We start from the raw sequence: 57,671 nt of genomic DNA on the forward strand, positions 1-57,671 counted from the left end.
GCAGTAGCGTATTGTGGCATAAAAATAGACAATCCGGGAGTTTCTCATGACCTTTGAATGGTGGTTCGCCTACCTGTTGACCTCTATTATTTTGAGCTTGTCTCCAGGCTCTGGCGCAATCAACACCATGACCACCGCCATCAGTCACGGTTATCGCGGCGCCAGCGCGTCGATTGCTGGTTTGCAGACAGGACTTGGCATTCATATCGTTCTGGTTGGCGTAGGACTGGGAACGCTATTTTCACGTTCGGTGATCGCATTTGAGGTTCTGAAGTGGGCAGGGGCGGCCTATCTGATTTGGCTGGGTATTCAGCAATGGCGGGCGGCGGGTGCTATCGATCTGAACACCATGGCGAATACGCAATCGCGCAGCCGCCTGTTCAAACGCGCAGTCTTTGTTAATCTGACCAACCCCAAGAGCATTGTTTTCCTTGCCGCCCTGTTCCCGCAGTTTATCCTGCCGCAGGAACCGCAGTTAATGCAGTATGTGGTGCTTGGCGTCACGACCATCGTGGTCGATATCATTGTGATGATCGGTTACGCGACGCTGGCCACGCGCATTGCTGGCTGGATTAAAGGGCCAAAGCAAATGAAAGCGTTAAACAAAGTGTTTGGCTCGCTGTTTATGCTGATAGGCGCCTTGTTAGCCTCGGCACGGCATGCCTGATGAAGGTGCCGGAGGCGCTGCGCTTATCCGGCCCGGAAGAAACTTAACGCGAGATAATCAGGTGGATACCGAAGCCCGCAAACAGCGCACCGGCAAAACCATCAATCCACTTCGCCAGACGCTGATAGCCACGACGCATTTTCGGCAGTGCAAACAGGCTGGCGACTACGGTAAACCACGCCAACGTTTCCACGATGATCAGGGCAAAGATCCCCCAGCGTGCGCCCGTTCCCACGTTATCGCCAACGAACAATGAGAACACGGAGCCAAAATAGATAATGGCTTTAGGGTTCGCCAGGTTGGTCAGCAGCCCCTTCAAAAAGCTGCGTCCGCTCTGCGCCAGCTCAACTTGCGGAGTGGGAGTCGCAACATCCTGTTTTTTAAACGCGCCGCGTAGCATCTGATAACCCATCCAGCACAGATACAGCCCCCCGCCCACCATAATAATGGTGTGCAGCCAGGCCATTTTTTCGATAATCAGATGTAGGCCGAGCAGCGCTACGCCAGCCCAGACCATGACGCCACAGGTAATACCCAGCACGCCCATCATAGCTTCTTTGCGCGAACGGCTAACCGCTGTTTGAGAAACAAAGAAAAAGTCGGGACCAGGGCTCATCAGCGCAACGATATGCACCAACGCAACGGTGAAAAATAGCGTTAACATAAAAATGACTCGCGGGGGAAATAGTTCAGTGAGTCACCATCCTGGCACTTTTTTGCCTGGCTGACTACTCTTCGTCGTCACCATCAACGTGCGCGCGAATAAGCGCCATAAACTCTTTGCCAAAACGCTCAAGTTTACGCATCCCCACGCCATTAACGCTCAGCATTTCGCTCGGTGAAACCGGCATCTGCTCAGCCATTTCAATCAGCGTGGCGTCGTTGAACACCACATACGGCGGGATATTCTCTTCATCAGCAATGGCTTTACGCAGCTTCCGCAATTTGGCGAACAGTTTGCGATCGTAATTGCCACCGAAGGATTTCTGCATCGCTCGCGGTTTCAGCGCCACAATTCGCGGTACCGCAAGCTGTAGCGCAACATCACCACGCAGTACCGGACGCGCGGCTTCGGTTAGCTGTAACGCGGAGTGATGAGCAATATTCTGCGTCACCAGCCCAAGATGAATAAGCTGGCGGATAACGCTTACCCAATGTTCGTGGCTTTGCTCACGACCAATGCCATAGACAGGCAGCTTGTCATGGGCCAGCTCGCGAATTCGCTGGTTATTCGCTCCGCGCAGAACCTCCACGACATAACCCATACCAAAGCGTTGATTAACACGGTAGATAGTCGACAGCGCTTTGCGCGCATCCATGAGTCCGTCGTACTGTTTTGGCGGGTCGAGACAGATGTCGCAGTTACCACACGGCTCCTGACGCCCCTCGCCAAAATAGTTCAACAGCACCAGACGACGACAGGTTTGCGCCTCGGCAAACGCCCCCATCGCATTGAGCTTATGCCGTTCGATATCCAGCAGTTGTCCGGCGGGTTTCTCTTCGAGGCAACGGCGCAGCCATGCCATATCAGCCGGATCGTAAAACAGCATTGCTTCCGCAGGCAGGCCGTCACGCCCGGCGCGGCCGGTTTCCTGGTAATAGGACTCGATGTTGCGCGGAATATCGAAATGCACCACGAAGCGTACGTTGGGTTTGTTGATTCCCATGCCAAACGCCACGGTCGCCACGACGATTTGCAGGTCATCACGCTGGAATTTCTCCTGCACTTCTGCACGTACAGCGTTTTCCAGCCCGGCATGATAAGCCCCGGCGCTAATGCCTCGGCTTTGCAGACGCGCGGCGGTGTCTTCTACTTTAGCGCGACTGTTACAGTAAATAATACCGGACTTACCGCGCTGCTCTTGCACGTAGCGCATCAGTTGATCGAGCGGCTTAAACTTCTCCATCAACATGTAGCGAATATTCGGGCGATCAAAGCTGCTGATCTGAATTAACGGGTCGTTGAGCCCCAGCAGACGCACAATATCCAGCCGGGTTGTCTCGTCCGCGGTCGCGGTCAGCGCGACAAACGGCAGAGTTGGGAAACGCTGACGCAACTGCCCCAGCGCGGCGTATTCCGGGCGGAAATCATGCCCCCACTGCGAAATACAGTGCGCTTCATCAACCGCCAGCAGCACCGGGTTCCAGTGCGCCAGATTTTCAAGGAAGTTATCCAGCATCAGGCGTTCGGGCGCAATGTACAGTAAGCGAATCTGCCCGCTACGACAGCCTGCCATCACCTCAAGCTGCTGCTCACGACTTTGGGTGGAGTTCAGACACGCGGCCGCCACGCCGTTGGCAAGCAGTTGATCGACCTGATCTTTCATCAGAGAAATCAGCGGAGAAACAACAACGGTGAGGCCGTTAAGCAATAATGCGGGAATTTGATAGCACAGGGATTTTCCGCCACCGGTCGGCATAACGACCAGGCAGTCGCGACCAGCGATCACGGTATCAATGATTTCTTCCTGACCAGGGCGAAACTGTTGGTAGCCAAAGGTTTCCTGCAAAACCTGTTTAGCGCCCATTTCCAGATTCAACACTTCCGCCTGCGCCACATTAACCCCATTAGCCTGAAATAAAAACAGGCGCTATTTTCAGCGCCTGAGAGAGAAACTGCAATGATTAAAATACTCTCAATACCTGTCAGAAGATATCGTTAAGCATTACACCCACGCCAACACGGGTCTGATTGAAGTTGTAGTCAATCAGTGATTCGCCGTAGCCGCTGTAGACCTGGGTATAAAGACGCACATGCTTGGTAATGGGATAACTGGCCCCCAGCTCTGCGCCGCCGTAGCCGGTATTCCAGTTGTACTGGCCTTTCACACTGATCACCGCGTCACCCAGGTGATAACCCATTTTTAACTGATAGTAGCCCATATATTTGGTGATATCAGGGTTATCGTCAGTGCTGCCGATAACGTACCACGGCTTAACTTCCACCAGCCAGTTACCGTTTTCAGCCATCAGCCGGGTGTAAAGGCGGTTCCAGCTACGTGAGGTGGGGTCGGATCGACCATTGGAGTCATGGTTATAGCCCATTTCGACATCGCGGAGCGTCCAACCGGCAAAGCGATAGTCGGTGGCGAAACCGAGGAACAATTGCGGTTCATAGTTGGTTTCGCGAAATGGCGCAGACTCTTCACTGTTCGAAAGCTGCCACCAGGACTTCTGGGTATAGGAACCGCCGAGTACCGAGTTCGGGCCTAATATTCCGCGCCAGAGCGGAAACGCCAGGCTTAGCTGAAACTTAACCTCATCTTTGCGCGCATTTTCGGACCAGCTATAGCTGCTGATCGCCTCTTTATTCATGTCGCTGGTATTGGTGTAGATGAGATAGTTGGTCTCATAAGGATAAAGCGTGAAAGGGTTGTCATGCTCCTGCAGCATGTTGGCGATGATACTGCCGCGAACCGCCGGTGCATCATGAATCTCTTTCACTGTCGCTTCCTGCGCATACGCGGTCAACGGCAGCATGACTGCTGGTAGTAACCATCCCAGAATCGCCCGCATCGGTAATGTTCTCCTGAACCAAAATATTGATGAATTGTATAATTATCTGGCAAGTATTCTACATACTTAGCGAGTTCCTCGTTAGTTATCCCGTCCTAAAGTAGAAAACAACAAATAATAAGCATAATATCAACATTTCATTAACCATTGAGATGTAGGGATCGTATGTCTGCCGTACTTACTGCTGAGGAAGCGCTGAAGTTAGTGGGTGAAATGTTTGTCTATCATATGCCGTTTAACCGGGCGCTGGGTCTGGAGCTTGAACGCTATGAGAAAGAATTTGCTCAATTAGCCTTTAATAATCAACCGATGATGGTCGGCAACTGGGCGCAAAGCATTCTACATGGCGGCGTGATCGCGTCGGCGCTGGACGTTGCCGCCGGGCTGGTGTGCGTTGGCAGTACGCTGACCCGCCATGAGACGATCAGCGAGGACGAACTGCGTCAGCGAATGTCACGTATGGGGACAATCGATTTGCGCGTTGATTACCTGCGCCCGGGGAGAGGAAATCGCTTTACCGCCACCAGTAGCCTGCTGCGGGCGGGGAATAAAGTCGCCGTTGCGCGCGTGGAACTGCATAACGAAGAACAGCTTTATATTGCCAGCGCAACCGCCACTTATATGGTGGGGTAAGTGCCCAAAAAAAGGTAAACTGCTGTTACATTTCTGAAATGAGTTTTCCCGATGGATGCTAAACAAACGCGGCAGGGCGTGTTACTCGCTCTTGCTGCTTATTTTATTTGGGGTATCGCTCCTGCCTACTTCAAGCTGATTTACTATGTCCCGGCGGATGAGATCCTGACGCACCGCGTCATCTGGTCATTTTTCTTTATGGTGGTACTGATGAGCATCAGTCGCCAGTGGTCGGGCATCAAAACGCTGCTACAAACGCCAAAGAAGATCTTCCTGCTGGCGCTCTCTGCAGTGCTCATCGGTGGAAACTGGCTGCTGTTCATTTGGGCGGTCAATAATCATCATATGCTGGAAGCCAGCCTGGGCTATTTTATTAACCCTCTGGTGAATATTGTGCTGGGAATGCTTTTCCTCGGCGAGCGCTTTCGTCGCATGCAGTGGCTGGCGGTACTGTTAGCCGCCTGCGGCGTACTGGTACAGCTGTGGACCTTCGGATCGCTGCCAATCATCGCGTTGGGCCTGGCGTTCAGCTTTGCTTTCTATGGTCTGGTACGCAAGAAGATTGCCGTCGAAGCACAAACCGGCATGCTGATCGAAACCCTGTGGCTTTTACCTGTTGCGGCTATCTATCTGTTTGGCATCGCGGACAGCCCAACCAGCCATATGGGGCAAAACCCCATGTCGCTCAATCTGCTGCTAATTGCTGCAGGTGTCGTGACCACCATTCCGCTGCTGTGCTTTACCGGCGCGGCGACCCGCCTGCGTCTGTCCACGCTGGGTTTCTTCCAGTATATCGGACCCACGCTAATGTTCCTGCTGGCCGTCACTTTCTACGGTGAAGTTCCGGGAGCGGATAAAATGGTCACGTTTGCGTTTATCTGGGTGGCGCTGGCAGTTTTCGTGATGGATGCGATTTATACGCAACGACGGGTACGTCGGAGCTGAAGAAGTGCCGGATAAGGCGTAACCGCCATCCGGCACAGCCATTACAGCCAGTTCTTGCGCTTAAAGTACAGATACGGTGCCAGACCCGCGAGCATCATAAAGACAATCGCCCCTGGGTAACCGAAGCTCCAGTGCAATTCCGGCATGAACTCAAAGTTCATCCCGTAGCTGGAAGCCACCAGCGTCGGCGGCAGGAACACCACAGAGACCACCGAGAAGATCTTGATGATGCGGTTCTGCTCGATATTGATAAAGCCCATCGCCGCCTGCATCAGGAAGTTAACCTTCTGGAACAGTGACTCGTTGTGCGGCAGCAGGGATTCGATATCGCGCAGAATCTCACGCGCCTGTTCCAGCTGACTCCCCGGCAAACGCGCTTTACGCACCAGGAAGTTCAGTGCGCGCTGGGTCTCCATCAGACACAGGCGGACCTTCCAGCCGATATCTTCCAGTTCCGCCAGCGTCGAAAGCGCTTCGTCATATTCATCGCCCTGACGCCCTTCCATGATCACACGGCTGAGTTTTTCCAGGTCGCTGTAGATGTTTTCGATCTCATCCGCCAACTGTTCAATTTTAGTTTCGAACAGGTCGAGCAGCAGCTCGTAAGCGTTGCCATCCACCATCGCCTGATTACGCGCACGCATGCGGTACAGGCGGAATGCCGGCAGCTCGCGCTCGCGCAGAGTAAACAGGCGGCCTTCGCGAATGGTAAATGCGACGGTTGAGTTACCCGCGTGATCGTCGGCATCTTCATAGAAGAAGAAGGAGTGAATGTGCAGACCGTCTTCGTCTTCAAAAAAACGCGCAGATGCTTCGATGTCTTCCAGTTCAGGGCGCGTAGCCAGATTCTGGCCCAAGTCCTTTTGCACACGGTTTCGTTCTTCGTCATCCGGCTCGACTAAATCGACCCAAACCGAACTGGCCAGGTGCTCGATTTCGTCTGCCTCAAGGCGAGTTAAACGATTGTTTTCCAGTTGAAATGCGCTCAGCATGACCGGGACTCCCAATGCAAAAAATTATCGGACAGTTCGGAGGGCACACAGAAACAAATTGGGTTTCAGACCATTAAACAGCCTGACTCAGCGCGACGGGAAAAAACAGAAGGTCGCTGACAACCGCGAAGGCTATCAGCAAAAAGGGATAGCCTTAGGAGTTGATCCTGGATGACAGGATAATGAGCCAGTATCTACTGGGTGTGTCCAAGGCGAATGTCCTCTTAGCGTAATCGTGCGCGCATGTTACGCCAGCAAAATTTTGACGTCAACACGCAACAGATGGCGAAAAAGTAATAATTTCCCCTTATACAAAAAGGTTAGCAGAGGGGAATTATTTATCTATGATTTCAGAATATTAACCGACAGATAGCGGGATGGCGGCTTCGCCTTGTCCGGCCTGGAAATCAAAATGTTACCCGGTCTGTAGGCCGGATAAGACGCGCCAGCGTCGCCATCCGGCAAAGCCAAACCGATCAAACCGTTTCCAGTCTGGCGTAGGCTGCCACCAGCCATTTGATCCCTTGCCCCTGGAACGCGACCTGCAAACGGCTGTGCTCACCGCTTCCTTCCAGATTGACGATGGTGCCCTCACCAAACTTAGCGTGGCGCACGCGCTGGCCGAGCTTGTAGCCGGTATCATTTTCCGCCATTGGCGTGCCCATCCGCTGATGGCTCACCGGGCGGCTAACCGTGGCGCGCAGGCGAACCTCTTCAACGCACGCTTCCGGCAGTTCGCCGATAAAGCGCGACGGCCGGTGGTAAACCTCTTTGCCGTACAGACGACGCGTTTCGGCGTAGGTCAGCGTCAGCTTTTGCATCGCGCGGGTCACGCCTACGTAAGCCAGGCGGCGCTCTTCTTCGAGGCGCCCACCTTCGTCCAGCGACATCTGGCTGGGGAACATGCCTTCTTCCATACCCACGATAAATACCTGGGGGAACTCCAGACCTTTCGCCGAGTGCAGCGTCATCAGTTGTACCGCATCCTGCCAGGTATCCGCCTGCCCTTCGCCTGCTTCCAGCGCGGCGTGTGACAGGAACGCCTGTAGCGGCATTAAGTCTTCGTCTTCTTCGTTGTAGCTGAACTGGCGCGTTGCCGTCACCAGTTCGTCTAAGTTTTCGATACGCGTCTGACCCTTCTCGCCTTTTTCCTGCTCGTACATCATGCGCAGGCCGGAGTCTTTAATCACCCGGTCAGTCTGCACGTGCAGCGGCATATCGGCGGTCTCCTGCGCCAGCGCATCGATCAGCTCCATAAAACGCTGTAAGGCGCTGGCGGCGCGACCCGCGAGGGCTTTTTCCTGCAACAGCTCACGACAGGCCTGCCACAACGTAAGCTGGCGGTCACGGGAGGTCTGACGCACGACATCTAATGTACGATCGCCAATCCCGCGGGTTGGCGTATTCACCACGCGTTCGAATGCAGCGTCGTCATTGCGGTTAGCGATCAGGCGCAGGTAGGAGAGCGCATCTTTGATTTCCTGGCGTTCGAAGAAGCGCATCCCACCATAGATACGGTACGGCATGCTGGCTTGTAACAACGCCTCTTCCAGCACGCGCGACTGGGCGTTGCTGCGATACAGAATGGCGCACTGTTCCAGCGCACCGCCGTTGTCCTGCCAGGTTTTGATACGATTGACCACAAAACGCGCTTCATCGAGTTCGTTGAACGCGCAGTACAGTGAAATTGGTTCGCCGTCGACGCCATCGGTCCACAGCTTTTTACCCAAACGCCCGTTGTTGTTTTCAATCAGGGCGTTGGCCGCGCTGAGGATGTTGTTGGTCGAGCGGTAGTTCTGCTCCAGGCGAATAGTTTCTGCGCCCGGGAAATCCGTGAGGAAGCGCTGGATGTTTTCCACCTGCGCCCCGCGCCAGCCGTAGATCGACTGGTCATCATCGCCAACGATCATCACTTTGCCGGTATCGCCCGCCAGCAGGCGGATCCAGGCGTACTGAATGTTGTTGGTATCCTGGAATTCGTCCACCAGGATATTGGTAAAGCGTTCGCGGTAGTGCTGCAGGATATGCGGCTTGTTGAGCCACAGTTCATGGGCGCGCAGCAACAGCTCGGCGAAATCCACCAGCCCCGCGCGGTCACACGCTTCCTGATAGGCCTGATACACTTTCTGCCAGGTTTGCTCTACCGGGTTGCCATAGCTCTGCAGATGGTGCGGGCGCAGCCCTTCATCTTTCTGACTATTGATAAACCACATCGCCTGACGCGGCGGCCACTGCTTCTCATCAAGATTCATCGCCTTGATCAAACGCTTGAGCAAACGCAATTGGTCTTCGCTGTCGAGGATCTGGAAATCCTGCGGCAGGTTCGCATCCATATGGTGCGCGCGCAGCAGACGGTGCGCCAGACCGTGGAATGTACCCACCCACATACCGCCCTGGCTGGTTCCCATGATCTGGCCAATACGGTGGCGCATTTCCGCCGCCGCTTTGTTGGTAAAGGTCACCGCCATAATGGAGTATGGCGAGTTGTTCTCTACCGTCAGTAACCAGGCGATACGGTGCACCAGCACGCGAGTTTTACCACTCCCCGCGCCGGCCAAAACCAGCATGTTGCTGCGTGGCGCGGCCACCGCTTCACGCTGTTTATCATTAAGGCTGTCGAGCAGGTAAGAAACGTCCATTGGCACCGCCGCGTAAAAGTAGGTAAGGCGGATAAGCGTAGCGCCATCCGCCAAAAAGCTGGGTATATATACAGAGTTCTGCTGGTGATTATATCAGCGAGGTCAGAGATGCCAACTGTGAAATTTCGATATGCGGCAGCAAACGGCTGTCTGCGGTTTGCATCAGGTCGGCATTTTCCGGTTTGATCCAGCAGGCCTGCATACCGCAACGGATGGCCCCCGCCACGTCTGTCGTCAGGTCATCGCCCACATGCAGAATCTCAGCCACAGGCATTTTCAGTTTATCCGCCGCCAGCGCATACATGTCGCTGAACGGTTTTGATCGCCCGTCGGGACCGGCGCGCAGCACAAACTCAAAGTAATCGCCCAGGCCGAACAGTTCTGGCTGTGCGTTACCGTTGGTGATCGCCACCAGCGGCCATTTGCGGGCCAGCGCCTTCAGCGTGTCATGCGTCGCCTGCGGGACGTCAATGCGGCTACGCCATTTGGCGAAATTCATCATCGCCGCATTTGCCCCCATTCTGGCTTCTGCTTCTGACAATCCCGCCTCCAGCATAGCGCGCTCTACGGCGCGGTGACGCCATTGGGTAACGTCGTGGTAGATTTCCGGCTCAGCGTCGCGAACGGCCTGACGTAAGCGCTGTAGGTCGCTATTTTGCAGCGAATTCAACGCCGGATGGTAATTCTGTACAAACGCGAGCGCTTCCTGCTCGGTGCGTGTGATAACGGGACGGTTATCGTAAAGGGTGTCATCAAGGTCAAAGGTGAGCGCAGAAATACGCCCCAGAGGCCGGTAAAAACGCATTATTTCCCCCGTTTGGCGCGTGGATGCGCCGCATCGTACACTGAAGCCAGGTGTTGAAAATCAAGATGGGTATAGATTTGGGTAGTGGAGAGATTAGCATGCCCCAATAACTCCTGTACCCCGCGCAGATCGCCGCTCGACTCCAGCATATGCGTCGCAAAAGAGTGGCGCAATTTGTGGGGATGTACGTGGCTATTCAGCCCCTGTTTGATCCCCCACTCCGCAAAGCGTTTTTGTACATTACGCGCAGAAATGCGTTTGCCCAGTTTTGACAGGAATAACGCATCGTCATCGCAGCCAAATAGCCCCCGCAGGTCCAGCCAGTGCTCAATCCACGCCACTGCATTGCGGCCAATTGGCAGGCGACGTTCTTTACTGCCCTTCCCCATCACCCATGCTTCGCCGGTGTCGAGATCGAGATGTTTAATATCCAGCCCAACCAGTTCAGACAAACGCAGCCCTGCGCCGTACATCACTTCTAACATTGCCCGGTCGCGCACGGCGAGGGGATCGTTGAGGTCGATATCCAGCAGACGGTTAACATCGTCGACATCGATATTTTTAGGTAGATGACGCGGTGCTTTCGGTGCGGAAACACTTTTTGCCGGATTGGCTTTCAGCTCGCCCTGATTAACCAGCCAGTCAAAGAAACTGCGCAATGCGGAGAGACGCAGCGCCAGGCTCGCCGGCCCTAGCCCTTTACGACGGCTGCGCACGGCAAAACTGCGTACCATCGAAGCGTCACATTGTTGCCAGCTTTGCAGACCGGTCTCTCCGGCTAACGCAATGATGGCATCAAGCTGACGCTGATAATTCAGCAATGTGATCGGGCTAAGCTGGCGCTCAACGCCCAGATAGCGTAAAAAGCGCGCCACATCCTGAGAAAGGGGTGAATCGGTCATACGCGTTCAATCCAGCGCTCCAGCAGCTCCGGCAACATCAGCGAGATTTCCTGCAGTAATTGCGTACCTTGCCCCTGCTGGTAATGATTAACGTCGCGACTGCTGAACAGCATCACGCCCAGGGATCCATCTTGCCCCAACATCGACATCGCCACCGAGCCTATCGCTTTCGCTTCGGGCATCATGACCAGAAGTTCCGGGCCATTGAGCGGCCCAAGATAGTGCTGTGACTGGCCCAGACGCTGAATACGCAGCGGTTCAAAAGCCTGACGGCTTAATGCCAGATGAGTGAATTTTGATGGCGCACCAAGTCGCCAGCGATCCGGGAACAGACGAACCGTCGCCCCAGCCAGCCCTAACTCACGCGCCCAGCGATGAAATCGCATCAGCATGTCGTCAAGACTGCTGGCCGATACCAGCCGGGCTTGCAGATTTAACAGACGATAGAACAGGCTTTCATTGGCGTTGGCTTGTTCCATCAACAACGCCATATTCTCTTCCAGCACGTTAATATGATTACGTGCCCGCGCCATATGCCATTCCACTAAAGAGACCGTGCCCCGCACCGGGTGTGGAACACGCATCGCTTCAACTGCCTGGGCATTACGGATAAAAAACTCAGGATTACGTTGCAGGTAATCGACGACCGCCCGGTCGTCCAGCTCCATGAGCGTTTCCTGTAGTTCTTCCCCTGGTTGCTTCATAAGTGAATAAATCCGTCGTAGACATGTGCCGCCGGGCCAGTCATATACAGCGGATGACCCGGACCTTTCCAGGCGATATCAAGTCGACCGCCCGGTAATTCCACCCTCACTTCTTCTGCCAGCAGGCCCTGCTGGATACCAACCGCAACAGCGGCGCACGCACCGCTGCCGCAGGCCTGCGTTTCACCCGCGCCGCGCTCATAGACGCGCAGCCGGATATGCTCGCGCTTTACCACCTGCATAAATCCGATATTGGCGCGTTCAGGAAAGCGTTCGTGACTTTCCAGAACCGGCCCCAACGTTTCTACCGTGGCCGTATCAACATCATCAACCTGAATTACGCAGTGCGGGTTCCCCATTGAAACCACGCCGCACAATACTGTCTGTTCAGACACGCGCATAATATAGGTCTTCTCTGCTTTGTTGGCGCGAAACGGAACCTGCGCGGGTTCAAAATTGGGTTCACCCATATTCACCCGTACCAGCTCGTCGTCGGTTACGGTTAATACCATACGACCATTAGCGGTACTGACGCGAATATCACGCTTATTGGTCAGCCCTTTCAGGCGAACAAAGCGGGCAAAACAGCGGGCGCCATTGCCACACTGTGACACTTCACTACCGTCGGCATTAAAAATACGGTAGTGGAAATCCAGCTCCGGATCATACGGAGGTTCAACCACCAGCAGTTGATCAAATCCAACTCCGAGATGCCTGTCGGACAAGCGGCGGATCAGCTCTGGTGAGAAAAAGACATTCTGCGTTACCGCGTCGACGACCATAAAATCGTTGCCAAGGCCATGCATTTTAGAGAATTGCATCATTCACTCCGTTCACGCGGGTACAGAAATATACATCTATTCCTGCCGTCAGTAATTCACCTGGGAAGGCCCGTCACTAATCCCACGATCGTTTTTCTCTGGCGTGGTGGATTGCGATTGCGGCTGAACGCTCTTGGTCGGAGGCGGCGCGGTTTTATCTGCTGGCGGGAAATAGAGCGGGCCTTTTAGCCCACAGCCCGTCAGGCTGAACAGAGTAAAAATGACAGCGAGTGGCTTTAACACGTTTTTCATTATCGATTGCCTGTAAAGTTCATGCTTTCTGTTTTCTATCATCGCAGGAGAAGGCGTAAAAGCAAGAGTTAGCCTGTAATCTGCAACGCGTTTTGTTTCAGGTTATACTGCCGTCATCACGAAAAACAGGATAAGAAAATGAACGACAGTGAATTTCATCGCCTTGCTGACACCCTGTGGATGACCATTGAAGAGCGTCTGGACGACTGGGACGGCGACAGCGATATCGATTGTGAGATCAACGGCGGCGTGCTGACCATCAGCTTCGAAAACGGCAGCAAAATTATTATTAACCGTCAGGAGCCGCTGCATCAGGTGTGGCTGGCGACCAAACAGGGCGGCTACCACTTTGACCTGAAAGACGACGAGTGGATCTGCGATCGTAGCGGCGAAACGTTCTGGGATCTGCTAGAACAGGCGGCGACACAGCAGGCGGGTGAAGAGGTGAGCTTCCGTTAAGTTTTATTGCCGGATACGCTTCGCTTATCCGGCATCATGCTCACGAGAAATACTGCTGCAACAGCGGAGTGTCGTTTTCCTGACTGACGGGCGGCACGGCGCTAATCGGCTGGGTACGGAACGGGATCACCTGCGCGCGCCCGTCGGTTTTCACAATCTGATAGAACTGCGGCAGGTTAAAGTTGATGAAGCTGGAGCCGTAGGTAAAGCGATCGTGCGACGACGAGTAGAAACGGCTGACATCGCGTACCAGCTCCTCTTTGCTGCCTTCGCAGTGGTGATACACCTCAGCCCGATTACTCTCATCCAGAATGTAGATATTAAAGCCCTGCTCATCACCCGTTTCTTCGAAAAAGAACTGAATGATCCCTTCGCTGGCAAAACCGTCAACCACTGACGGGAGTTTCACATGATTGGTCTCAACCTGAACGGAAAGCCCGTGCAGTTTGTTATGTGAAATCGCGCCATAAAATTCAATCGCGTTTTCCAGCTTCTGTACCGAGACGTTCAGGCGCTCGAAGAACAGACCCCACGTCTGACCAGAAACGCGCAGCGCTTTGAAGCGTCCGGTTTCCTGACGGGTACTGGAGAGGCGCAACTCGATGCACTCAGACACTAGTTGCTGCACGCGGGTGCGAATTAAACCGCGCAGATGCTGGCTATAGCAGAAGACCTCGACGCTATCCGGCGGCGCGGCATCCTGGTGCATTTTGCCCAGAATCGTTTTTAACGCTTCAATCATCGCCTGCTCACCGTTGAAGTGCAGCGTACGCACTTCATTCCACGAGTTGCGGTACAGCAGGTCGACGCTACCCACCAGGCAATTTTGTTCTTCACCAAAGCTGAAGACGTCCAGCTTACGGAAATCAAAATGTACCACCTGATTGCGAAATGCTGCCGTCGGGTCATATTCAAGGTTAACGATAATCGCCAGGTGGCGAATCTCGCACGGGCTATAGAGCGCCTTCGGCGTTGGCGCTGGCAGTCGCAGCGGGAAGTGGTGCGACACGTCGGCGACCATTTCTTGCAGCTTCGGCAAATCAACAATGCCGTTGCCCTTAATAAATAAATGCGTACGCGAGGTCAGCAGGCCGTTGAACCAGGCCCACGCCACCAGTTTATTGAGGTAGCGGTTATATTCCAGCGGCTGATGGCTGATGATCGAGTCCATGTTAGGCGCGCGGTTATAGAGATACCAACCCGAACGGTTGGCACGGCCCGGCGGCACATGGATAAAGGTCAGATTCGGTTCCGAGAGATCCGGAGATATCTGCGGGTTCACCAGCGTTACTTTACCTGGTAATGCTTCAAACGCGGCATACAGCTTACGGGTCAGCACGCCGATATCCTGCGGGCTGGCGCTCACGCTGAGGTTATTTCGGCGGGCAAAACGGATCAGGTTACGATAGCTCTGCATCATCGCATCGAGCAGTTCGTTATGCGCTTCGCGTACCTGGTCAATCTTCCAGTTAGCGCGGTTATCCAGCATAGTCAGACGGGCGTCATCCCAGCCCCACTCTTTCACTAACTGACTTAATACTTCACGACGCCAGCCCACGCAGGCGCGCTCGCGGCTCAGTTTCTCACACACTTTTAAGTAGAAACATCGACGCACTAAATCCAGACGTGTCGGGTCTTCGATCGCCGTGAGGTACTCGGTAACGCGCTCCAGCATCATGCAGTAAGGGTCGAGACCAAAAGAGACGATCTCACCATCGTGCAGGCGCTGTTTAATATCTTTCGCCAACAGGCGTGGATTGGGGTATTCCCAGGAATAAGCTTCCAGCAGCAGCGTTTTCAATACCGCTTTGTACGGGGAGTCGATACTCTTGTACAGCTGCCAGAGGCTGGCGCCAAAGTACTCTTCGGCGGAGAGCGAACTGAGTCCGCCGAGATCCAGCCATTCGTTTGGCGTTAACACCCCCTGTGCGTAAAGCGTCATGACGTAATCGTCGTAATGCTCTTCTTCGTCGCCCGGCACCATATTCCACAGAATACGTTTACCCGCGAGACGCACAGCGGTGCGATAGAATTCATCAAGCAACAGGATATGCTGCGTCGAGCCACAGTCTTCACCACCCAAACTGCCGCTTTCATTGTGGCGGAAACGGTTTTCATCAATCAGGAAGAAGCTGACTTCCACGCCCAGCGAGGCGGCCCAGCTTTCCAGCAGGCTACATTTACGCTGCAGCAGCTGGCGCTCTTCGCTATCCAGCCAGGATTGATGGCAGACCCAAATATCAAGGTCAGAGGAACAGCTTTGCCCTACCGAAGAGGTGCTGCCCATTGAGTAAACGCCGGTGATAGGCAGTTCGCCCTTGGGAGGATCCTGCGGTGACATACCGCGGTACAGTTCCAGTTCGTTCAGGTAGTGGCGTTGGGTTTCATCAGGCGTGTAAAGGCATATGCCTTTGGGAACGTTACCATCAAGGTAACCCGGCATCAGCGGATGGTGGTAGTGCAATAATGTCGGCAGCAGACTGTATACCTGCTGGAAGGCAGGTCCCATGGCAGCAAGCGCGCGATCCACACGCAGTTGATTTATGGCATCCAGTCTCTGTTTCAGAGTCTCAATATAGAGGTACAAGACGTATCGCCTGATGTTGCTATCCGTCATGTTGTCGATTGCTGCGGCACAAGCGCTCACAATAATCGTCATCAATTCGGATAAACCGTATGTCAAAAATAACCGTTACCTGTTTTTTCGCCCATATTTTTTTATGCTGTACAGCCGAAAAAATGGTCTAAAACGTGATCAATTTAACACCTTGCTCATTGACCGTAAAGAAAGATGCGCTACATACAAGTGTAGCACCGTTCGTTACGTGTAAATTCCTTCATACGGTCGGGAGGTTTCTCGTCATTATTCACTGCCAGTGATGATGCAGCGCCTTTTCCTCTCACTCACGTTTGAGCGTAACGCTGACATCCCTTTGATAAGGATGTTAGGATGGTCAATGATTGATAATGACGGTAACAAGCATGTTAGACAATGTTTTGAGAATTGCCACACGCCAAAGCCCCCTTGCGCTCTGGCAGGCACATTATGTCAAAGACGCCTTAATGGCAAACCACCCCGGTCTGATCGTGGAACTGGTTCCGATGGTAACCCGTGGCGATGTGATCCTTGATACCCCGCTGGCGAAAGTCGGGGGGAAAGGGTTGTTTGTTAAAGAGCTGGAAGTCGCGCTGCTGGAAAAACGCGCCGATATCGCCGTGCATTCCATGAAGGATGTGCCGGTTGAGTTCCCTGACGGTCTTGGACTGGTCACCATTTGCGAGCGAGAGGATCCGCGTGATGCTTTCGTCTCAAATAAGTACAACACGCTGGATGAACTCCCGGCAGGCAGCATCGTCGGGACATCCAGTTTGCGTCGCCAGTGCCAGTTGGCAAAGCGTCGCCCGGATCTCGTCATCCGTTCACTGCGCGGTAACGTAGGTACGCGTCTGAGCAAACTGGATAACGGCGATTATGACGCCATTATTCTGGCGGTCGCCGGATTAAAACGTTTAGGTCTTGAGTCGCGAGTCCGCACCGCTCTGCCGCCGGAAGTCTCCCTACCCGCTGTCGGGCAAGGCGCAGTTGGCATAGAATGTCGACTGGATGATATGCGCACTCAGGCGCTGTTAGCGCCGCTCAACCATGAAGAGACGGCGCTGCGCGTCAAAGCCGAACGCGCCATGAATACCCGCCTGGAAGGGGGATGTCAGGTCCCTATCGGCAGTTATGCAGAACTCATTAACGGTGAGATTTGGCTGCGGGCGCTGGTCGGCGCGCCTGACGGTTCGCAGATGGTATGCGGAGAACGTCGCGGCGCCGCGCAGGAAGCTGAACAGATGGGCATCTCTCTGGCTGAAGAGCTGCTGGAGAACGGTGCGCGCACCATTCTGGCTGAAGTTTACAACGGAGAAGCCCCCGCATGAGTATTCTGGTCACCCGCCCGTCTCCCGCAGGGGAAGAGTTAGTGAGCCGTCTGCGCACACTGGGGCAGGTGGCCTGGAGCTTTCCGCTCATCGAGTTTTCGCCCGGTCGGGAACTGGCAACGCTTGCTTTCCGACTATCGGCGCTGACGGAAAACGATCTGGTCTTCGCCCTCTCGCAGCACGCCGTCACCTTTGCAGATGCCGAGCTTCAGCAACAAGGGAAAAGCTGGCCCTCCCTTCCGCGTTATTTTGCCATTGGTCGCACAACGGCGCTGGCGCTGCATACCGTTAGCGGTTTCAATATTCACTACCCTCTGGATCGGGAAATTAGCGAAGTCTTGCTACAATTACCTGAATTACAAAATATTGCGGGAAAACGCGCGCTTATATTACGCGGCAATGGTGGCCGTGAGCTGATAGGTGAAACCCTGACAGCACGCGGAGCTGATGTCGATTTTTGTGAATGTTATCAACGCAGTGCAAAATATTACGATGGTGCAGAAGAAGCGATGCGCTGGCAATCTCGTGGTGTGACCACGGTGGTTGTCACCAGCGGAGAGATGCTACAACAGCTCTGGTCGCTCATTCCGCAGTGGTATCGTGATCACTGGTTACTACGCTGTCGGCTGCTGGTCGTCAGTGAGCGTCTGGCGCACCTCGCCCGGGAACTGGGCTGGCAAGATATTAAGGTCGCTGATAACGCCGACAACGATGCGCTACTACGCGCATTACAATAACTCTCATAATGGGATGCCATAATGACGGAACAAGAAAAATCCTCCGCCGTGGTTGAAGAGACCAGGGAGGCCGTGGAAACCACATCACAGCCAGTCAATACTGAAAAAAAGAGTAAGAACAGCACGGCGCTGATTCTGAGCGCAGTGGCGATTGCTATTGCGCTGGCTGCAGGCGTTGGGCTGTACGGTTGGGGGAAACAGCAGGCAACAACGCAGACAGCAACCAGCGATGCGCTGGCGAACCAGCTTACGGCGTTGCAAAAAGCGCAAGAAAGCCAAAAAGCTGAGCTGGAAGGCATTATTAAACAGCAGGCAACGCAGCTGGATGAAGCCGCTCGCCAGCAGGCCGCGCTGGTCAAACAGCTTGACGAAGTCCAGCAAAAAGTCGCCACTATCTCCGGCAGCGATGCCGGGACATGGCTGCTGGCGCAGGCTGATTTTCTGGTGAAACTGGCCGGTCGCAAATTATGGAGCGATCAGGACGTTACTACCGCCGCGGCGCTGCTGAAAAGCGCTGACGCCAGTCTGGCGGATATGAATGACCCAAGCCTGATTACCGCCCGTCGCGCGATTACCGACGATATCGCGAGCCTCTCTGCGGTGACTCAGGTCGACTATGACGGCATTATCCTGAAAGTGAATCAGCTCTCTAACCAGATTGATAACCTGCGTCTGGCCGACAACGATACCGACGATTCGCCGATGGATTCCGACAGCAGCGAGCTTTCCAGCTCGATCAGCGAATGGCGCGTCAATCTGCAAAAAAGCTGGCAGAACTTTATGGACAGCTTTATCACCGTTCGCCGTCGTGATGAAACCGCCGTCCCGCTGCTGGCACCGAACCAGGACGTTTACTTACGTGAAAATATCCGTTCTCGCCTGTTAGTGGCCGCCCAGGCCGTGCCGCGTCATCAGGAGGAAACATATCGCCAGGCGCTGGAAAACGTCTCCACCTGGGTGCGCGCCTACTACGACACCGACGATGCAGCCACCAAAGCTTTCCTTGAAGAGGTAGACCAACTGAGCCAACAAAGCATCAGCATGGACGTACCGGAAACGCTGCAGAGCCAGGCGCTTCTCGACAAGCTCATGCAGACCCGCGTACGTAATTTACTGGCACAGCCTGCCACAGCGCCGGTTGCAGCAGCTCCTGCGCCTTCAGCTGAAACTCCGGCAACTGCGCCGCAAGGAGAATAATGATGCTAAAAGTATTATTGCTCTTTGTGCTATTGATCGCCGGGATCGTTGTCGGTCCAATGATTGCCGGTCATCAGGGCTACGTACTGATCCAGACGGATAATTACAATATCGAAACCAGCGTGACGGGTCTGGTGATCATTCTGATCGTCGCAATGGTCGTCCTGTTTGCGATTGAATGGCTGCTGCGCCGAATTTTCCGCACTGGCGCGCATACCCGCGGATGGTTTGTCGGTCGGAAGCGTCGTCGCGCCCGTAAGCAGACCGAGCAGGCGCTGCTCAAGCTGGCAGAAGGCGATTATCAGCAGGTTGAAAAGCTGATGTCGAAAAACGCCGATCATGCAGAACAGCCGGTAGTGAATTACCTGCTGGCGGCAGAAGCGGCTCAACAGCGCGGTGACGAAGCACGTGCCAACCAACACCTTGAGCGTGCTACCGAACTGGCCGGAAATGATACGATCCCGGTAGAAATCACTCGTGTTCGCCTGCAGCTGGCACGTAATGAAAATCACGCCGCACGCCACAGCGTAGATAAACTGCTGGAAGTGACGCCACGTCATCCGGAAGTGCTGCGTCTGGCTGAACAGGCCTACATTCGTACCGGTGCATGGAGTTCGTTACTGGATATCATTCCATCCATGGCAAAAGCGCACGTGGGTGATGACGAGCACCGCGCGATGCTGGAACAGCAGGCATGGGTTGGTCTGATGGATCAGGTTCGCGCCGATCAGGGCAGCGAGGGGCTACGTGCATGGTGGAAAAACCAGAACCGTAAAACCCGTCACCAGGTTGCCCTGCAGGTGGCAATGGCTGAACATCTGATTGAGTGTGACGATCACGATACGGCACAGCAGGTCATCATTGATGGTCTTAAACGCCAGTATGACGACCGCCTGGTGCTGCCGATCCCGCGTCTGAAAACCAACAACCCGGAACAGATAGAAAAAGTGTTGCGCCAGCAGATTAAAGCCGTCGGCGATCGCCCATTACTGTGGAGCACGCTGGGCCAGTCGCTAATGAAGCACGGCGAATGGCAGGAAGCCACGTTCGCCTTCCGTGCCGCTCTCAAACAGCGTCCAGATGCCTATGACTACGCCTGGCTTGCTGACGCGCTGGACAGACTGCATCAGCCGGAAGAAGCCGCCACCATGCGTCGTGATGGCCTGATGTTGACGCTGCAGAACAACAATCCCCCGCAGTAATTCCCTCTTGCCCGGTGACGCTTCGCTTACCGGGCCTACCGTTATTTCATATACACCAAATCATTCGAGATGCTTCGAGGCGACTTGAAGGATGAGGTGTATATGCATAAAAAAACGCCCGCTCTTTTGGAGCAGGCGTTAAACAGGTCTGTATGACAACATAAATGGGTGCTTCACTCAACGTTATGTCCATGGTGTTTGATGAGGCCAGAGCGACATCTGTCTGTGGACGATAAGCACCGTAAACGGCTCTGCATCATTCCTGAGTTTATGAGGCCAGATGGCGAACATAAGAGATGGAATGAGCATCTACCCGTATATTATTGCACAAGGCATGCCACGATTGCACTGCAAAAACAATGGAACCGGACTTTTTAAGACATCAGGAAATTCGGGGAAATAAAGGCTGAGAAGGGAAAATCAGAAAACAAAAAACCCCGCCGAAGCGGGGTTCAAAATTGGTCGGCGAGAGAGGATTCGAACCTCCGACCCACTGGTCCCAAACCAGTTGCGCTACCAAGCTGCGCTACTCGCCGTTTTACTGCTTTTTGAATTTTTAGTTCAATTCTTTAAGTCGTGGTGCGAGGGGGGGGACTCGAACCCCCACATCCTAAGGACACTAACACCTGAAGCTAGCGCGTCTACCAATTCCGCCACCTTCGCATTTCACAACTTTAAATTAATGGGGTGGCTAATGGGATTCGAACCCACGACAACTGGAATCACAATCCAGGGCTCTACCAACTGAGCTATAGCCACCACTGCAAATCTTTTACGCGGTATTAAAACCACCGCAGCTCCGGCACCTTACTAAATGGTGCGCCCGACAGGATTCGAACCTGAGACCTCTGCCTCCGGAGGGCAGCGCTCTATCCAGCTGAGCTACGGGCGCTTAGCGCCGTTGCGGGGCTGGATATTACGGAGGTCTCGGTCTGCTGTCTAGTGCTTTTTTAAAATAAATTATCGTTTGGTCATGGTTTGTGCGTTTTGTCGCTTATTCCTGCAATTTTTGGGCTGTGCCATGACGATTCAGGCCAAAAACCTTATAAATGAGCGTCACGGCCAGTAAGAAGAGAATGCCAACAAACAGCGACATTCGGGTATCTTCATTAAAGTACATGCCGATTAATACGCAAATCAGGAACGCCATCGTCAAATAGTTCGCCCACGGGAACAGAATCGAGCGGAAGGGATGACTGGCGATCGCCGCTTTATGCGCCTGACGGAAACGTATCTGGCTTATCAGGATCACAAACCACGGCACCATCCCCGGCAGCACGCTGGCGCTATAGACATAAACGAACACACGCTGCGGGTTGGGAATGATGTAGTTCAGGCACGAACCAACCAGCAGGATCGCGATAGAAATAGCCACGCCGGCAACCGGCACGCCCTGGCGCGAAACTTTTCCAACAGCGGCAGGTAGCTGGCGATTCTTTGCCAGCGCGTAAAGCATACGCCCACAGCTGTACATCCCACTGTTACAGCCCGACAGCGCCGCCGTCAGGACCACAAAGTTAATAATCCCTGCCGCGGCGGTAATACCAATCTTGGCAAAGGTGAGAACAAACGGACTACCGTTACTGCCAATCTCATTCCACGGGAAAATAGTGACGATAACAAAAATCGCACCGACGTAGAAAATCAGAATACGCCACAGCACTTTCCCTACTGCACTACGCAGCGTGACCTGCGGATTCTTCGCTTCACCCGCAGTAATGCCGATCAGCTCCACGCCCTGGTAAGAAGCCACGACAATACACAATGCCGTCAGGAAGCCCTTCCAACCACCAGCAAAGAAGCCGCCGTGCTCAGTCAGGTTGCCAAAGCCGATCGCCTGACCGCCATTGCCAAAACCGAAGAAAATCACCCCTAATCCAATGACGATCATCACAATGATGGTGGTCACTTTAATCATGGCAAACCAGAACTCAATTTCACCATACAGGCGAACCGCGGCGAGATTTGCCAACGCAACCAGTCCGACAGCTATCAGTGCGGGTATCCATTGTGCCATTTCCGGGAACCAGAACTGGACGTACACCCCGATGGCGGTAATCTCTGATATCCCCACCGCCATCCACATAAACCAGTATGACCAGGCGGTGAGATAACCAAAGAAGGGGCTCATATAACGATGGGCGTAAACAGCAAATGAACCGGCAACCGGCTCGAGGAATAACATCTCCCCCATAGAACGCATAATGAAAAAGACGAACAGCCCGGCGACAATGTATGCCAGCAGAACCGAAGGTCCCGCCCATTTCAGGGTACTGGCGGCCCCCATAAATAGCCCGACGCCAATAGTCCCCCCAAGGGCAATTAATTCGATGTGACGAGCCTCCAGCCCACGCTGTAGCTCAGGTTTGTTCTCGGCCATAAATCCTCTTGTTGTGTTTGCATACTGTCCGGTATTACCGGTTCTCGTTATGGGTACATCTTGTTATGCCATAACAGGCCATACGGCACCGACCGCTTAACGGTTGGCGTCAAAAACACCACGGCACTGCAATGATTGTTGCGAATGGTTTCCTAAAATCGCTTAAATGGCAATTAAAGCATTCAAAAAATAAATAGATTGTGTGAGAAAGCAGCGATTATGTTGTGAATAAGTAGCGTAATTAGCAGATCACGCTACTTATCAAAGGAGGGAGGGCGTCAGAGGTTGCCGGTATAGTGCCAGCGGAGATAGCGTAATAAGCGAAGTTGACGAGTGATACGGCTTGGCTGCGACAATAAGCGATACAGCCACTCCAGCCCCAGACTCTGCCAGATTCGCGGCGCACGCTTAACGTGACCGGTAAAGACGTCGTAGGTACCACCCACGCCCATATAAAGCGCTTCAGGGTGAGTCTTCCGGCAGTCACGCATAAAGATCTCTTGTTTCGGCGAGCCCATCGCCACCGTCACAATCTGCGCACCGCTGGCGTGGATACGTTCAAACAATGCCTGCCGCTGGTCCGGGGTAAAATAACCGTCCTGACTGCCTACAATGTTCACGCGCCACTGGGCACGCAGTTTGGCTTCCGTTTGCGCCAGAACTTCAGGCTTGCCACCAATCAGGAAAACAGGCGTTCCTTCCTGCCCAGCTCGCGCCATAAGCGCTTCCCAAAGATCAGCCCCTGCCACGCGTGAAACCTGCGCCTGCGGAAATTTTTTGCGCACTGAGCGCACCACGCTAATCCCATCCGCATATTTGAACTCAGCGGCGTTGATCAGATCCCGCACTTCAGGGTTATCTTCTGCCGTCAGCATCTTCTCGGCGTTGATTGCCACCAGCGTTCCTGACCTGAGATGTCCCTCGGCAAACAGGTAATTTAGCGCATGCTGCATATCGCGCCAGCCAATCAATTGTAGCCCGCGCAGCGAGTAGAGTGGCGCAGTTGTGTTATCTGTCATTACGATCCTTCAATCTGTGTCCGGGGCAGCGATTTGATTCGTTTATGGATGAGTCCCGCACTATCGAATAGCCAAAACAGCAGTTTTGCCACCAGCAGACAAACGCCGAAAATCACGAGAAAAAAGACCACTCGCGAGACAAACGAATCCAGCCCTTCACGTGCCAACACGATCATATTGAAAATAGCGCCAAAACAGAAACTGTGCAGAATCGCCGCCTTGTAGCGATTGGTTTCGCGGTTGCCTAACTCATACAGCCAGTCAAACCACTTGATGATGAGTCCAACGACAATCGCGCCTAACGGGATAAACAGCGCCCCGCCCATCACCACCAGTGAACCAATTAACGTCGGCGAAATCGCCAGACCTGAGTGGTTGTTCAACACTTCCCAAGTAAAGTAGTTCGCTGAGTTGAGGACAATACTCGGCCGCCCAGGCCACAGCCAGGAGGGGATAAAGACGTAGAAGTCACGGACAATCGGCGCCAGCCCCTGAAACTCAATATTGTGGTAATTTTGCAGCAACAGCGCCAGATTCTCCCACGGCGAGAAGGTGTCGCGCGTGAGGTACAGGAAGGTATAGAACGCCTCGTCGCCGCTAACGTTCATCCCATAGCGCTTCAGCGCCAGCCAGAACATCCCGACGATACCCAGCACGCCCGCGGCGGCCAGCATCCACAGCGAAATCCAGCCGCGAATGATGCCGATAAACAAGAAGATGGCAAACGCAATGATGATATTGGCGCGCGTCCCGCCAACAATCATATAGGTCAGCAAACCAAACGCGACGGTACTCACCAGGAAGAATAACCACGCTTTGCTGTCCTGACGCAGGAAATAGACCACCAGCATTGCCGGAATGAAGAAGTAGAAGAAACGCTTCAGAGCGACCCCAGAGACTTCACTGGAAAAAATTTGGCTGTAGGATTGCAGTCTGAACAGCAGGAATCCGTTGTGCATAAAGAAGACGCCCACGCTCACCAATGCAATCGCCATCAGGATAACCCAGGTCAAATGCGCTTCAACGCGATTGATGGTAAATAGCGGCCTGCGTGGCTTATCCTCGACTCGCTTGCGAAGGCGTGTTTTATACGTCACGTAGTAGACGGCATAGAAACAGGCGGCAGACAGCAAGGCCTGCAGCAGGATCTCCGGCGGAGCAACTGCCACATCAAAACGGAACACCAGTATGCTGGTCAACGGGAACCCGAAGAAGAACGTCAGCAAAAACAGCAGTGAGAAGAAAACATTGAAATTAAAACGCACGCGGCGGAATTCAAACCAGGTCAGCGTGGCGATAAACAAGGTGGAGAGCAGCCATACCACCAGCAGACCACTAAATTGCATCAGGCTCATATGGTTTCTCCTGAAGCAATGCGCAGCGCGTTGTGCCACGGCTGCAGATAATTCGGGCTAAAGAAGGTGATTGAATTTTTATCTACCGATGCCAACTGGCGCTGCGCTTCGCGTACGACGCCTTCATTGAGCTCATCAGTGGTAAATAACACCGGGAGATTCTGTTCCACCATATCCTGCCAGAAGGGATTTTCACGGTTGAGCACGCACGGGATACCGGCCTGAATCAGTAAACACAGGGTACCGATCCCCTGCTGACGGGCAAAAATAAAGTAACCCAAATCACACTGACGTAATAATGTCAGATAGGCATCAAATTCCAGCTTTTCACTTAAAATTTGCAGATTCTCAGCGCTAAACAATGCCAGGCCGGCCTGACGAACCTCGTCGATATAAGCCACATTATTGGCGGGGTACCCCATCGGTACAATCACATTCACCGTGTCGCCGAACTGCTGATGGACGGCGCGGAGCGCGGCAATATGCTCATTGCTGCGATCGCCAGAGTTGCCAACCAGCACCGTCATCTTGCCGCTGCGCTGACACGCGTTGCTCATATTATTGAGCGAGGGATCCATCCGCGTTGGGAAATAGAGCAACTCGCCACGCACGCGCGGATGCTGTTCGGCGAAATAGCTCAAATCACCCCGCGTGGCAAATACGCAGCCCACGCGATTCTGCGCCATACGGCGAATGGGGTAAAACAGGCGAAATTTCAGTCCACTGGAGACTTCATATAAATCCGCGCCCCAGATATGCCAGTAAAACTGCTCCGGTTTAATTCCCCCGCTCAGCAGCGCTAACCACAGACTGGTGTTGAACTGACCGTGGAAGAAAAAACGCTGTTGGCGATCCGCTTTTGCTTTCGCGATAACCGCTTCAGCCAGCGCCTTTTTCCCTCCATAGAAGCTTAGCGATAACGCCGGGCAGTTCTCACTGAATCCGGCATCCTGACCTGCAACCATAAACGTGCGCGCGTGCTCGCTCGTCGCGGCCAGCGAGTCGTTGAAAAACCGCAGCACGGTTTGGTTATGGTGAGGGATATCCGATCCCAGAACGTGAATCAGTACAGTCATACCCGCCTACGCCAGAGTAAAAACACGCCACAACAAAGAGAGAAATAGACAATGTACGTTGCCATGTAAGCCTGTGCCGCGCCCAGCGCACCATGTGCAGGGATCAGCCAATGTGCAAACGCCGTCAATAACATGAACTGGCTAATTTCTGCCAAGATATAAAACCGCAGCGACGCTTTCGCGATCACCAGATAACCGAAAACATAGGCGCCGACTTTCAGCACATCACCGACCAGTTGCCAGGCGAACAGGTCGCGCATGGCGGTGAATTTAGCGGAGAAAAGCAGCCAGATAGCAAAATCGCGCAGTAGCCAGACGGTAAAGCTTGCGGCAGCAACCGCCGGCAGCACGAATTTCAACGACTTGATCACTTCGCGTGTGATGTCGCGCTTTTCAGTCAAACGCGACAACGTCGGCAGCAAGTAAACGCTGAATGAGGCGGTGATAAATTGCAGATAAGCATCGGAGATACTGCTCACCCCCTGCCAGATCCCCACATCATCCCAGCTGTACTGCGCCGCCAACAGGTTTCGCATCATCACGTATGCCACTGGCAGCGTTACGGAGGTAATCAGCGCCATCAGCGTAAACTTGCTTAACTGCCCTGCCAGACCGTTATCCCACGAGGGTTTCAGGTAATGCAGGGGGATAGTCCCACGCTTAATCAGCATTATAGCGGCAGGGATAGCGACCAGCGCAGGTACCAGCGCCAGGCCCAGCAAGGCGCCTTCATACCCTCCCAGGCGATAACAGCCATAATAAGTCGCTACACCCACCAGGCTCCCCACAATCAACGACAGCGCGTTACCCGCCGCATCGCGGAAGCCCTTCATCAGCGCCAGCAGCAGGTTCGCCCAGGCAATGCCCATCTGCACCAGCGCAACCAGTCTAACCAGCCCCTGATAATGAGTATGACCAAATAATCCCTGACTGATAGGCGCAGCCGCCAGCAAAAAAATCACCGCCATCAGCGTAGAGAATCCCAGCACCATCGCGGAAGATGTTCCGACCACCTTACGGAGCCGGGCCGGATCGTCATGATGCTGCGCAACGTATTTCGTGACGCCATTGAAAATGCCGGCCCCCGCCAACACGCCAAGCACGGTGACCATCTGGCGGAAGTTACCCGCCTGCCCCACGCCTGCCGGGCCAAACGACACCGCCAGCAACTTCACAACCAGCAAACCTGCGCCAATTTTTACCAGCGTACTGGCCGCCGTCCATAAGGACGCTTTTGCAAGCGACATATCAGGCGAAGTAGTTGAGTAAGGTCGTAATGACTGTTCGCTGGTTCACCGGCGACAGATTGTAGAACAGCGGTAAACGCAGCAGGCGTTCGCTCTCTTTGGTGGTGTAACGATCAACACCGGCAAACACGCCGAATTTATCGCCAGCCGGGCAATCATGCAGCGGGATATAGTGGAACACCGCCATAATTTCAGCTTCTTTCAGGAAGTTAATCAACGCCGTGCGATCGTCGATATCGCGCAGCTTGATGTAAAACATATGGGCATTCTGTACGCAACCCTCCGGTATCGAAGGCAGCTCAATACGCCCGGCACGCGCCAGCGGTTCCAGGGCATCGTAATACTTTTGCCACAGCGCCAGACGCTGCTGGTTAATACGATCAGCCGCTTCCAACTGCGCCCACAGATAAGCCGCCTGCAGATCGGACATCAAATAGCTGGAACCGATATCACGCCAGGTATACTTGTCTACCTGGCCGCGGAAAAACTGACTACGGTTAGTCCCTTTTTCACGGATGATTTCTGCACGCTCGACTAATTTTTTATCATTAATCAGCGTCGCTCCACCTTCCCCGCCTGCGGTATAGTTTTTGGTCTCATGGAAGCTAAAGCAGCCGATGTGACCAATCGTACCAAGCGCACGCCCCTTGTAGGTCGACATGACGCCCTGGGCGGCATCTTCCACCACATACAGGTTATGTTTAGTGGCCAGCCCCATGATGGTATCCATTTCGCAGGCCACGCCCGCGTAATGTACCGGCACAATAGCGCGGGTTTTATCGGTGATCGCCGCTTCAATCAGCGTTTCGTCAATGTTCATGGTATCCGGGCGAATATCAACAAAGACGATTTTCGCGCCGCGCAACACGAAGGCATTGGCCGTAGAGACAAACGTGTAGCTCGGCATAATGACTTCATCGCCAGGCTGGATGTCCAGCAACAATGCCGCCATCTCAAGCGATGCGGTGCAGGAAGGCGTCAGCAGCACTTTCTCGCTGCCAAAATGCTGCTCCAGCCACTGCTGACAGCGACGGGTAAAGCCACCGTCGCCACACAGTTTGCCGCTATTCATCGCAGACTGCATGTAATCGAGTTCAGTTCCCACCACCGGCGGTGCATTAAATGGAATCATCGTGTCACCTGTATAACCAATACGCGGTGCTTTCCACATTCGCACCACTGTGTATATAACGTTTAAGCGCGGCGGTGTTGCCCATTTGGGTCGCCACGCGCAATGTTGTTTTACCGCGGGCCTGTGCCCAACAAAGCGCGGCCTGCATCAGTTCTGCACCCGCACCACGCCCGGCCAGCAGGCCAATTCTCGCCTCGGTCGCATTCAGTTCACGCAGCGAGACATAGCCACGAATCTCACCAGTCGGTTTACGAAAAACAAGGCATTGATGATCAAACGTCCCCAGCACCGCGTTTTCAATCCACTGTGCGTAGAAACGCGCGCTGGCATCTTCGGCATACCACGGGGCGCGAAAACGACTTTGCGCAAATGCCTTTCCTGCCAGATGGCGTAATACCGGGATATCCGTAGGTTGCGCGACCTGCGCACCGGGGTCGCCGCTGGCACACGTCACCGGCAGTACAAAATCGACTTCACCTTCTACCAGTGAGAAACCCAAATGCTGCAGAGCATCTAATTCATGGCTATTTGCGGCAAGTATTTTTGCTTGTACACGCGACCAGGGCAGCAACGCATCCGCAGTTAGAACCGGCGCGCGTTGGTCAAAACGGACAATGGCGCTATTCACGCCAAAGAACGTATTTTCCCAGCTAAGCGGCTCAATACTGGCGCGGACGAGCACGGAGCAGCTCCAGCAGGTATTGACCATAACCCGTTTTGGCCAGTGAACTGGCGGCACGCTTCACGCCTTCGTCATCCAGCCAACCGTTACGCCAGGCGATTTCTTCCAGACAGGCTATTTTAAAGCCCTGGCGTTTCTCCACCGTCTGCACAAAAGTGCTCGCTTCGATCAAACTGTCATGCGTACCGGTATCCAGCCAGGCAAAGCCACGCCCAAGCAATTCAACCGTCAGATGTCCGTCATCAAGATACATCTGGTTGATAGACGTAATCTCCAGCTCCCCACGCTCAGAAGGTTTCACGCGTTTCGCGTATTCCACCACTTTGCTGTCATAAAAATAGAGCCCTGTCACCGCCCAATTAGATTTCGGCGCTTTCGGCTTCTCTTCCAGAGAGACTGCGCGAAAATTGTCATCAAACTCAACAACACCAAAACGTTCAGGGTCCATGACCTGATAGCCAAACACCGTCGCGCCTTGCGTTCTGGCGGCCACATGACGCAGTTTTGGACTGAATCCTTGACCAAAGAAGATGTTGTCCCCTAACACCAGGCACGATGGTTCACCGTTAAGAAACGTTTCACCGATAATAAAAGCCTGCGCTAATCCATCCGGGCTCGGTTGCTCAGCATAGTGCAGTTCAATGCCGAACTCAGATCCATCGCCCAGCAAACGCTGGAAATAGCCTTTATCTTCCGGAGTGGTGATAATCAGGATTTCGCGAATTCCCGCCAGCATCAGTACCGATAGCGGGTAGTAAATCATTGGCTTATCGTAAATGGGCAATAGTTGCTTCGATACGCCCCGCGTAATGGGATACAGGCGAGTACCTGAGCCACCCGCCAGAATGATACCTTTCATGCGTTGTCTCCTCCGCAAAACCAGGCTGTTAGCCCTTCAGACCTAAACGTTCGCCCTGGTAACTGCCGTCCTGTACGGGTTTCCACCATGCCTGATTATCCAGATACCACTGCACGGTTTTGCGCATTCCACTTTCAAACGTTTCCTGCGGCATCCACCCGAGTTCACGCGCAATTTTTGAAGCGTCAATGGCGTAACGCAAATCATGGCCTGGGCGATCGTCCACAAAAGCGATCAAGTCGCGGTACTGCGCGATGCCCTGCGGTTTATGCGGAGCCAGCTCTTCCAACAGGCTGCAAACCGTTTCGACAACATCCAGGTTTTTACGCTCGTTATGGCCACCAATATTATAGGTTTCCCCAACCGCGCCCGTCGTCGCCACGCAATAGAGCGCCCTGGCGTGATCTTCTACATACAACCAGTCACGGATCTGTTGACCATTGCCATATACCGGCAACGGTTTGCCCGCCAGTGCGTTGAGGATCATCAGCGGAATCAGTTTTTCCGGGAAATGGTACGGACCATAGTTATTCGAACAGTTGGTAATCAGCGTTGGCAGACCGTAGGTACGCAGCCAGGCGCGAACCAGATGATCGCTGCTGGCTTTAGACGCGGAATAAGGGCTGCTCGGCGCATACGGCGTGGTTTCGGTGAAGAAATCATCTGTGGAATGGAGATCGCCATACACCTCGTCAGTCGAGATATGGTGGAAACGAAACGCCAATTTTTCCTCGCTGGCTAATGTACTCCAGTAAGCGCGCGCTGCTTCCAACAGCGTGTAGGTTCCCACAATGTTGGTTTCGATAAAGGCGGCCGGACCATCAATTGAACGATCGACATGGCTTTCTGCAGCCAGATGCATCACGCAGTCCGGCTGATATTGTTCAAACACCTTGTCGAGCGATGCCCGATCGCAAATATCCACTTTCTCAAAGGCAAAACGGGAATTCTGCGCAACCGGCTCCAGCGACATCAGGTTTCCTGCGTAGGTCAGCTTATCGACCACAACCACCGCATCCTCGGTATCATGAATGATATGTCGCACAACCGCCGAGCCGATAAATCCCGCTCCACCGGTAACCAGAATTCGTTTCATTAGCGCCAGACCCCTTTGGTATCAACGATGTACTGCTGTTGAACCGCATCGCCTTTGATGGCTTTAAATTCATTATGGTCAACCAGCATGACCAACACATCAGCACGTGCCAGAGCATCGTCCAGCGTCGCCAGTTGGCAAAGACCATCCAGTTTTTTCGGCAGTTGATGGATGTTCGGTTCCACCACCAGCACTTCGCCTTTGTGCCATTGCGCAATATTCTGCGCAATTCCCATCGCCGGGCTTTCACGCAAATCGTCAATATTGGGTTTGAATGCCAGACCAAAACAGGCAATTTTTACTTCGCTAGCCCGTTTGTTGGTATCCGCCAGACAGTCGGCTACGGCAGCCTTCACCCGATCGACCACCCAATGCGGTTTACCATCGTTTACCTCACGTGCAGTACGGAGCAATTTCGCCTGCTGTGGGTTCTGCGCCACGATAAACCACGGATCGACCGCGATACAGTGTCCACCTACGCCAGGGCCGGGCTGCAAAATATTCACGCGTGGATGGCGGTTTGCCAGCCGAATCAGTTCCCAGACGTTGATCCCCTGATCGGCGCAAATCAGCGACAGTTCGTTGGCGAAGGCGATATTGACATCGCGAAAGCTATTTTCCGTCAGCTTACACATTTCTGCGGTGCGGGCGTTGGTTACCACACATTCGCCTTCGAGAAAGATGTTGTACAGCTCGCTGGCGCGCGCGGAACAGACGGAGGTCATTCCTCCAATCACCCGATCGTTTTTAATCAGTTCGACCATTACCTGACCCGGCAGTACGCGCTCTGGGCAATAAGCAATGTTAACGTCCGCCTGTTCACCGACCTGCTGCGGGAAAGTCAGGTCAGCCCGCATTTCTGCAAGCCATGCGGCCATCTGTTCAGTTGCCCCGACAGGTGAGGTGGATTCCAGAATCACCAATGCGCCTTTTTTCAAAACTGGCGCAATAGATTTCGCCGCGGCTTCTACGTAGACCATATCGGGTTCATGATCTCCCTTGAATGGGGTAGGCACCGCAATCAGATACGCATCAGCATCTACGGGTGTCGCGCTCGCACGTAAAAACCCATTTTCGACCGCCGTTTTCACCACCGCCCCCAGATCGGGCTCAACGATGTGAATTTCACCGCGATTAATGGTATCCACCGCATGTTGATTTATATCTACGCCAATTACGTGTTTTTGACGGGAAGCAAAGGCAGCCGCCGTTGGCAGTCCGATATAACCCAGCCCAATGACAGAAATGGTCGTAAAACTCATAGCGATATCCGATTATTTTTTAATGCATCTAAAATGCGGTCACATGCCAGCCCGTCTCCATACGGATTATGGGCGCGGCTCATGATCTGATATTCATTGTCGTCATGCAGTAAACGCGTGACTTCTTCAACAATCCGCTGTGGGTCTGTACCTACCAGACGTACAGTCCCTGCGGTAATAGCTTCCGGGCGCTCCGTTGTTTCACGCATCACCAGCACAGGTTTCCCCAGAGACGGCGCTTCTTCCTGAATCCCGCCGGAATCAGTAAGGATCAGCCAGGCGTGATTCATCAGCCATACGAATGGCAGGTAGTCCTGCGGTTCAATCAACACCACGTTTTCAACGTGACCCAGGATGCGATTGACCGGCTCACTGACGTTAGGGTTCAGGTGTACCGGATAGACAATCTGCACATTTTGGTTAGACGCGGCTATTTCCGCCAGGGCATGACAGATTTGCTCAAAACCGCGACCGAAGCTTTCCCGACGATGACCGGTCACCAGGATCATCTTTTTATCAGCATCCAGGAAAGGATAACGTTCGGCTAGATCCGCACGCAGCGTCTCATTTCCCAGTACGCGATCCCGAACCCAGATCAACGCGTCAATAACCGTATTACCCGTGACGAAAATACGATCATCAGGGATAGCTTCTCGTAACAGATTTTGCCGCGAGTTTTCTGTTGGGGCAAAATGATACATTGCCAGACGCCCGGTCAGCGTACGATTAGCCTCTTCCGGCCATGGTGAATAGAGATCGCCTGTACGTAAACCAGCCTCTACATGCCCCACCGGGATGCGCTGATAGAATGCGGCCAGACTGGTAGCAATCGTGGTTGTGGTATCACCATGAACCAACACCACATCAGGCTTGAATTCAGCCAAAATAGGCTTTAACCCTTCCAGGATGCGGCAGGTTATTTCTGTTAGTCCCTGACCTGGCTGCATAATATTGAGATCGTAGTCAGGTACAATGGAAAAAAGATTCAACACCTGATCGAGCATCTCCCGATGCTGCGCCGTAACGCAAACTTTCGCCTCAAAATCAGGATCTTTTTCCAGCGCATGAACCAGAGGAGCCATCTTAATGGCCTCCGGTCGCGTACCAAATACAGTCAGTACTTTCACATCGATTCTCTTCGGATTGGCAGTGAGAGCCCAGCCCCTCACTGCAACGGCATTGCTAAATCGTACGGCGACGGGTTAACGCGACACCAGCACCGATCAGAGCCCCAACGATACCCCACATAATCATCAGGAAGGCGCGACGAGGGCTGTCACGTTTTACCGGCTCTTCCGGCGTTCTCAAATAACGATAGGTCTGAAAACGCGGATCTAAAGTTGGTCCAACGTTCAGGGTGTTCAGCATTGCCCTGTTCTGGAAATAGTCCAGATCGAAATCCGGACCAATTGACTGCAGATTCTCGAGTCGCGCCTGCAACATAGGACGTCCGAGTAAGAACAATTCTGAATCCGGTAATTCATCAGCTGGAACATCTGTGGAAGTACGCGAAATATTATGCTGCTCAGCAATTTTAAGCGCTTGTTCAATGCTGTGGACGCGGCGAGAGAAAATGGATTTTGCCACTTCTTCCTGACGTTTGACCTGCGCTTTCATCTGCACAGTGCGTGCGGCCCATGCGCCTTTTAACTCATCATTCAGATGACGTGCCGCGCGTTGGCTGGCAAACGCGACGTACTGGCGCAGCAAATTGTTGGCATCAGGAGCCGTCTCGGCAATCAGCTTCACGCTGTCATTGGTATTACGTAGCGCATCGCCAGGTAAAAACTGAATGTTATTGATCAGTTCATCCAGCATCGCCGCATCGGCTTTACTATTACCGACCATACGCTGCTTATAGTAATCAGTCTGCTGCCAGAATTCTCGGCGTGTATCCCAGGAGGCAAGCTGCATAATGAATTCTTTATAGGCCTCATCCATTACTGACGGTTGGTCCGTGGACGCAAGACTGGCCTTAATATCCAGGTTGCGTAAAAACTGTTGTTGAGAGTAAAAGCCACCCAACATATTGACCGTTGGCCTGTCAGTAATCGCCGTGGCGCTCCACTCCTGACGCGCAAAAAACGTATAGGCGAGGGCCGCTATCGCGAAGGCGAGAGCCATACCGACGATCCACACCTTCCCTGCCCACAAGGTACGAAACAACCCACGGATATCCAGTTCATTTTCAGCGCTCACGGCGTCTTCCCCCGGTAATGGTTGTCTCATCGCATCCTCAATTTACTTGGTTAAGTTTGGTTTGCCTTCACGAATTCTTCGCAATCTGCGCTTCACTCGCTTGATAAATCTCGCTACCTTCCAGGCACGCTTGATACAGTAACCGTAGAGGCCAAAGGCCAGTAAAAAAAGCAACAACATGGCCCATTCAGGGACTAAGCGAAAATATTCAGCCAACACGCCGATAGACGCCAGTACCGCCGCAGCCAGCGTAATCAGAACAAATGCTTGTCGGGAAGTAAACCCTGCCCGCATCACCAAATGATGTATGTGTTGACGATCCGCGGAGAAAGGGCTCATGCCTTTTCGCAAACGTCGGTACATGATTGCCACCATATCCATCAATGGAATGGCAATAATCCACAGTGCAGTTACCGGGCTAATGGGGTGAGTTTTGCCCTGCGTAGTCTCCAGCAGGATCCAAATAATGGTGAAGCCAATCAGTGTACTGCCCGCGTCACCCATAAAAACTTTATAGCGACGTCCAAGGATGCCCAGATTTAGCAGGATATAAGGCAGAATGGCGGCGATCATGGCAAAACACCAGATAGCCAGACTCGTCTGACCATCAAACCACAAAATGAATCCCATCGCCGCAAATGAAACGCTGGACAACCCACCTAGCAGACCATCAATCCCATCCACCATATTGAAGGCGTTTATTGCCGCCCAGACGGCAAACAGTGTGAGTAAATAGCCGAACGGACCGAGCACCATCTCCCAGGGGCCAAAAATATACCCAAGGCTAAGAAGATAGAGTTTGCCAACCGACATCATAATAATGCCGATCGCGGCCTGGATAATCGCACGGATTTTTACACTGATATCAAAGCGATCGTCTAACGCGCCGACCAAAACTAATACACCAGCACAGGCCAGAAAGAGAGAAGCATGCGGGATGTAGTAGTCAGCAATGGCAAACGTAAAACATACACCTGCGTAAGCCGAAATCCCTCCAACCAACGGAATCAATCCCTGATGCCGTTTACGGAAGTTGGGTTTATCCACTAAACCAATCTTTTTTGCGACCTTGCGGGCAAAGAAAAGAAACAGTGTTGTGAATAAGAAAATACTGATGAGATCAGTGCTTACTGTCAGTAAATTCACAATGCATGCTCTCAGAGAATATTAATAGCAGAAGTATAACCACGAAGACCTATATTCAGAAGGGAAACCCGACTTCATACCCAATGGTTTTGTATAATTATCAACCACAAGAAACAGATTACGAATCTTTTTCTACTTGTTGGTACTTCATACCGTATTATCGTTATTGTGTCGTTAAGATTACAGCCACAAAAGCAAAACGCCACGTAAAAACGTGGCGTTTTCGGATGAGACCTGAATTACGAACGCTTCATCATGTCGAAGAAGTCGTCATTAGTCTTGGTCATCGCCAGCTTGTTAATGAGGAATTCCATGGCATCAATTTCACCCATCGGATGGATGATTTTGCGCAGGATCCACATTTTCTGCAGCTCTTCCTGGGTGGTGAGCAGCTCTTCTTTACGGGTACCGGAACGGTTGTAGTCGATAGCCGGGAAGACGCGTTTTTCAGCAATCTTACGAGAGAGATGCAGTTCCATGTTGCCGGTACCTTTAAACTCTTCGTAGATAACTTCATCCATTTTAGAGCCAGTATCGATCAGCGCAGTCGCGATGATGGTCAGGCTACCGCCCTCTTCCACGTTACGCGCCGCACCGAAGAAACGCTTCGGACGATGCAAGGCGTTGGCATCAACACCACCGGTCAAAACTTTACCGGAAGCCGGAACCACGGTGTTGTAAGCACGCGCCAGACGGGTGATGGAATCGAGCAGAATGATAACGTCTTTCTTGTGTTCAACCAGACGTTTCGCCTTCTCGATAACCATTTCCGCAACCTGAACGTGGCGGGAGGCTGGTTCGTCAAAGGTAGACGCAACCACTTCACCTTTCACCAGACGCTGCATCTCGGTAACTTCTTCCGGACGTTCGTCAATCAGCAGCACCATCAGCACGCAGTCCGGATGGTTATAAGCAATGCTCTGCGCGATGTTCTGCAGCAGCATGGTTTTACCTGCTTTCGGCGGAGCAACAATCAGACCACGTTGGCCACGACCGATCGGTGATGCCAGATCCAGTACACGCGCCGTTAAGTCTTCAGTAGAACCGTTACCACGTTCCATACGCAGACGAGAGTTTGCGTGCAGCGGTGTTAAGTTCTCAAAGAGGATTTTGTTACGGGCGTTTTCTGGTTTGTCGTAGTTAACTTCGTTAACTTTCAACAGCGCAAAGTAGCGTTCACCTTCTTTCGGCGGGCGAATCTTACCAGAGATGGTATCACCAGTGCGGAGGTTGAAACGGCGGATTTGGCTGGGAGAAACGTAGATGTCATCAGGACCGGCGAGGTAGGAGCTGTCTGCAGAGCGGAGGAAACCAAATCCATCCTGCAATATCTCCAGCACACCGTCACCAAAGATATCTTCGCCACTCTTTGCGTGCTGCTTCAGGATGGCAAAAATAATGTCCTGCTTGCGCATACGAGCCAGGTTTTCAAGGCCCATATTTTCGCCGAGAGTGATCAGCTCAGAAACCGGCGTATTCTTTAATTCGGTAAGATTCATAATGGTGTGAGTTCTTAAACTTGGGGTAAATCTCGAACTTAATGTTGTGAATGGTATGGCAGGGTCATCCATGCCTGTTTACGGCCATCAACTAATGTCTGTTCGCTGTCTGGTCACAGGAAAGTACGCAGAACTGAAACGACAAGACGGATTGAGTGACAAGCCAGGAATCTGTCCACTTCTCGCGCGAGAAACAACGGGAAGTATTGGATATAACTAGATTCAAACTTAATAAGGTATGTTTAATACGAAGTCAACACTAACTTAGCACGACTCAAGTCGGGCGTCCAGTCATCCGAATCATTTCGAAGTATGGTCGCCCGATCATGAGACTTCCTTACGCTAAATTAGCGTCGAGGAATTCTTTCAACTGACCTTTGGATAGTGCGCCGACTTTAGTCGCCGCAACTTCGCCGTTTTTAAACAGCAGCAGGGTCGGGATGCCACGGATACCATACTTCGGCGCGGTGCCTGGGTTTTGGTCAATGTTCAGTTTAGCAACCGTCAATTTGCCCTGATATTCGTCAGCGATTTCATCCAGAATTGGAGCGATCATTTTGCACGGACCGCACCACTCTGCCCAGAAATCAACGAGGATAGCTCCGTCCGCTTTGAGTACATCCGTGTCAAAACTGTCGTCAGTCAGGTGAATAATTTTATCGCTCATATTAACTCCACAGGAATAAGCCTGGTGCGTTGGTGTACTCTTAATCAACGACGTGTTGATGTAGCATTAACCAACTAAAGGTTGACTTTATTTCACCGGATACGCTTTCGTAAAGCAATAGTAAGCTGATATTCTACCACACTATGAGCAAAACACATTTAACAGAACAGAAGTTTTCCGACTTCGCCCTGCACCCAAAGGTGATAGAAGCCCTTGAAAATAAAGGCTTTCATAACTGCACGCCCATTCAGGCCCTCGCGCTGCCGCTAACGCTGGCAGGTCGTGATGTTGCAGGGCAGGCGCAAACCGGTACCGGAAAAACGATGGCGTTCCTGACGTCAACGTTTCATTATCTTCTCTCTCATCCCGCGATTGCCGATCGCAAGGTGAACCAACCGCGTGCGTTAATTATGGCGCCAACGCGTGAGTTAGCCGTGCAGATCCACGCTGACGCCGAGCCGCTGGCACAGACCACCGGTTTGAAATTAGGCCTGGCTTATGGCGGCGACGGTTATGACAAACAGCTGAAAGTGCTGGAAAGCGGCGTCGATATTCTTATCGGCACGACCGGTCGTCTCATCGACTATGCAAAACAGAACCACATTAACCTGGGCGCGATTCAGGTCGTGGTGCTGGATGAAGCCGATCGTATGTACGATCTGGGCTTTATCAAAGATATCCGTTGGCTGTTCCGTCGTATGCCGCCAACCACCCAACGTCTGAACATGCTGTTTTCTGCAACCCTCTCTTACCGCGTTCGCGAACTGGCGTTCGAACAGATGAATAACGCCGAGTACGTTGAAGTCGAACCGGAACAGAAGACAGGTCACCGTATTAAAGAAGAGCTCTTCTATCCTTCCAACGAAGAGAAAATGCGTTTACTGCAAACGCTGATTGAAGAAGAGTGGCCAGATCGCGCCATCGTCTTTGCTAACACTAAGCATCGTTGTGAAGATATCTGGGGTAGCCTTGCCGCTGACGGTCATCGCGTCGGTCTGCTGACCGGTGACGTGGCGCAGAAAAAACGTCTGCGTATCCTTGATGAGTTCACCCGTGGCGATCTCGACATTCTCGTTGCGACGGATGTCGCCGCGCGTGGTCTGCATATCCCAGCCGTAACGCACGTATTTAACTATGACCTGCCGGATGACTGTGAAGATTACGTTCACCGTATCGGTCGTACCGGTCGCGCCGGTGCAAGCGGTCACTCTATCAGCCTGGCCTGTGAAGAATACGCGCTGAATTTACCAGCAATCGAGACCTATATCGGTCACTCGATCCCGGTCAGCAAGTACAACCCGGATGCGCTGATGACCGATCTGCCGAAGCCGTTACGCTTAACGCGTCCGCGCACAGGCAATGGCCCACGCCGTACCGGTGGTGCTCCGCGTAATCGTCGTCGTTCAGGTTAACGTTAGATATGCTCACAACCACTTCGCTGTACGCCGCAATTGATTTAGGCTCGAATAGTTTTCATATGCTGGTTGTACGCGAGGTGGCGGGAAGCATTCAGACGCTCACGCGTATTAAACGCAAGGTGCGTCTGGCCGCTGGCCTCAACAGCGACAACGTTCTTTCCGCTGAAGCTATGGAGCGCGGCTGGCAATGCCTGCGCCTGTTTGCTGAACGTCTGCAGGATATCCCTCAGCCGCAAATCCGCGTGGTCGCCACGGCAACATTACGCATCGCGGTAAACGCCGATGAGTTTATCGCCAAAGCGCAAGAGATCCTCGGCTGCCCTGTCCAGGTCATCAGCGGTGAAGAAGAAGCGCGGCTGATTTATCAAGGTGTTGCCCACACCACCGGCGGCGCCGATCAGCGTCTGGTCGTTGATATTGGCGGAGCCAGCACTGAACTGGTTACCGGCTCCGGCGCGCAAACCACCTCTCTGTTCAGCCTGTCAATGGGCTGCGTCACCTGGCTCGAAAGGTATTTCACCAATCGTAATCTGGCACAGGAAAACTTTGACGAAGCAGAGAAAGCGGCTCGTGAAGTTCTGCGCCCGGTCGCCGACAAACTGCGTTTTCATGGCTGGAAAGTTTGCGTTGGCGCCTCTGGCACCGTCCAGGCGTTACAGGAAATCATGATGGCGCAGGGCATGGATGAGCGCATTACGTTGGCCAAGCTTCAGCAGCTTAAACAGCGCGCCATTCATTGTGGTCGTCTGGAAGAACTGGAAATAGAAGGGTTAACGCTCGAGCGCGCACTGGTTTTTCCCAGCGGACTGGCCATTCTGATCGCCATTTTCACCGAACTGAATATTCAATGCATGACACTGGCCGGCGGCGCACTACGCGAAGGTCTGGTCTACGGCATGCTGCACTTACCGGTTGATCAGGACATTCGCAGCCGTACGCTGCGTAATATTCAGCGTCGATTTATGGTCGACACCGATCAGGCGAATCGTGTCACGCAATTGGCTGTACATTTACTCGAACAGGTGAAAGATGAGTGGCATCTTGAAGCCATTAGTCGTGAACTGCTGCAAAGTGCCTGTCAGTTGCATGAAATAGGACTGAGCGTAGAGTATAAGCAGGCGCCACTGCATGCCGCCTGGCTGGTACGTAATCTCGATCTCCCGGGCTTTACTCCCGCGCAGAAGAAACTGTTAGCCACGCTGTTGCTCAACCAAACTAATCCGGTCGATCTCTCTTCACTCCACCAGCAAAACGCTGTGCCACCACGCATCGCAGAGCACCTTTGCCGTTTGCTACGCCTGGCGATCATCTTCGCCGCTCGCCGTCGCGACGATTTAGTGCCACATATCACCCTGCAAGCTCAGGATGAGAATCTGACGTTAACGCTACCGGAAGGCTGGCTGGAACATCATCCATTAGGTACAGAGTTAATCGATCAGGAAATACAGTGGCAAAGCTATGTCCACTGGCCGCTGGAAGTGCATTAGATGCTGGCTGCCGGATAGCGCTTACGCTTATCCGGCCTACAAAATACCTATTTCTCTTTGGCTTTCGCCATCATTGCCCGAATGTTAGCAATGCTGGCCTGCCCTTTTTGCATCCGCTCCTCGGCACTCACCACTTTACGCTCCTGTTCCCAGATAACGTCATCTTGTGGTAGTTCCAACAGGAAACGGCTCGGTTCAGGTCGTACCAGTTCACCGTACTGACGGCGCTCTTTACACAACGTGAAGATAAGTTCTTTCTGCGCACGTGTAATTCCGACGTAAGCCAGACGACGCTCTTCGTCGATGTTATCTTCATCGATGCTGCTCTGGTGCGGCAAAAATCCTTCTTCCATTCCCACCATAAATACGTACGGGAACTCCAGTCCTTTTGAAGCATGCAGCGTCATCAACTGCACCTGATCCAACTCTTCTTCGCTCTCTCCGCGCTCCATCATGTCGCGCAGGGTAAAGCGGGTAACGACCTGAGTCAGGGTCATTGGCTCTTCCAGCTCACTACCTTCCAGCATCTCCGTCATCCAGCTGAACAGCGTGTTGACGTTTTTCATACGCATTTCGGCCGCTTTTGGGCTCGGCGAGGTTTCATACAGCCAGGATTCGTAATCAATGCCGTGGATCAGATCGCGTACGGCGGCAACCGGCTCTCGCTCCGCCAGACGTTGAATTTCACCCAGCCAGTGCGTAAAGCGGGTCAGAGAATCATATCCGCGCCCGGTTAGCGTCTGGCTAAGTCCCATATCAAAGCTAGCGGTAAACAGGCTTTTATTACGCGTCATCGCCCATTCCCCCAGCTTTTGCAGCGTGGCCGGACCGATTTCACGCTTAGGGGTGTTTACGATGCGCAAAAATGCACTGTCATCATCCGGGTTGCTGAGCACGCGCAGATAGGCCAGCAGATCTTTAATCTCCGGACGTGAGAAGAACGACGTCCCGCCGGAAATTTTGTACGGGATGCGGTTTTGCATCAGAAACTTTTCGAACACTCGCGACTGATGATTACCGCGATACAGGATGGCGTAGTCTTTATACTGCGTCTTGTTCACAAAGTGATGGGCAATCAGTTCCCCGGTCACGCGTTCTGCTTCGTGCTCTTCATTATTCGCACTCAACACCTTCAGCTCAGCGCCGTAGCCCAGCTCAGAAAAGAGCCGTTTTTCAAAGACGTGTGGGTTGTTAGCAATAAGGATGTTCGCCGCCTTCAGGATACGCCCTGATGAACGATAGTTTTGCTCCAGCTTCACCACCTGCAGCGCCGGAAAATCTTTGCTTAACAGTACCAGGTTCTGCGGACGTGCACCGCGCCAGGAGTAGATCGACTGATCGTCATCACCCACGACGGTAAAGCGCGCGCGTTTCCCCACCAGCAACTTCACCAACTCGTACTGGCTGGTGTTGGTATCCTGATATTCATCCACCAGCAGGTAGCGGATTCGGTTTTGCCAACGCTCACGTACTTCTTCATTGCGCTGCAACAGCAGCGTGGGGAGCAGGATCAGATCGTCAAAATCGAGGACGTTACACGCCTTCATATGCGCGTCATACAGACCATAGCAGTGGGCAAAAATACGATCGCGTTCACCCTTTGCACTGGCTGCCGCCTGCGCTGGGGTCATCAGATCGTTTTTCCAGTTGGAGATCGTTGAAATCAACTGTTGAAGGATAAGTTTATCGTCTTCAATTAGCCCTTCGGTCAATTCCTTAAGCAGGGCCACCTGGTCAGTATCATCAAACAACGAGAAGTTCGACTTCATCCCTAGCGCGGCGAATTCACACTTAATGACATCCAGTCCCAGAGTGTGGAAAGTAGAGATCATCAACCCGCGCGCTTCTTTACGACCCAACGTTTGCGCCACACGCTCTTTCATCTCGCGCGCAGCCTTATTGGTAAAGGTTACTGCCGCAATATGTCGTGCCTGATAGCCACATTCACGGATCAGATGTGCGATTTTGTTAGTGATAACACGCGTCTTACCGGAACCCGCTCCCGCCAGCACCAGGCAAGGTCCGGTGACGAATTCGACGGCTTGTTGTTGTCCGGGGTTCAAACGCATAGAGGATTGCTCAATCTGTAAACACGGGGATGTGGATTGTAGCAGAAAGTGACGCCAGGGGGATCGGTCATAGCCCATCGCCGAAGACCACGGATTACATGCTACTATTGCGCCCTGATTTATCACTCAACTCAGAGCGCAAACCATGGCAAAAACAGCATCAGCAGTGCATATCCTTGTTAAAGAAGAGAAACTGGCTCTCGATCTTCTGGAACAAATCAAAAATGGCGCCGATTTTGGTAAACTGGCGAAGAAACACTCTATCTGCCCGTCGGGCAAACGCGGCGGCGATTTAGGCGAATTCCGTCAGGGCCAGATGGTTCCGGCGTTTGATAAAGTGGTGTTCTCCTGCCCGGTGCTGGAGCCAACCGGCCCACTGCACACTCAGTTCGGTTATCACATCATTAAAGTGCTGTACCGTAACTAATAGAAATCCCGGTGTGTTAAAACACCGGGCTTTTTTTTGCCGAAAGGCGGCCTCTTAGCCAGCTACAGCAATACGTTTCATATCAGTCATATAGCCACGCAGTTTCTGGCCCACTTTCTCGATAGCATGGCCGCGAATAGCATCGTTCACGTCGCGCAGCTGCGCGTTGTCTACCGCACCTTCGGCAATCGCTTTGCCCAGATCTCCGGTTTGCAGGGTGGCCATGAACTCTTTCAGCAGCGGTACGCACGCGTAAGAGAACAGGTAGTTACCGTATTCTGCGGTATCGGAAATGACTACGTTCATTTCGTACAGACGCTTACGGGCGATGGTGTTCGCGATCAGCGGCAGTTCGTGCAGTGATTCGTAGTAAGCAGACTCTTCGATGATGCCGGAATCCACCATGGTTTCAAACGCCAGCTCAACGCCAGCCTTCACCATCGCGATCATCAGCACGCCTTTATCGAAGTACTCCTGCTCGCCAATTTTACCTTCAAACTGCGGCGCGGTTTCGAACGCGGTTTTGCCGGTCTCTTCACGCCAGGTCAGCAGTTTCTTATCGTCGTTGGCCCAGTCAGCCATCATGCCTGAAGAGAATTCGCCGGAGATAATGTCATCCATGTGTTTCTGGAACAGCGGTGCCATGATCTCTTTCAGCTGTTCGGACAGCGCATAAGCACGCAGTTTCGCTGGGTTAGACAGACGATCCATCATCAGGGTGATACCGCCCTGCTTCAGCGCTTCGGTGATGGTTTCCCAGCCGAACTGAATCAGTTTTTCGGCGTAAGCCGGGTCAGTACCTTCTTCCACCAGCTTGTCGAAGCACAGCAGAGAGCCTGCCTGCAGCATACCGCACAGGATTGTCTGCTCGCCCATCAGGTCAGATTTCACTTCCGCAACGAAGGACGATTCCAGCACGCCCGCACGGTGACCGCCAGTGGCCGCAGCCCATGCTTTGGCAATCGCCATGCCTTCGCCTTTCGGATCGTTTTCCGGGTGAACGGCGATCAGGGTTGGAACACCAAAACCACGTTTGTACTCTTCACGCACTTCGGTACCCGGACACTTCGGCGCAACCATCACCACAGTGATATCTTTACGGATCTGCTCGCCCACTTCGACGATGTTGAAACCGTGGGAGTAGCCCAGCGCCGCGCCATCTTTCATCAGCGGCTGTACGGAACGTACAACGTCGGAGTGCTGTTTGTCCGGCGTCAGGTTAACCACCAGATCTGCCTGCGGGATCAGTTCTTCATAAGTACCTACTTTGAAGCCATTTTCGGTCGCTTTGCGCCACGAAGCGCGCTTCTCAGCAATCGCTTCTTTACGCAGGGCGTAGGAGATATCCAGACCGGAGTCGCGCATGTTCAGGCCTTGGTTAAGCCCCTGAGCACCGCACCCGACGATGACCACTTTTTTACCCTGAAGGTAGCTTGCGCCATCGGCGAATTCGTCGCGACCCATAAAGCGACATTTGCCCAGCTGCGCCAGCTGCTGACGCAGGTTCAGTGTATTAAAGTAGTTAGCCATGGTGATACCTCGTGATGTTGTACTGTCTTATTGTTCGGTTCGCGTTTCAGCGAGAATGAACCCACATTACAACAGGAAATTTATTGCGGAAATTGATATATTCACAACATCACATTGCAATATCTGCAACGTAGAAAATCGGAGGCTCGTCCGTGGATTTACGCGATCTGAAAATGTTCCTGCATCTGGCGGAAAGCCGCCACTTTGGCCGCAGTGCGCGGGCGATGCACGTCAGCCCCTCCACACTCTCACGCCAGATCCAACGGCTGGAAGAAGATCTCGGCCAGGCGCTGTTTGTGCGCGATAACCGTACGGTCACGCTGACCGAAGCAGGCGAAGAGCTGCGAGTGTTTGCCCAGCAGACGCTGTTGCAGTATCAACAATTGCGCCACACCCTCGATCAACAGGGACCGTCGCTGTCGGGTGAGCTGCATATCTTCTGCTCGGTTACCGCCGCCTACAGCCACCTGCCGCCAATTCTCGACCGCTTTCGCGCCGAGCACCCCTCGGTTGAAATTAAGCTCACCACCGGCGATGCCGCTGACGCAATGGACAAAGTGGTCACCGGAGAGGCCGATCTGGCAATAGCGGGTAAGCCGGAGACGCTGCCCGGCGCAGTAGCATTCTCGATGCTGGAGAATTTAACGGTAGTGTTGATCGCACCAGCATTGCCTTGCCCGGTACGGAATCAGGTTTCGGTCGATAAACCAGACTGGTCGACAGTGCCGTTTATCATGGCCGACCAGGGGCCGGTACGCCGCCGCATCGAGTTGTGGTTCCGCCGTCACAAAATCAGCAACCCATCGATTTACGCCACCGTGGGGGGGCACGAAGCGATGGTCTCGATGGTGGCGCTGGGTTGCGGCGTGGCGCTGCTGCCGGAAGTGGTGCTGGAAAACAGCCCGGAGCCGGTACGGAATCGCGTGATGATTTTAGAACGCAGCGACGAAAAAACGCCGTTCGAGCTGGGTGTCTGCGCGCCGAAAAAACGGCTGCATGAGCCGCTAATCGACGCGTTCTGGAAGATTGTTCTGGAGCGTAAATCCGCCGAGTAGCGCCAGCATCAGGCCTAAAATCAGTGGTAGATTCAGTATTGGCACTCCTTTTCTGTATAATGTCCCGTGCCATAATAGATGTGGGGGGCTTGTTAACCATCACGTTTAGCAAGCCAGAACAGACGGTGTCATTGCGCACTTGACAGCGAAAATACAAACTTAATTAGCCATCATTATGATAATCAAACCAAAAATTCGTGCATTCATCTGTACAACGACCCATCCGACTGGCTGCAAAGTCAATGTGGAAAAACAGATCGATTATGTGAAGAAAAACGGGAAAATCGCTAACGGCCCTTCCCGCGTGCTGGTCATCGGTGCTTCCACCGGTTACGGCCTTGCTTCCAGAATTTCCGCCGCGTTTGGCAGCGGAGCCGCCACTATCGGCGTATTTTTCGAAAAACCAGGCACGGAAACCAAGCCAGGTTCCGCGGGCTGGTATAACTCTGCAGCCTTCGATGAGGCCGCAAAACGCGAAGGTCTGTATTCCAAAAGCATCAACGGCGACGCGTTCTCCGACGAGTGTCGCGACGAAGTTATCAAACTGATCAAAGAAGACCTGGGTCAGATTGACCTGGTGGTTTACTCACTGGCATCTCCGGTACGTAAAATGCCGAAAACCGGTGAAATCGTCCGTTCTGCGCTGAAGCCAATCGGTGAGGTTTATACCTCTAAAGCGATCGATACCAACAAAGATCAGATCATAACCGCCAGCATTGAGCCGGCAACCGAAGAAGAAGTTCAGAACACCGTCACCGTCATGGGCGGCGAAGACTGGGAACTGTGGATGGGCGCGCTGAGCGAAGCAGGCGTGCTGGCTGACGGCGTGAAAACCGTTGCCTACTCCTACATCGGTACCGACCTGACCTGGCCAATCTACTGGCACGGCGCGCTGGGCAAAGCAAAAGAAGATCTCGACCGCGCGGCAGGCGCGCTGCGTAATCAACTGGCTCCGCTGAACGGTTCCGCTAACGTTGCTGTACTGAAATCCGTTATCACGCAGGCCTCTTCTGCTATTCCGGTGATGCCGCTGTACATCTCCATGGTCTTCAAGCTGATGAAAGAACAAGGCATTCATGAAGGCTGCATCGAGCAGATCAACCGTCTGATGACCACCAGCCTGTACGGCGATAAAGTGGTGCTTGATGACAACCAGCGTATCCGTATGGATGACTGGGAACTGCGTGAAGACATTCAGCAGGCATGCCGCGATCTGTGGCCGCTGATCACCACCGAAAACCTGGCGCAAAAAACGGACTATGCAGGATATAAGCAGGAATTCCTGAATCTGTTCGGTTTTGGTCTCGACGAAGTGGATTACGATGCGGATGTAAACACCGAAGTCGAATTCGAAGTCATCACGCTGTAATCTGCTGATACCGTTGCAAAAAGGGTTCATGTCTTTACATGAACCCTTTTTTAATGGCTGCCGCTAACCCGCCAGGAAGAACCTGAACGCCGGGTTATGCGTTTCATCGTGACAGTCATAACCCAGTTCGTTCAGTCGCGTTTCGAAATCAGGCTCGTGCTCACCCAACTCAAACGCCGCCAGTACGCGACCATAATCGGTTCCGTGGCTACGATAGTGGAACAATGAAATATTCCAGTGCGTCCCCAGGGTATGCAGGAATTTGAGCAACGCCCCCGGAGATTCCGGGAATTCGAAGCTGTACAGCCGCTCCTGCAAGGGTTTCGACGGGCGCCCACCGACCATGTAGCGCACGTGCAGCTTCGCCATTTCGTCGTCGGACAAATCCACTACGCTGTAGCCGCCCTCATTAAGCAACTGGAGGATTTCCTTACGCTCTTCCAGCCCACGGCTCAGACGGACGCCAACAAAAATACAGGCGTCTTTCGCATCAGCAAATCGGTAGTTAAACTCGGTAACCGAGCGTCCTCCCAACAGCTGGCAAAACTTCAGGAAGCTGCCCTTTTCTTCCGGAATAGTTACTGCCAGCAACGCTTCGCGCTGTTCGCCCAGCTCGCAACGTTCGGAAACATAACGTAGGCCATGGAAGTTAACGTTAGCGCCGGAAAGGATATGCGCCAGACGTTCGCCGCGAATGTTGTGCTGGGCAATGTACTTTTTCATCCCCGCCAGCGCCAGCGCACCGGAAGGTTCCGCCACCGCGCGCACATCCTCGAACAGATCTTTCATTGCCGCGCAGATAGCGTCGCTATCGACAGTGATGATGTCGTCGAGATACTCCTGGCACAAACGGAAGGTTTCGTCGCCGATACGTTTCACCGCCACGCCTTCAGCAAAGAGGCCAACACGTGGAAGATCGACCGGTTGACCGGCATCCAGCGCCGCTTTCAGGCAGGCTGAGTCTTCAGCTTCAACGGCAATCACTTTGATCTGCGGCATCAGTTGTTTGATCAGCACCGCCACGCCTGCCGCTAATCCGCCACCGCCCACCGGCACGAATACACGATCAAGGTGGGCATCCTGCTGCAATAACTCCAGTGCCAGCGTGCCCTGCCCGGCAATCACCATCGGATGGTCGAACGGAGGAACCCAGGTAAAACCCTGCTGCTGCGACAGCTCAATCGCTTTGGCTTTGGCTTCATCAAAATTCGCGCCGTGTAACAGTACTTCACCACCGAAACCGCGAACGGCATCGACTTTGATATCAGCGGTAGCCGTAGGCATGACAATCAGCGCCTTCACACCTAATCGCGCAGAAGAGAAAGCTACGCCCTGAGCATGATTACCTGCCGATGCGGTGATTACCCCATGCGCTTTTTGCTCTTCGGTCAGACCGGCCATCATGGCATAGGCACCGCGCAGCTTGAAGCTGTGAACGGGTTGACGGTCTTCGCGCTTCACCAGAATCACGTTATCGAGGCGCGAAGAGAGTTTTTCCATTTTTTGTAGCGGTGTGACCTGCGCCGCTTCGTATACCGGCGCACGCAGCACTGCTCTGAGATACTCGGCGCCTTCTGGAGCGCCGGAGAGGGGTTGAGAATCCGCCATGGTCATTATCCCCCTAGTTTCGACTTATCGCGCACCGCACCTTTGTCGGCGCTGGTTGCCAGGCTGGCGTAAGCGCGCAGCGCAAAGGAGACCTGACGCTGACGATCTTTTGGCGTCCAGGCTTTGTCACCACGAGCTTCTTGCGCTTCACGGCGCGCAGCGATTTCCGCATCGCTCAGTTGCAGTTGAATGCCACGATTCGGGATATCGATAGCAATCATGTCACCATCTTCGATAATTGCGATATTACCGCCGCTGGCCGCTTCAGGAGAAACGTGACCAATGGAAAGCCCCGAAGTACCGCCAGAGAAACGACCGTCGGTAATCAGCGCGCAGGCCTTACCGAGACCCATCGATTTCAGGAAGGTGGTTGGGTAGAGCATTTCCTGCATGCCTGGCCCGCCCTTCGGCCCTTCGTAGCGAATCACCACCACGTCGCCGGCAACCACTTTACCGCCGAGGATAGCTTCAACCGCATCGTCCTGGCTTTCATACACTTTTGCCGGGCCGGTGAATTTCAGGATGCTGTCATCCACACCAGCGGTTTTTACGATACAGCCGTTTTCCGCGAAGTTACCGTACAGGACTGCCAGGCCGCCGTCTTTGCTGTAAGCATGTTCCAACGAGCGAATGCAACCTTCTGCGCGGTCATCATCCAGGGTGTCCCAACGACAATCCTGCGAGAACGCCTGGGTGGTACGGATGCCAGCCGGACCTGCGCGGAACATTTTTTTCACCGCATCGTCTTTGGTCAGCATAACGTCATAACTATCGAGCGTTTGCGGCAGAGTCAGCCCCAACACGTTTTTCACGTTGCGGTTCAGTAGCCCGGCGCGATCCAGCTCGCCTAAAATGCCCAGTACGCCACCCGCGCGGTGCACGTCTTCCATATGGTATTTCTGCGTACTCGGCGCAACTTTACACAGCTGCGGGACTTTGCGGGACAACTTATCAATATCACTCATGGTGAAGTCGATTTCCGCTTCCTGCGCAGCCGCCAGCAAGTGCAGAACGGTGTTGGTGGAGCCGCCCATCGCGATATCCAGCGTCATGGCGTTCTCAAACGCCGCCTTGCTGGCAATGTTGCGCGGCAGGGCTGAAGCGTCATCCTGCTCGTAGTAGCGTTTGGTCAGCTCAACGATGCGTTTACCTGCGTTGAGGAACAGCTCTTTACGGTCGGCATGAGTCGCCAACAGCGAACCGTTACCCGGCTGCGACAGACCCAGCGCTTCGGTCAGACAGTTCATCGAGTTGGCGGTGAACATCCCGGAGCACGAGCCGCAGGTCGGACAGGCCGAACGTTCAACCTGCTCGCTCTGCGAGTCGGAGACTTTCGGGTCTGCCCCCTGAATCATCGCATCAACCAGATCAAGCTTGATGATTTGGTCAGAGAGCTTGGTTTTCCCGGCTTCCATTGGGCCGCCGGAAACAAAGATCACCGGAATATTCAGCCGCAGAGAGGCCATTAACATCCCGGGGGTGATTTTATCGCAGTTAGAGATACAGACCATCGCATCGGCGCAGTGGGCGTTAACCATATATTCCACTGAATCGGCGATCAGCTCACGCGACGGCAGTGAATAAAGCATGCCGCCATGACCCATGGCGATACCATCATCCACGGCAATGGTGTTGAACTCTTTCGCCACGCCGCCTGAGGCTTCGATTTGTTCGGCAACCAGCTTACCGAGATCGCGCAGGTGGACGTGGCCCGGCACAAACTGGGTAAAGGAGTTCACCACAGCGATAATCGGTTTACCGAAGTCATCATCGGTCATCCCGGTGGCGCGCCACAGTGCGCGGGCACCCGCCATATTGCGGCCGTGGGTGGTGGTGGCAGAACGATACTTAGGCATGCTTGATTAACTCCCGTCTGTCTTTCCCCTGCATATTTCACGCCGCAGGTGCGTTGGCTGCCTCGCTCCCCCCAGTCACCTACTAAAGTAAGCTCCTGGGGACTCGCTGCGTTGCCGTCTTCCTGCAACGTGAACTATTTTGGGGAAATATTAATTTTGTTATTGGTTTACTGAATCCAACCAGCCGTATTTATCTTCCGTTTCACCGGTGAAGAGGCCAAAGAAGGCCTGCTGGATGCGTTTGGTGACCGGACCGCAGCGGCCTTCGCCCACCTGAATACCATCGACGCTGCGTACTGGGGTGATTTCGGCCGCGGTACCGGACATGAACACTTCGTCGGCCAGGTACAGCGATTCACGAGACAGCACCTGCTCACGCACTTCGATATCGAGATCTTTCGCCAGCTTAATGATCGCGTCACGGGTGATACCCGGCAGCGCGGAAGAGGTAAACGGCGGGGTAAACAGAATGCCGTCTTTTACTTCAAACAGGTTTTCGCCCGCGCCTTCGGAGATGTAGCCATTCACATCCAGCGCAATGCCTTCCTGGTAGCCATGACGACGCGCTTCACTACCCACCAGCAGCGAAGACAGATAGTTACCACCTGCTTTAGCAGCGGTAGGAATCGTGTTCGGCGCAACGCGGTTCCAGGAAGAAACCATCGCGTCGATCCCCTGCTCCAGCGCTTCAGCACCGAGGTAAGCCCCCCATGGGAACGCGGCGATTATCACATCAGTGGTGTATCCCGCAGGCGGGTTAACGCCCATCCCTACGTCGCCAACAAACACCAGCGGACGGATATAGGCGCTGGTCAGGTTGTTTTTACGAATCACCTCACGGCAAGCTTCCATCAGCTCATCAACGCTCTGAGAAACGGGAAAACGATAGATCTTGGCTGAATCACGCAGACGCTGCATATGTTCGCGATGACGGAACACTACCGGCCCTTTGTGAGAATCGTAGCAACGGATCCCTTCAAATACAGAAGTACCGTAGTGCAGCGCGTGGGACATCACGTGGACCTTCGCGTCTTCCCAACGAATCATCTCGCCATTAGACCAAATGTAATCAGCTTTTTTCGTCGTCATTTTTCTTCCTTTTGCGCTCAGGCGCGGATTTGTTGTGATGTGGTTGTGCTCTGGCAGATAGCAACATGTGCAACATCTACCAGTTTACTTAACTGACTAAACAGTAAGTCGACCGACCGGGGGCTGGCAACGGTCAATTCGATATTTATATTCTGCGCATCGCTGGCGGCTTCCATATTCATGGAGCACACCTGAAAACCACGATGACGTACCACGCGTAAAACACGTTCTAACGTTTCCGGGTTGAAACGAGCCTCAACGGCGACCTGATGTTGCATCATGATAATTTCTCCAGCATTTCTGAGTTACTGGCGCCAGGTGGCACCAGAGGCCAGACATTCTCAAGTTCGTCGATTGAGACATGAAGCAAGTATGGCCCCTCGCTGCTCAGCATGGTGTCGAGTGCCGCTTCAACCTGGTCTTTACGGGTGATGTGTTGACCAGGAATGCCGAAGGCTCTGGCCAACATGAGGAAATCGGGGTTATCGGTAAGGGTGGTTTCGCTATAACGTTCCTGGAAAAACAGCTGCTGCCATTGTCGCACCATGCCTAACCGCTGGTTGTCGAGTAAAACTATCTTCAGCGGCAACTGTTTGCGTTTTACGGTGCCCAATTCCTGTACATTCATCATGAAGGAACCGTCACCGGAGATACAGATTACCGTATCATTCGGGCGAGCAACCTGCGCGCCAACCGCTGCTGGCAGGCCAAAGCCCATCGTCCCCAGACCGCTCGACGTGATGAAATTTTCAGGGCGAGTGTAGGTCATATGCTGTGCCGACCACATCTGATGCTGGCCAACATCCGTTGTCACTACGCTATCCGCAGGTTTGCGATCGGATAACTGCTTTAACAACAGTGGCGCATAGATAGCTTCCCCCGGATGGTCGTAGCGCCAGGTATGTTCTGCGCGCAGTTCAGCGCTGTGCTGACGCCATTCGTCAATCTTCATCAATTGCTGTAATGCTGGCAGCAGAGAATTTAAATCCCCCTGCAGCGCCACGTGTGCCTGGCGCAGTTTGTTCATTTCCGCTGGGTCGATATCCATGTGGATTACGCTGGCGTTCGGTGCGAAGGTATTCAGCTTGCCAGTCACCCGGTCATCAAAACGTGCGCCAACCGCAATCAGTAAATCGCACTCTTGCACCGCGAAATTCGCGGCTTTAGTACCGTGCATTCCCAACATGCCCAAATAGTACGGGTAGTCAGCATCTACTGCGCCCAGACCTTTCAGCGTGCAGGCGACCGGCATTTGGGTTATCGCGATAAATTCACGCAGGGCCGGGACCGCCTGCGCCATACCTACGCCACCACCTACGTACAGGATGGGCTTTTGCGCCTGCGCCAGCATTTTACGTGCCTGCTCAACGTCAGCGTGCGGAAACGTCTCTACGTTTTCGACGGTCGTAAAATATGGCTCCAGCGTACCGCTGGCTAATTGGATGTCTTTCGGGATATCAACCAGAACCGGACCCGGACGACCGGAATTCGCCACGGCGAAAGCCTCAGCCATGATACGCGGCAGCTCTTCGAGTGACTGTACCAGGAAGCTGTGTTTGGTGCAGGACAGAGACATCCCCAGCACGTCCACTTCCTGGAACGCATCTGTTCCGATGAAAGGTGATGCCACCTGACCGGTGATCGCCACCACTGGAACAGAATCTAACAGCGCATCGGCAAGGCCCGTGATCAGGTTGGTTGCGCCAGGGCCGGAGGTAGCGATACAAACGCCGGTTTTACCGGTCGCACGGGCATAGCCAATCGCCGCCATTGCCGCACCCTGCTCGTGTCGGCACAACAGGTGCTCTACGCCGCCGTCATACAACGCATCGTAAACCGGCATAATTGCGCCACCAGGATAACCAAAGACGGTTTGAACCCCTTGTGCACGCAACGCATGTACCACCCACTGTGCCCCATTCATAGTTACATCCCCGCCGTAAATCTTGAGAAACAGAATTTTATGCTACCGTTCACTTTCTGCTCCTCGTGTATGTTTTTAAGGTCAAAAAAAAACCCCCGGACCTTTCGGTGCGGGGGTCTTAGTTCGTTAAGGCTTGTTTTCTAAGCCTTTCCTCGTCCAAGTGCAGCCCCGCACGGTGGGATAATAATCACCACCACGCTAATCACGACCAGGCTAATCACTCGTAGAAGGGCTGTCATTTTTGTATTTTCTTGCATCTTGTTCGAAGGAATACCTAAAGAGTTACCATAGAATTTGCAAATGACACAAGATATTTTTTTATTCGTTTTTCTGACGTCGTTAACGGTTTAGATAAATACCGTTGTTTTTTATACAAAAAAATCAAAAATGAAAATATTTCACGCTTCAGGCGATCCTCGGTAACCCGATCCCCAATACAAACACCATTCAAAAGCATTTGCGGGCGTCATTCCAGGCTTAATGCAAGCAGTTATACGTTGCGCAAAAATACGGGAATCAGCATCTAAAAACCGTAATTATATGAAATCTTGCCGCGATGTATTACGACATAATACTTTTATCAGGAGGAATTATGTCACTATCGATTGTTCACACACGCGCCGCGCTAGGCGTGAATGCGCCAGCCATTACCATCGAGGTACATATCAGCAACGGCCTGCCTGGTTTAACCATGGTGGGGCTGCCCGAAACGACGGTGAAAGAGGCTCGCGATCGGGTACGCAGTGCGATTATTAATAGCGGTTATGAATTCCCGGCAAAGAAAATAACTATAAACCTCGCTCCGGCCGATCTCCCGAAAGAAGGGGGGCGATATGATTTACCTATCGCTGTTGCGCTTCTGGCCGCTTCTGAGCAGCTTACACCCCACAATCTCGACACCTACGAGCTGGTAGGTGAATTAGCGCTTACAGGCGCGCTACGCGGCGTTCCCGGCGCGATATCAAGCGCAACCGAGGCCATTCGTGCAGGCAGGCGAATTATTGTCGCAAAAGAGAATGCCGCTGAAGTTGGACTGATACACGGCGAAGGGTGCCTGATCGCCGATCACCTGCAGACCGTATGCGCATTTCTCGAAGGTAAGCATGATTTAGACAGGCCATCATCCGCAGATTTTACGCCTAACGCATTAGCTGATGATCTGAGTGATGTTATCGGCCAGGAACAGGGTAAACGCGGGCTGGAGCTTACCGCAGCAGGCGGCCACAATCTCTTGCTCATCGGCCCGCCGGGTACGGGAAAGACTATGCTAGCCAGTCGACTCAGAGGGCTACTCCCTCCACTTAGCAACGATGAAGCGCTGGAAAGTGCCGCGATACTCAGTCTGATCCATTCCGACACGATACAAAAACAGTGGAAGCAGCGCCCTTTTCGCTCGCCACATCACAGTGCTTCATTAACCGCCATGGTCGGTGGAGGCTCTATTCCTGCGCCAGGAGAGATCTCTTTGGCGCACAACGGCATACTGTTTCTGGATGAACTACCCGAGTTTGAGCGGCGCACGCTGGATGCACTGCGCGAACCCATCGAGTCCGGGCAGATCCATCTATCCCGCACCAGAGCAAAAATAACCTATCCCGCACGCTTTCAACTCATAGCTGCGATGAATCCAAGCCCGACGGGCCATTATCAGGGGAACCATAACCGCTGTACCCCAGAACAGACGCTGCGCTACCTAAATCGATTGTCAGGTCCATTTCTTGACCGCTTCGACCTCTCCCTCGAAATTCCCTTACCGCCGCCCGGTATACTCAGCCAGAACGCGATGAAAGGGGAAAATAGCGCAACGGTGAAGCAACGTGTTATGGCAGCGCGAGAGCGTCAGTATCAGCGGCAAAATAAGTTAAACGCACATCTGGACAGTCAGGATATCCATAAATACTGCCTACTGCGTAGCGACGATGCACAGTGGCTTGAAGAAACGCTCGCGCATCTCGGATTGTCTATCCGCGCCTGGCTGCGCCTGATTAAGGTCGCTCGAACGATTGCGGATATCGAACAATGTGATCACATCTCTCGCCAGCATTTACAGGAGGCCGTTGGGTACCGAGCGATAGACAGGTTACTCATTCATCTGCAGAAATTACTGACATAAAAAAAGGGCTTTCGCCCTTTTTTTATTAATCATCAGATTCGGTGTAGTCTTCTGCGCCTTCCACCTGAGGTTTCCCACCCGATAAGGTGTGGAAACGTTTTGGACGCTTAATACGCGTCATGTATTTAGACCACACACGTTCAGCTTCGGTAACCGGCTCACGTTCACCACGGCATACCGCAACAAACAGTTTTTCTTCTTCAGTTACCGGCTCACGCTTGCCCAGATCCAGCTCGTTGAAAGCATAACCGTGACGCTCAAGCAGTTGTGCTTCTTTAATGGTGAAATCACCATGACGGGAGAATCCGCGGGGATAATATTTATTATCGAAATATCGATTAGTCGTCGTAAAGCTTTCCGCCATCCTGCACGCTCCTAATTCTTTGGCCGAGCTATTTATGGCGCGGAGTATTAGTTACGCTTGACAGAGCGTCAAACAAAAGATTTAAATCATAACGACAAATAATTTTATGGAGCGAGTTGTGGATACGGAATTGTTAAAAACTTTCCTGGAAGTTAGCCGGACACGCCACTTTGGCAGGGCTGCTGAAGCGCTCTACCTGACCCAATCAGCGGTTAGTTTCCGGATCAGACAACTGGAAAATCAATTGGGTGTAAACCTGTTCACCCGACACAGAAACAATATCCGTTTAACCGCTGCAGGTGAAAAATTATTGCCTTACGCCGAAACGTTGATGAATACGTGGCAGGCAGCACGTAAGGAAGTCGCGAATACCTCGCGGCATAACGAGTTTTCTATCGGTGCCAGCGCATCTCTCTGGGAGTGCATGCTTAATGACTGGTTGAAGCGTTTGTATCAATCTCAGGAGCCACAATCCAGCCTGCAGTTTGAAGCGAGGATCGCTCAACGCCAATCGTTAGTAAAACAGCTTCATGAACGACAGCTTGATCTACTGATTACTACCGAAACACCCAAAATGGACGAATTTAGCAGCCAACTGTTGGGATATTTCACGCTGGCGCTCTATTGCAGCTCTCCTTCGCAAACCAAAGATGAGCTGAATTATTTACGCCTGGAATGGGGACCCGATTTTCAACAACACGAAGCGGGACTAATAGCGGGAGATGAAGTGCCGGTACTCACCACCAGTTCGGCAGAATTGGCCAGGCAGCAACTTTCAGTGATTAAGGGCTTTAGCTGGCTTCCCGTCAACTGGGCCAAAACCAAAAGCGATCTCCATACGGTTACCGACAGTACAACGCTTTCACGTCCTTTATATGCAGTTTGGCTGCAAAACAGCGATAAAAATGGACTAATTTGCGATCTGCTGAGAACAGATATTCTGGAAAATTAAAGAAAATATAGGCAAGGATGCCGGGAGTAAAACAGCAGGAAGGCATAATTCAAATTGCAGGTAAAAAAAAATCCTTAGCAAAAATGCTAAGGATTGTTTCTGGCAGGGGCGGAGAGACTCGAACTCGCGACACCCGGTTTTGGAGACCGGTGCTCTACCAACTGAGCTACGCCCCTAAATTTTCTTATCATTAAGCCTGCTTGGTAGCAGGCTTAATTTTCTAATAAGTGGCGGAACGGACGGGACTCGAACCCGCGACCCCCTGCGTGACAGGCAGGTATTCTAACCAACTGAACTACCGCTCCACCGAATTTCTTTGTCACTACCCGGATTATTCATCCCGGTTTACTGCAATTTGATGCCTGGCAGTTCCCTACTCTCGCATGGGGAGACCCC

At 53.1% G+C, this 57,671-nt stretch carries 52 protein-coding genes, 6 tRNA genes and 1 rRNA gene (1 of these 59 only partly in view); 15 read left to right on the forward strand and 44 right to left on the reverse strand.

Annotated elements, in window-relative coordinates:
* The first annotated feature begins 46 nt into the window (after positions 1-46).
* The gene (gene rhtB / locus GPJ68_RS24410; protein WP_003828938.1) at positions 47-667 is read left to right on the forward strand and encodes a homoserine/homoserine lactone efflux protein; all 621 of its coding nucleotides are present in this window, start codon (positions 47-49) and stop codon (positions 665-667) included.
* 43 nt (positions 668-710) lie between these two features.
* On the opposite strand, the gene rhtC is transcribed toward rhtB, so the two are convergent.
* From rhtC to pldA, 3 genes are all read right to left on the reverse strand, one after another.
* Positions 711-1,331 (reverse strand): threonine export protein RhtC, encoded by a 621-nt coding sequence (gene rhtC / locus GPJ68_RS24415; RefSeq protein WP_016155134.1) that lies wholly within the window; start codon positions 1,329-1,331, stop codon positions 711-713.
* 64 nt (positions 1,332-1,395) lie between these two features.
* Positions 1,396-3,225 (reverse strand): ATP-dependent DNA helicase RecQ, encoded by a 1,830-nt coding sequence (gene recQ, locus GPJ68_RS24420; protein ID WP_019078429.1) that lies wholly within the window; start codon positions 3,223-3,225, stop codon positions 1,396-1,398.
* Positions 3,226-3,313: 88 nt separating this feature from the next.
* Positions 3,314-4,183 (reverse strand): phospholipase A, encoded by an 870-nt coding sequence (gene pldA, locus GPJ68_RS24425; protein WP_016157849.1) that lies wholly within the window; start codon positions 4,181-4,183, stop codon positions 3,314-3,316.
* 165 nt (positions 4,184-4,348) lie between these two features.
* Between pldA and yigI the strand changes: the two genes are divergently transcribed.
* Both yigI and rarD read left to right on the forward strand, forming a co-directional pair.
* Entirely contained in the window at positions 4,349-4,816 is a 468-nt protein-coding gene (gene yigI / locus GPJ68_RS24430; RefSeq protein WP_003017917.1) for an acyl-CoA thioesterase YigI, read from the forward strand.
* A gap of 51 nt (positions 4,817-4,867) precedes the next feature.
* On the forward strand, positions 4,868-5,761 hold the full coding sequence (gene rarD, locus GPJ68_RS24435; RefSeq protein ID WP_016155131.1) for an EamA family transporter RarD: 894 nt from the start codon (positions 4,868-4,870) through the stop codon (positions 5,759-5,761).
* A gap of 41 nt (positions 5,762-5,802) precedes the next feature.
* Here rarD and corA read toward each other — a convergent pair whose 3' ends face one another.
* The 8 genes from corA to GPJ68_RS24470 all read right to left on the reverse strand — a co-directional run bounded on the left by corA (position 5,803) and on the right by GPJ68_RS24470 (position 12,876).
* Positions 5,803-6,753, reverse strand: a complete 951-nt coding sequence (corA, locus tag GPJ68_RS24440; protein WP_180837046.1) for a magnesium/cobalt transporter CorA — start codon at positions 6,751-6,753, stop codon at positions 5,803-5,805.
* A 154-nt stretch (positions 6,754-6,907) separates the two neighbouring features.
* Positions 6,908-6,964, reverse strand: a complete 57-nt coding sequence (gene ysgD, locus GPJ68_RS25010) for a YsgD/CorL family protein (protein WP_212723238.1) — start codon at positions 6,962-6,964, stop codon at positions 6,908-6,910.
* Positions 6,965-7,229: 265 nt separating this feature from the next.
* The gene (uvrD, locus tag GPJ68_RS24445; RefSeq protein WP_003828957.1) at positions 7,230-9,392 is read right to left on the reverse strand and encodes a DNA helicase II; all 2,163 of its coding nucleotides are present in this window, start codon (positions 9,390-9,392) and stop codon (positions 7,230-7,232) included.
* Between the two features lie 88 nt (positions 9,393-9,480).
* Positions 9,481-10,197: a 5-amino-6-(5-phospho-D-ribitylamino)uracil phosphatase YigB gene (gene yigB / locus GPJ68_RS24450; RefSeq protein WP_016155129.1), complete on the reverse strand. Its 717-nt coding sequence runs from the start codon at positions 10,195-10,197 to the stop codon at positions 9,481-9,483.
* Positions 10,197-11,099 (reverse strand): tyrosine recombinase XerC, encoded by a 903-nt coding sequence (gene xerC, locus GPJ68_RS24455; protein ID WP_180837048.1) that lies wholly within the window; start codon positions 11,097-11,099, stop codon positions 10,197-10,199. The genes yigB and xerC overlap by 1 nt, the downstream gene beginning before the upstream one ends.
* Complete coding sequence (locus GPJ68_RS24460) at positions 11,096-11,803, reverse strand: DUF484 domain-containing protein (protein ID WP_103284402.1); 708 nt, start codon at positions 11,801-11,803, stop codon at positions 11,096-11,098. Before GPJ68_RS24460 ends, xerC begins: the two co-directional genes overlap by 4 nt.
* Positions 11,800-12,624 (reverse strand): diaminopimelate epimerase, encoded by an 825-nt coding sequence (dapF, locus tag GPJ68_RS24465; RefSeq protein WP_080860390.1) that lies wholly within the window; start codon positions 12,622-12,624, stop codon positions 11,800-11,802. The genes GPJ68_RS24460 and dapF overlap by 4 nt, the downstream gene beginning before the upstream one ends.
* A gap of 48 nt (positions 12,625-12,672) precedes the next feature.
* The gene (locus tag GPJ68_RS24470) at positions 12,673-12,876 is read right to left on the reverse strand and encodes a lipoprotein (RefSeq protein ID WP_003017937.1); all 204 of its coding nucleotides are present in this window, start codon (positions 12,874-12,876) and stop codon (positions 12,673-12,675) included.
* A 138-nt stretch (positions 12,877-13,014) separates the two neighbouring features.
* Here GPJ68_RS24470 and cyaY point away from each other — a divergent pair, with 138 nt between their 5' ends.
* Positions 13,015-13,335: an iron donor protein CyaY gene (gene cyaY, locus GPJ68_RS24475; RefSeq protein ID WP_080860388.1), complete on the forward strand. Its 321-nt coding sequence runs from the start codon at positions 13,015-13,017 to the stop codon at positions 13,333-13,335.
* Positions 13,336-13,375: 40 nt separating this feature from the next.
* Here cyaY and cyaA read toward each other — a convergent pair whose 3' ends face one another.
* Entirely contained in the window at positions 13,376-15,922 is a 2,547-nt protein-coding gene (gene cyaA / locus GPJ68_RS24480) for a class I adenylate cyclase (RefSeq protein WP_019078435.1), read from the reverse strand.
* Positions 15,923-16,317: 395 nt separating this feature from the next.
* Between cyaA and hemC the strand changes: the two genes are divergently transcribed.
* From hemC to hemY, 4 genes are read left to right on the forward strand one after another with little or no spacing between them, the layout of a single operon-like run.
* Positions 16,318-17,259: a hydroxymethylbilane synthase gene (gene hemC, locus GPJ68_RS24485; RefSeq protein WP_016157846.1), complete on the forward strand. Its 942-nt coding sequence runs from the start codon at positions 16,318-16,320 to the stop codon at positions 17,257-17,259.
* Entirely contained in the window at positions 17,256-17,996 is a 741-nt protein-coding gene (gene hemD / locus GPJ68_RS24490; protein WP_019078438.1) for a uroporphyrinogen-III synthase, read from the forward strand. The genes hemC and hemD overlap by 4 nt, the downstream gene beginning before the upstream one ends.
* A 21-nt stretch (positions 17,997-18,017) precedes the next feature.
* The gene (hemX, locus tag GPJ68_RS24495; RefSeq protein WP_019078439.1) at positions 18,018-19,193 is read left to right on the forward strand and encodes a uroporphyrinogen-III C-methyltransferase; all 1,176 of its coding nucleotides are present in this window, start codon (positions 18,018-18,020) and stop codon (positions 19,191-19,193) included.
* A gap of 2 nt (positions 19,194-19,195) precedes the next feature.
* A complete protein-coding gene (hemY, locus tag GPJ68_RS24500) occupies positions 19,196-20,395 on the forward strand; it encodes a protoheme IX biogenesis protein HemY (RefSeq protein WP_047499566.1) in 1,200 nt (399 codons plus the stop codon).
* A 459-nt stretch (positions 20,396-20,854) separates the two neighbouring features.
* Here hemY and GPJ68_RS24505 read toward each other — a convergent pair.
* The 20 genes from GPJ68_RS24505 to trxA form a co-directional block, all read right to left on the reverse strand.
* A tRNA-Pro gene (locus GPJ68_RS24505) sits at positions 20,855-20,931 on the reverse strand.
* Positions 20,932-20,972: 41 nt separating this feature from the next.
* A tRNA-Leu gene (locus GPJ68_RS24510) sits at positions 20,973-21,058 on the reverse strand.
* 20 nt (positions 21,059-21,078) lie between these two features.
* Positions 21,079-21,154, reverse strand: a tRNA-His gene (locus GPJ68_RS24515).
* A 56-nt stretch (positions 21,155-21,210) separates the two neighbouring features.
* A tRNA-Arg gene (locus GPJ68_RS24520) sits at positions 21,211-21,287 on the reverse strand.
* Between the two features lie 102 nt (positions 21,288-21,389).
* A complete protein-coding gene (locus GPJ68_RS24525; RefSeq protein ID WP_016157844.1) occupies positions 21,390-22,775 on the reverse strand; it encodes an amino acid permease in 1,386 nt (461 codons plus the stop codon).
* 278 nt (positions 22,776-23,053) lie between these two features.
* Positions 23,054-23,794, reverse strand: a complete 741-nt coding sequence (wecG, locus tag GPJ68_RS24530; RefSeq protein WP_019078441.1) for a lipopolysaccharide N-acetylmannosaminouronosyltransferase — start codon at positions 23,792-23,794, stop codon at positions 23,054-23,056.
* Positions 23,794-25,149 (reverse strand): ECA oligosaccharide polymerase, encoded by a 1,356-nt coding sequence (gene wzyE / locus GPJ68_RS24535; protein ID WP_016155117.1) that lies wholly within the window; start codon positions 25,147-25,149, stop codon positions 23,794-23,796. Before wzyE ends, wecG begins: the two co-directional genes overlap by 1 nt.
* Complete coding sequence (locus GPJ68_RS24540; protein WP_049270486.1) at positions 25,146-26,225, reverse strand: TDP-N-acetylfucosamine:lipid II N-acetylfucosaminyltransferase; 1,080 nt, start codon at positions 26,223-26,225, stop codon at positions 25,146-25,148. Before GPJ68_RS24540 ends, wzyE begins: the two co-directional genes overlap by 4 nt.
* Positions 26,222-27,472, reverse strand: coding sequence for a lipid III flippase WzxE (gene wzxE / locus GPJ68_RS24545; RefSeq protein ID WP_104651949.1), 1,251 nt, complete (start codon positions 27,470-27,472; stop codon positions 26,222-26,224). The genes GPJ68_RS24540 and wzxE overlap by 4 nt, the downstream gene beginning before the upstream one ends.
* Position 27,473: 1 nt before the next feature.
* Positions 27,474-28,604, reverse strand: a complete 1,131-nt coding sequence (rffA, locus tag GPJ68_RS24550; RefSeq protein ID WP_016155114.1) for a dTDP-4-amino-4,6-dideoxygalactose transaminase — start codon at positions 28,602-28,604, stop codon at positions 27,474-27,476.
* A gap of 4 nt (positions 28,605-28,608) precedes the next feature.
* Positions 28,609-29,286 (reverse strand): dTDP-4-amino-4,6-dideoxy-D-galactose acyltransferase, encoded by a 678-nt coding sequence (gene rffC / locus GPJ68_RS24555; protein WP_019078444.1) that lies wholly within the window; start codon positions 29,284-29,286, stop codon positions 28,609-28,611.
* Positions 29,264-30,145 (reverse strand): glucose-1-phosphate thymidylyltransferase RfbA, encoded by an 882-nt coding sequence (rfbA, locus tag GPJ68_RS24560; RefSeq protein WP_016155112.1) that lies wholly within the window; start codon positions 30,143-30,145, stop codon positions 29,264-29,266. Before rfbA ends, rffC begins: the two co-directional genes overlap by 23 nt.
* Before the next feature lie 28 nt (positions 30,146-30,173).
* Positions 30,174-31,241, reverse strand: coding sequence for a dTDP-glucose 4,6-dehydratase (rffG, locus tag GPJ68_RS24565; protein WP_019078445.1), 1,068 nt, complete (start codon positions 31,239-31,241; stop codon positions 30,174-30,176).
* Positions 31,241-32,503 (reverse strand): UDP-N-acetyl-D-mannosamine dehydrogenase, encoded by a 1,263-nt coding sequence (gene wecC / locus GPJ68_RS24570; protein WP_019078446.1) that lies wholly within the window; start codon positions 32,501-32,503, stop codon positions 31,241-31,243. Before wecC ends, rffG begins: the two co-directional genes overlap by 1 nt.
* On the reverse strand, positions 32,500-33,630 hold the full coding sequence (wecB, locus tag GPJ68_RS24575; protein WP_029139774.1) for a non-hydrolyzing UDP-N-acetylglucosamine 2-epimerase: 1,131 nt from the start codon (positions 33,628-33,630) through the stop codon (positions 32,500-32,502). The genes wecC and wecB overlap by 4 nt, the downstream gene beginning before the upstream one ends.
* A 55-nt stretch (positions 33,631-33,685) precedes the next feature.
* The gene (gene wzzE / locus GPJ68_RS24580) at positions 33,686-34,732 is read right to left on the reverse strand and encodes an ECA polysaccharide chain length modulation protein (protein WP_104651950.1); all 1,047 of its coding nucleotides are present in this window, start codon (positions 34,730-34,732) and stop codon (positions 33,686-33,688) included.
* A gap of 12 nt (positions 34,733-34,744) precedes the next feature.
* Positions 34,745-35,848, reverse strand: a complete 1,104-nt coding sequence (wecA, locus tag GPJ68_RS24585; protein ID WP_016155107.1) for a UDP-N-acetylglucosamine--undecaprenyl-phosphate N-acetylglucosaminephosphotransferase — start codon at positions 35,846-35,848, stop codon at positions 34,745-34,747.
* 239 nt (positions 35,849-36,087) lie between these two features.
* Positions 36,088-37,347 (reverse strand): transcription termination factor Rho, encoded by a 1,260-nt coding sequence (gene rho / locus GPJ68_RS24590; RefSeq protein WP_002437993.1) that lies wholly within the window; start codon positions 37,345-37,347, stop codon positions 36,088-36,090.
* 87 nt (positions 37,348-37,434) lie between these two features.
* Entirely contained in the window at positions 37,435-37,554 is a 120-nt protein-coding gene (locus GPJ68_RS24595; RefSeq protein ID WP_104651953.1) for a rho operon leader peptide, read from the reverse strand.
* 130 nt (positions 37,555-37,684) lie between these two features.
* A complete protein-coding gene (gene trxA, locus GPJ68_RS24600; RefSeq protein ID WP_001280776.1) occupies positions 37,685-38,014 on the reverse strand; it encodes a thioredoxin TrxA in 330 nt (109 codons plus the stop codon).
* A 143-nt stretch (positions 38,015-38,157) separates the two neighbouring features.
* On the opposite strand from trxA, the gene rhlB reads away from it, so the two are divergent.
* Together rhlB and gppA are read left to right on the forward strand one after the other, a co-directional pair.
* A complete protein-coding gene (gene rhlB, locus GPJ68_RS24605) occupies positions 38,158-39,426 on the forward strand; it encodes an ATP-dependent RNA helicase RhlB (protein ID WP_003829013.1) in 1,269 nt (422 codons plus the stop codon).
* A gap of 8 nt (positions 39,427-39,434) precedes the next feature.
* Complete coding sequence (gene gppA, locus GPJ68_RS24610; RefSeq protein WP_016157837.1) at positions 39,435-40,919, forward strand: guanosine-5'-triphosphate,3'-diphosphate diphosphatase; 1,485 nt, start codon at positions 39,435-39,437, stop codon at positions 40,917-40,919.
* Between the two features lie 47 nt (positions 40,920-40,966).
* On the opposite strand, the gene rep is transcribed toward gppA, so the two are convergent.
* Positions 40,967-42,988 carry a DNA helicase Rep gene (gene rep, locus GPJ68_RS24615; RefSeq protein WP_180837050.1) on the reverse strand — a complete coding sequence of 674 codons (2,022 nt, stop codon included), beginning with the start codon at positions 42,986-42,988 and terminating at the stop codon, positions 40,967-40,969.
* 145 nt (positions 42,989-43,133) lie between these two features.
* On the opposite strand from rep, the gene ppiC reads away from it, so the two are divergent.
* Positions 43,134-43,415, forward strand: coding sequence for a peptidylprolyl isomerase PpiC (ppiC, locus tag GPJ68_RS24620; RefSeq protein ID WP_016155104.1), 282 nt, complete (start codon positions 43,134-43,136; stop codon positions 43,413-43,415).
* 54 nt (positions 43,416-43,469) lie between these two features.
* Here the strand turns inward: ppiC and ilvC are convergent, their stop codons facing one another.
* Positions 43,470-44,945 (reverse strand): ketol-acid reductoisomerase, encoded by a 1,476-nt coding sequence (gene ilvC / locus GPJ68_RS24625; RefSeq protein ID WP_047358762.1) that lies wholly within the window; start codon positions 44,943-44,945, stop codon positions 43,470-43,472.
* A 152-nt stretch (positions 44,946-45,097) separates the two neighbouring features.
* Here ilvC and ilvY point away from each other — a divergent pair, with 152 nt between their 5' ends.
* Positions 45,098-46,000, forward strand: a complete 903-nt coding sequence (gene ilvY / locus GPJ68_RS24630; RefSeq protein ID WP_016155102.1) for an HTH-type transcriptional activator IlvY — start codon at positions 45,098-45,100, stop codon at positions 45,998-46,000.
* A 175-nt stretch (positions 46,001-46,175) separates the two neighbouring features.
* Complete coding sequence (gene fabV / locus GPJ68_RS24635) at positions 46,176-47,369, forward strand: enoyl-ACP reductase FabV (RefSeq protein WP_180837053.1); 1,194 nt, start codon at positions 46,176-46,178, stop codon at positions 47,367-47,369.
* A gap of 63 nt (positions 47,370-47,432) precedes the next feature.
* On the opposite strand, the gene ilvA is transcribed toward fabV, so the two are convergent.
* From ilvA to ilvL, 6 genes are all read right to left on the reverse strand, one after another.
* The gene (gene ilvA / locus GPJ68_RS24640) at positions 47,433-48,977 is read right to left on the reverse strand and encodes a threonine ammonia-lyase, biosynthetic (RefSeq protein WP_016157833.1); all 1,545 of its coding nucleotides are present in this window, start codon (positions 48,975-48,977) and stop codon (positions 47,433-47,435) included.
* Between the two features lie 5 nt (positions 48,978-48,982).
* Positions 48,983-50,833 carry a dihydroxy-acid dehydratase gene (gene ilvD / locus GPJ68_RS24645; RefSeq protein WP_049043201.1) on the reverse strand — a complete coding sequence of 617 codons (1,851 nt, stop codon included), beginning with the start codon at positions 50,831-50,833 and terminating at the stop codon, positions 48,983-48,985.
* A 159-nt stretch (positions 50,834-50,992) separates the two neighbouring features.
* Positions 50,993-51,922 carry a branched-chain amino acid transaminase gene (locus tag GPJ68_RS24650; RefSeq protein ID WP_003829030.1) on the reverse strand — a complete coding sequence of 310 codons (930 nt, stop codon included), beginning with the start codon at positions 51,920-51,922 and terminating at the stop codon, positions 50,993-50,995.
* 17 nt (positions 51,923-51,939) lie between these two features.
* On the reverse strand, positions 51,940-52,203 hold the full coding sequence (ilvM, locus tag GPJ68_RS24655) for an acetolactate synthase 2 small subunit (RefSeq protein WP_003018017.1): 264 nt from the start codon (positions 52,201-52,203) through the stop codon (positions 51,940-51,942).
* Entirely contained in the window at positions 52,200-53,846 is a 1,647-nt protein-coding gene (gene ilvG / locus GPJ68_RS24660) for an acetolactate synthase 2 catalytic subunit (protein ID WP_104651952.1), read from the reverse strand. The genes ilvM and ilvG overlap by 4 nt, the downstream gene beginning before the upstream one ends.
* A 140-nt stretch (positions 53,847-53,986) precedes the next feature.
* A complete protein-coding gene (gene ilvL / locus GPJ68_RS24665; protein ID WP_001311244.1) occupies positions 53,987-54,085 on the reverse strand; it encodes an ilv operon leader peptide in 99 nt (32 codons plus the stop codon).
* A 353-nt stretch (positions 54,086-54,438) separates the two neighbouring features.
* Between ilvL and GPJ68_RS24670 the strand changes: the two genes are divergently transcribed.
* Positions 54,439-55,959, forward strand: a complete 1,521-nt coding sequence (locus tag GPJ68_RS24670; protein ID WP_019078449.1) for a YifB family Mg chelatase-like AAA ATPase — start codon at positions 54,439-54,441, stop codon at positions 55,957-55,959.
* A gap of 25 nt (positions 55,960-55,984) precedes the next feature.
* Here GPJ68_RS24670 and maoP read toward each other — a convergent pair whose 3' ends face one another.
* Entirely contained in the window at positions 55,985-56,323 is a 339-nt protein-coding gene (gene maoP / locus GPJ68_RS24675) for a macrodomain Ori organization protein MaoP (protein WP_003018025.1), read from the reverse strand.
* Positions 56,324-56,429: 106 nt separating this feature from the next.
* Between maoP and hdfR the strand changes: the two genes are divergently transcribed.
* Positions 56,430-57,275, forward strand: a complete 846-nt coding sequence (gene hdfR, locus GPJ68_RS24680) for an HTH-type transcriptional regulator HdfR (RefSeq protein ID WP_087121878.1) — start codon at positions 56,430-56,432, stop codon at positions 57,273-57,275.
* 100 nt (positions 57,276-57,375) lie between these two features.
* Here the strand turns inward: hdfR and GPJ68_RS24685 are convergent.
* The 3 genes from GPJ68_RS24685 to rrf all read right to left on the reverse strand — a co-directional run.
* Positions 57,376-57,451, reverse strand: a tRNA-Trp gene (locus tag GPJ68_RS24685).
* Positions 57,452-57,503: 52 nt separating this feature from the next.
* Positions 57,504-57,580, reverse strand: a tRNA-Asp gene (locus GPJ68_RS24690).
* A 55-nt stretch (positions 57,581-57,635) separates the two neighbouring features.
* Positions 57,636-57,671 (reverse strand): 5S ribosomal RNA (rrf, locus tag GPJ68_RS24695); it runs 80 nt beyond the window's last position.

The sequence above is a fragment of the Citrobacter sp. 172116965 genome, assembly GCF_013458095.1.
Classification (GTDB): Bacteria; Pseudomonadota; Gammaproteobacteria; order Enterobacterales; family Enterobacteriaceae; genus Citrobacter; species Citrobacter braakii.

Bases quoted from the DNA above. Each gene is read 5' to 3' on its own strand.
- rhtB (WP_003828938.1), top strand. From the start codon at position 47: ATGACCTTTGAATGGTGGTTCGCCTACCTGTTGACCTCTATTATTTTG.
- rhtC (WP_016155134.1), bottom strand. From the start codon at position 1,331: ATGTTAACGCTATTTTTCACCGTTGCGTTGGTGCATATCGTTGCGCTG.
- pldA (WP_016157849.1), bottom strand. From the start codon at position 4,183: ATGCGGGCGATTCTGGGATGGTTACTACCAGCAGTCATGCTGCCGTTG.
- yigI (WP_003017917.1), top strand. From the start codon at position 4,349: ATGTCTGCCGTACTTACTGCTGAGGAAGCGCTGAAGTTAGTGGGTGAA.
- rarD (WP_016155131.1), top strand. From the start codon at position 4,868: ATGGATGCTAAACAAACGCGGCAGGGCGTGTTACTCGCTCTTGCTGCT.
- corA (WP_180837046.1), bottom strand. From the start codon at position 6,753: ATGCTGAGCGCATTTCAACTGGAAAACAATCGTTTAACTCGCCTTGAG.
- uvrD (WP_003828957.1), bottom strand. From the start codon at position 9,392: ATGGACGTTTCTTACCTGCTCGACAGCCTTAATGATAAACAGCGTGAA.
- yigB (WP_016155129.1), bottom strand. From the start codon at position 10,197: ATGCGTTTTTACCGGCCTCTGGGGCGTATTTCTGCGCTCACCTTTGAC.
- xerC (WP_180837048.1), bottom strand. From the start codon at position 11,099: ATGACCGATTCACCCCTTTCTCAGGATGTGGCGCGCTTTTTACGCTAT.
- GPJ68_RS24460 (WP_103284402.1), bottom strand. From the start codon at position 11,803: ATGAAGCAACCAGGGGAAGAACTACAGGAAACGCTCATGGAGCTGGAC.
- dapF (WP_080860390.1), bottom strand. From the start codon at position 12,624: ATGCAATTCTCTAAAATGCATGGCCTTGGCAACGATTTTATGGTCGTC.
- GPJ68_RS24470 (WP_003017937.1), bottom strand. From the start codon at position 12,876: ATGAAAAACGTGTTAAAGCCACTCGCTGTCATTTTTACTCTGTTCAGC.
- cyaY (WP_080860388.1), top strand. From the start codon at position 13,015: ATGAACGACAGTGAATTTCATCGCCTTGCTGACACCCTGTGGATGACC.
- hemC (WP_016157846.1), top strand. From the start codon at position 16,318: ATGTTAGACAATGTTTTGAGAATTGCCACACGCCAAAGCCCCCTTGCG.
- hemD (WP_019078438.1), top strand. From the start codon at position 17,256: ATGAGTATTCTGGTCACCCGCCCGTCTCCCGCAGGGGAAGAGTTAGTG.
- hemX (WP_019078439.1), top strand. From the start codon at position 18,018: ATGACGGAACAAGAAAAATCCTCCGCCGTGGTTGAAGAGACCAGGGAG.
- hemY (WP_047499566.1), top strand. From the start codon at position 19,196: ATGCTAAAAGTATTATTGCTCTTTGTGCTATTGATCGCCGGGATCGTT.
- GPJ68_RS24525 (WP_016157844.1), bottom strand. From the start codon at position 22,775: ATGGCCGAGAACAAACCTGAGCTACAGCGTGGGCTGGAGGCTCGTCAC.
- wecG (WP_019078441.1), bottom strand. From the start codon at position 23,794: ATGACAGATAACACAACTGCGCCACTCTACTCGCTGCGCGGGCTACAA.
- wzyE (WP_016155117.1), bottom strand. From the start codon at position 25,149: ATGAGCCTGATGCAATTTAGTGGTCTGCTGGTGGTATGGCTGCTCTCC.
- GPJ68_RS24540 (WP_049270486.1), bottom strand. From the start codon at position 26,225: ATGACTGTACTGATTCACGTTCTGGGATCGGATATCCCTCACCATAAC.
- wzxE (WP_104651949.1), bottom strand. From the start codon at position 27,472: ATGTCGCTTGCAAAAGCGTCCTTATGGACGGCGGCCAGTACGCTGGTA.
- rffA (WP_016155114.1), bottom strand. From the start codon at position 28,604: ATGATTCCATTTAATGCACCGCCGGTGGTGGGAACTGAACTCGATTAC.
- rfbA (WP_016155112.1), bottom strand. From the start codon at position 30,145: ATGAAAGGTATCATTCTGGCGGGTGGCTCAGGTACTCGCCTGTATCCC.
- rffG (WP_019078445.1), bottom strand. From the start codon at position 31,241: ATGAAACGAATTCTGGTTACCGGTGGAGCGGGATTTATCGGCTCGGCG.
- wecC (WP_019078446.1), bottom strand. From the start codon at position 32,503: ATGAGTTTTACGACCATTTCTGTCATTGGGCTGGGTTATATCGGACTG.
- wzzE (WP_104651950.1), bottom strand. From the start codon at position 34,732: ATGAGACAACCATTACCGGGGGAAGACGCCGTGAGCGCTGAAAATGAA.
- rho (WP_002437993.1), bottom strand. From the start codon at position 37,347: ATGAATCTTACCGAATTAAAGAATACGCCGGTTTCTGAGCTGATCACT.
- trxA (WP_001280776.1), bottom strand. From the start codon at position 38,014: ATGAGCGATAAAATTATTCACCTGACTGACGACAGTTTTGACACGGAT.
- rhlB (WP_003829013.1), top strand. From the start codon at position 38,158: ATGAGCAAAACACATTTAACAGAACAGAAGTTTTCCGACTTCGCCCTG.
- gppA (WP_016157837.1), top strand. From the start codon at position 39,435: ATGCTCACAACCACTTCGCTGTACGCCGCAATTGATTTAGGCTCGAAT.
- rep (WP_180837050.1), bottom strand. From the start codon at position 42,988: ATGCGTTTGAACCCCGGACAACAACAAGCCGTCGAATTCGTCACCGGA.
- ppiC (WP_016155104.1), top strand. From the start codon at position 43,134: ATGGCAAAAACAGCATCAGCAGTGCATATCCTTGTTAAAGAAGAGAAA.
- ilvC (WP_047358762.1), bottom strand. From the start codon at position 44,945: ATGGCTAACTACTTTAATACACTGAACCTGCGTCAGCAGCTGGCGCAG.
- fabV (WP_180837053.1), top strand. From the start codon at position 46,176: ATGATAATCAAACCAAAAATTCGTGCATTCATCTGTACAACGACCCAT.
- ilvA (WP_016157833.1), bottom strand. From the start codon at position 48,977: ATGGCGGATTCTCAACCCCTCTCCGGCGCTCCAGAAGGCGCCGAGTAT.
- ilvD (WP_049043201.1), bottom strand. From the start codon at position 50,833: ATGCCTAAGTATCGTTCTGCCACCACCACCCACGGCCGCAATATGGCG.
- GPJ68_RS24650 (WP_003829030.1), bottom strand. From the start codon at position 51,922: ATGACGACGAAAAAAGCTGATTACATTTGGTCTAATGGCGAGATGATT.
- ilvM (WP_003018017.1), bottom strand. From the start codon at position 52,203: ATGATGCAACATCAGGTCGCCGTTGAGGCTCGTTTCAACCCGGAAACG.
- ilvG (WP_104651952.1), bottom strand. From the start codon at position 53,846: ATGAATGGGGCACAGTGGGTGGTACATGCGTTGCGTGCACAAGGGGTT.
- ilvL (WP_001311244.1), bottom strand. From the start codon at position 54,085: ATGACAGCCCTTCTACGAGTGATTAGCCTGGTCGTGATTAGCGTGGTG.
- GPJ68_RS24670 (WP_019078449.1), top strand. From the start codon at position 54,439: ATGTCACTATCGATTGTTCACACACGCGCCGCGCTAGGCGTGAATGCG.
- maoP (WP_003018025.1), bottom strand. From the start codon at position 56,323: ATGGCGGAAAGCTTTACGACGACTAATCGATATTTCGATAATAAATAT.
- hdfR (WP_087121878.1), top strand. From the start codon at position 56,430: ATGGAGCGAGTTGTGGATACGGAATTGTTAAAAACTTTCCTGGAAGTT.